The organism is Candidatus Accumulibacter aalborgensis (genome assembly GCF_900089955.1).
In the GTDB taxonomy this organism is placed as follows: Bacteria; Pseudomonadota; Gammaproteobacteria; order Burkholderiales; family Rhodocyclaceae; genus Accumulibacter; species Accumulibacter aalborgensis.
This window is the reverse complement of the sequence record NZ_FLQX01000134.1, coordinates 1-57,671: the sequence shown is the minus strand read 5'-3', so window position 1 is coordinate 57,671 and position 57,671 is coordinate 1. Positions and strand designations below refer to the sequence as shown.

The 57,671-nt window shown below is 63.2% G+C and carries 46 protein-coding genes and 1 pseudogene (1 of these 47 running past the window's edge); 24 read left to right on the top strand and 23 right to left on the bottom strand.

The window, feature by feature from the left end:
• On the bottom strand, nucleotides 1–1,239 hold the 5' portion of the coding sequence (locus ACCAA_RS15825) for a FecR family protein (protein ID WP_186408216.1). 27 nt of this gene lie to the left of the window's left edge; 1,239 of the gene's 1,266 nt are visible here — the first part of the coding sequence; its start codon is at nucleotides 1,237–1,239; its stop codon lies beyond the left edge, outside the window.
• 140 nt (nucleotides 1,240–1,379) lie between these two features.
• Nucleotides 1,380–2,693: a hypothetical protein gene (locus tag ACCAA_RS22535; protein WP_186408215.1), complete on the bottom strand. Its 1,314-nt coding sequence runs from the start codon at nucleotides 2,691–2,693 to the stop codon at nucleotides 1,380–1,382.
• A 400-nt stretch (nucleotides 2,694–3,093) separates the two neighbouring features.
• Between ACCAA_RS22535 and ACCAA_RS15815 the strand changes: the two genes are divergently transcribed.
• The 6 genes from ACCAA_RS15815 to ACCAA_RS15790 all read left to right on the top strand — a co-directional run bounded on the left by ACCAA_RS15815 (nucleotide 3,094) and on the right by ACCAA_RS15790 (nucleotide 10,978).
• Nucleotides 3,094–3,717: a hypothetical protein gene (locus tag ACCAA_RS15815; RefSeq protein ID WP_186408214.1), complete on the top strand. Its 624-nt coding sequence runs from the start codon at nucleotides 3,094–3,096 to the stop codon at nucleotides 3,715–3,717.
• A 69-nt stretch (nucleotides 3,718–3,786) separates the two neighbouring features.
• Nucleotides 3,787–5,523 carry a type I secretion system permease/ATPase gene (locus tag ACCAA_RS15810; protein ID WP_186408213.1) on the top strand — a complete coding sequence of 579 codons (1,737 nt, stop codon included), beginning with the start codon at nucleotides 3,787–3,789 and terminating at the stop codon, nucleotides 5,521–5,523.
• A 15-nt stretch (nucleotides 5,524–5,538) separates the two neighbouring features.
• Complete coding sequence (locus ACCAA_RS15805) at nucleotides 5,539–7,266, top strand: type I secretion system permease/ATPase (protein WP_186408212.1); 1,728 nt, start codon at nucleotides 5,539–5,541, stop codon at nucleotides 7,264–7,266.
• A gap of 22 nt (nucleotides 7,267–7,288) precedes the next feature.
• Nucleotides 7,289–8,647 (top strand): HlyD family type I secretion periplasmic adaptor subunit, encoded by a 1,359-nt coding sequence (locus tag ACCAA_RS15800; protein WP_186408211.1) that lies wholly within the window; start codon nucleotides 7,289–7,291, stop codon nucleotides 8,645–8,647.
• 2 nt (nucleotides 8,648–8,649) lie between these two features.
• Complete coding sequence (locus ACCAA_RS15795) at nucleotides 8,650–9,981, top strand: TolC family outer membrane protein (RefSeq protein ID WP_186408210.1); 1,332 nt, start codon at nucleotides 8,650–8,652, stop codon at nucleotides 9,979–9,981.
• On the top strand, nucleotides 9,941–10,978 hold the full coding sequence (locus tag ACCAA_RS15790; protein ID WP_342674064.1) for a glycosyltransferase family 2 protein: 1,038 nt from the start codon (nucleotides 9,941–9,943) through the stop codon (nucleotides 10,976–10,978). The genes ACCAA_RS15795 and ACCAA_RS15790 overlap by 41 nt, the downstream gene beginning before the upstream one ends.
• Before the next feature lie 28 nt (nucleotides 10,979–11,006).
• Here ACCAA_RS15790 and ACCAA_RS15785 read toward each other — a convergent pair whose 3' ends face one another.
• Nucleotides 11,007–13,760 (bottom strand): glycosyltransferase, encoded by a 2,754-nt coding sequence (locus ACCAA_RS15785; protein ID WP_186408208.1) that lies wholly within the window; start codon nucleotides 13,758–13,760, stop codon nucleotides 11,007–11,009.
• 184 nt (nucleotides 13,761–13,944) lie between these two features.
• Here ACCAA_RS15785 and ACCAA_RS15780 point away from each other — a divergent pair, with 184 nt between their 5' ends.
• Complete coding sequence (locus ACCAA_RS15780; protein ID WP_186408207.1) at nucleotides 13,945–14,469, top strand: OmpA family protein; 525 nt, start codon at nucleotides 13,945–13,947, stop codon at nucleotides 14,467–14,469.
• A gap of 32 nt (nucleotides 14,470–14,501) precedes the next feature.
• On the opposite strand, the gene ACCAA_RS15775 is transcribed toward ACCAA_RS15780, so the two are convergent.
• The 3 genes from ACCAA_RS15775 to icmF all read right to left on the bottom strand — a co-directional run bounded on the left by ACCAA_RS15775 (nucleotide 14,502) and on the right by icmF (nucleotide 19,372).
• Nucleotides 14,502–15,803: an MFS transporter gene (locus tag ACCAA_RS15775; RefSeq protein WP_186408206.1), complete on the bottom strand. Its 1,302-nt coding sequence runs from the start codon at nucleotides 15,801–15,803 to the stop codon at nucleotides 14,502–14,504.
• The gene (locus tag ACCAA_RS15770) at nucleotides 15,800–15,976 is read right to left on the bottom strand and encodes a hypothetical protein (RefSeq protein WP_186408205.1); all 177 of its coding nucleotides are present in this window, start codon (nucleotides 15,974–15,976) and stop codon (nucleotides 15,800–15,802) included. Before ACCAA_RS15770 ends, ACCAA_RS15775 begins: the two co-directional genes overlap by 4 nt.
• Before the next feature lie 129 nt (nucleotides 15,977–16,105).
• Nucleotides 16,106–19,372 carry a fused isobutyryl-CoA mutase/GTPase IcmF gene (icmF, locus tag ACCAA_RS15765; RefSeq protein WP_186408204.1) on the bottom strand — a complete coding sequence of 1,089 codons (3,267 nt, stop codon included), beginning with the start codon at nucleotides 19,370–19,372 and terminating at the stop codon, nucleotides 16,106–16,108.
• Nucleotides 19,373–19,623: 251 nt separating this feature from the next.
• Between icmF and ACCAA_RS15760 the strand changes: the two genes are divergently transcribed.
• A complete protein-coding gene (locus ACCAA_RS15760; protein ID WP_425394490.1) occupies nucleotides 19,624–20,661 on the top strand; it encodes an AraC family transcriptional regulator in 1,038 nt (345 codons plus the stop codon).
• A 61-nt stretch (nucleotides 20,662–20,722) separates the two neighbouring features.
• On the opposite strand, the gene ACCAA_RS15755 is transcribed toward ACCAA_RS15760, so the two are convergent.
• On the bottom strand, nucleotides 20,723–22,018 hold the full coding sequence (locus ACCAA_RS15755) for a GNAT family N-acetyltransferase (protein WP_245754607.1): 1,296 nt from the start codon (nucleotides 22,016–22,018) through the stop codon (nucleotides 20,723–20,725).
• Between the two features lie 367 nt (nucleotides 22,019–22,385).
• On the opposite strand from ACCAA_RS15755, the gene ACCAA_RS15750 reads away from it, so the two are divergent.
• Complete coding sequence (locus ACCAA_RS15750; RefSeq protein ID WP_186408202.1) at nucleotides 22,386–24,026, top strand: methyl-accepting chemotaxis protein; 1,641 nt, start codon at nucleotides 22,386–22,388, stop codon at nucleotides 24,024–24,026.
• A 260-nt stretch (nucleotides 24,027–24,286) separates the two neighbouring features.
• Entirely contained in the window at nucleotides 24,287–24,631 is a 345-nt protein-coding gene (locus ACCAA_RS15745; protein WP_186408201.1) for a hypothetical protein, read from the top strand.
• A 102-nt stretch (nucleotides 24,632–24,733) separates the two neighbouring features.
• Here the strand turns inward: ACCAA_RS15745 and ACCAA_RS15740 are convergent, their stop codons facing one another.
• The 5 genes from ACCAA_RS15740 to aceE form a co-directional block, all read right to left on the bottom strand.
• Nucleotides 24,734–24,901, bottom strand: a complete 168-nt coding sequence (locus ACCAA_RS15740; protein ID WP_186408227.1) for a hypothetical protein — start codon at nucleotides 24,899–24,901, stop codon at nucleotides 24,734–24,736.
• Nucleotides 24,883–25,326, bottom strand: coding sequence for a DUF29 domain-containing protein (locus ACCAA_RS15735; protein ID WP_186408225.1), 444 nt, complete (start codon nucleotides 25,324–25,326; stop codon nucleotides 24,883–24,885). Before ACCAA_RS15735 ends, ACCAA_RS15740 begins: the two co-directional genes overlap by 19 nt.
• Nucleotides 25,327–25,526: 200 nt before the next feature.
• The gene (gene lpdA, locus ACCAA_RS15730) at nucleotides 25,527–27,260 is read right to left on the bottom strand and encodes a dihydrolipoyl dehydrogenase (RefSeq protein WP_186408200.1); all 1,734 of its coding nucleotides are present in this window, start codon (nucleotides 27,258–27,260) and stop codon (nucleotides 25,527–25,529) included.
• Between the two features lie 13 nt (nucleotides 27,261–27,273).
• Nucleotides 27,274–28,929 (bottom strand): dihydrolipoyllysine-residue acetyltransferase, encoded by a 1,656-nt coding sequence (gene aceF / locus ACCAA_RS15725; RefSeq protein ID WP_186408199.1) that lies wholly within the window; start codon nucleotides 28,927–28,929, stop codon nucleotides 27,274–27,276.
• A 12-nt stretch (nucleotides 28,930–28,941) separates the two neighbouring features.
• Nucleotides 28,942–31,635, bottom strand: a complete 2,694-nt coding sequence (gene aceE, locus ACCAA_RS15720; protein WP_186408198.1) for a pyruvate dehydrogenase (acetyl-transferring), homodimeric type — start codon at nucleotides 31,633–31,635, stop codon at nucleotides 28,942–28,944.
• Between the two features lie 382 nt (nucleotides 31,636–32,017).
• On the opposite strand from aceE, the gene ACCAA_RS22530 reads away from it, so the two are divergent.
• The 7 genes from ACCAA_RS22530 (at nucleotide 32,018) to ACCAA_RS15690 (ending at nucleotide 39,345) form a co-directional block, all read left to right on the top strand.
• Nucleotides 32,018–32,140 carry a hypothetical protein gene (locus ACCAA_RS22530; protein WP_281193204.1) on the top strand — a complete coding sequence of 41 codons (123 nt, stop codon included), beginning with the start codon at nucleotides 32,018–32,020 and terminating at the stop codon, nucleotides 32,138–32,140.
• 101 nt (nucleotides 32,141–32,241) lie between these two features.
• A complete protein-coding gene (gene folD, locus ACCAA_RS15715) occupies nucleotides 32,242–33,093 on the top strand; it encodes a bifunctional methylenetetrahydrofolate dehydrogenase/methenyltetrahydrofolate cyclohydrolase FolD (RefSeq protein ID WP_186408197.1) in 852 nt (283 codons plus the stop codon).
• Entirely contained in the window at nucleotides 33,093–33,590 is a 498-nt protein-coding gene (gene purE / locus ACCAA_RS15710; RefSeq protein WP_186408196.1) for a 5-(carboxyamino)imidazole ribonucleotide mutase, read from the top strand. Before folD ends, purE begins: the two co-directional genes overlap by 1 nt.
• Before the next feature lie 45 nt (nucleotides 33,591–33,635).
• Nucleotides 33,636–34,793, top strand: a complete 1,158-nt coding sequence (locus tag ACCAA_RS15705) for a 5-(carboxyamino)imidazole ribonucleotide synthase (RefSeq protein ID WP_186408195.1) — start codon at nucleotides 33,636–33,638, stop codon at nucleotides 34,791–34,793.
• On the top strand, nucleotides 34,783–35,829 hold the full coding sequence (locus tag ACCAA_RS15700) for an L-threonylcarbamoyladenylate synthase (protein WP_186408194.1): 1,047 nt from the start codon (nucleotides 34,783–34,785) through the stop codon (nucleotides 35,827–35,829). The genes ACCAA_RS15705 and ACCAA_RS15700 overlap by 11 nt, the downstream gene beginning before the upstream one ends.
• A gap of 232 nt (nucleotides 35,830–36,061) precedes the next feature.
• Entirely contained in the window at nucleotides 36,062–37,681 is a 1,620-nt protein-coding gene (locus ACCAA_RS15695) for a DUF1254 domain-containing protein (RefSeq protein WP_186408193.1), read from the top strand.
• A 56-nt stretch (nucleotides 37,682–37,737) separates the two neighbouring features.
• Complete coding sequence (locus tag ACCAA_RS15690; RefSeq protein WP_186408224.1) at nucleotides 37,738–39,345, top strand: DUF1254 domain-containing protein; 1,608 nt, start codon at nucleotides 37,738–37,740, stop codon at nucleotides 39,343–39,345.
• Here ACCAA_RS15690 and ACCAA_RS15685 read toward each other — a convergent pair.
• The 4 genes from ACCAA_RS15685 to ACCAA_RS15670 all read right to left on the bottom strand — a co-directional run bounded on the left by ACCAA_RS15685 (nucleotide 39,302) and on the right by ACCAA_RS15670 (nucleotide 41,396).
• Nucleotides 39,302–39,640 carry a transposase gene (locus ACCAA_RS15685; RefSeq protein WP_186408192.1) on the bottom strand — a complete coding sequence of 113 codons (339 nt, stop codon included), beginning with the start codon at nucleotides 39,638–39,640 and terminating at the stop codon, nucleotides 39,302–39,304. The two genes, ACCAA_RS15690 and ACCAA_RS15685, sit on opposite strands and share 44 nt — an antisense overlap.
• A 5-nt stretch (nucleotides 39,641–39,645) precedes the next feature.
• Complete coding sequence (locus tag ACCAA_RS22750) at nucleotides 39,646–39,975, bottom strand: hypothetical protein (protein ID WP_186408191.1); 330 nt, start codon at nucleotides 39,973–39,975, stop codon at nucleotides 39,646–39,648.
• Between the two features lie 26 nt (nucleotides 39,976–40,001).
• On the bottom strand, nucleotides 40,002–40,946 hold the full coding sequence (locus tag ACCAA_RS15675; RefSeq protein WP_186408223.1) for an aldo/keto reductase: 945 nt from the start codon (nucleotides 40,944–40,946) through the stop codon (nucleotides 40,002–40,004).
• Nucleotides 40,947–41,027: 81 nt separating this feature from the next.
• Nucleotides 41,028–41,396 (bottom strand): class I SAM-dependent methyltransferase, encoded by a 369-nt coding sequence (locus ACCAA_RS15670; protein WP_186408190.1) that lies wholly within the window; start codon nucleotides 41,394–41,396, stop codon nucleotides 41,028–41,030.
• Nucleotides 41,397–41,751: 355 nt separating this feature from the next.
• On the opposite strand from ACCAA_RS15670, the gene ACCAA_RS15665 reads away from it, so the two are divergent.
• Nucleotides 41,752–42,957 (top strand): ABC transporter permease, encoded by a 1,206-nt coding sequence (locus ACCAA_RS15665; RefSeq protein WP_186408189.1) that lies wholly within the window; start codon nucleotides 41,752–41,754, stop codon nucleotides 42,955–42,957.
• Between the two features lie 193 nt (nucleotides 42,958–43,150).
• Here ACCAA_RS15665 and ACCAA_RS15660 read toward each other — a convergent pair whose 3' ends face one another.
• From ACCAA_RS15660 to ACCAA_RS15645, 4 genes are read right to left on the bottom strand one after another with little or no spacing between them, the layout of a single operon-like run.
• On the bottom strand, nucleotides 43,151–43,540 hold the full coding sequence (locus tag ACCAA_RS15660) for a type II toxin-antitoxin system VapC family toxin (RefSeq protein WP_186408188.1): 390 nt from the start codon (nucleotides 43,538–43,540) through the stop codon (nucleotides 43,151–43,153).
• Nucleotides 43,537–43,779 (bottom strand): type II toxin-antitoxin system Phd/YefM family antitoxin, encoded by a 243-nt coding sequence (locus ACCAA_RS15655; RefSeq protein ID WP_186408187.1) that lies wholly within the window; start codon nucleotides 43,777–43,779, stop codon nucleotides 43,537–43,539. Before ACCAA_RS15655 ends, ACCAA_RS15660 begins: the two co-directional genes overlap by 4 nt.
• A gap of 26 nt (nucleotides 43,780–43,805) precedes the next feature.
• Nucleotides 43,806–44,147 (bottom strand): hypothetical protein, encoded by a 342-nt coding sequence (locus tag ACCAA_RS15650; RefSeq protein WP_186408186.1) that lies wholly within the window; start codon nucleotides 44,145–44,147, stop codon nucleotides 43,806–43,808.
• Between the two features lie 7 nt (nucleotides 44,148–44,154).
• Nucleotides 44,155–44,499 (bottom strand): hypothetical protein, encoded by a 345-nt coding sequence (locus ACCAA_RS15645; RefSeq protein WP_186408185.1) that lies wholly within the window; start codon nucleotides 44,497–44,499, stop codon nucleotides 44,155–44,157.
• Between the two features lie 241 nt (nucleotides 44,500–44,740).
• Between ACCAA_RS15645 and ACCAA_RS15640 the strand changes: the two are divergent.
• Both ACCAA_RS15640 and ACCAA_RS22170 read left to right on the top strand, forming a co-directional pair.
• Nucleotides 44,741–44,959 (top strand): annotated as a pseudogene (locus ACCAA_RS15640) (type II toxin-antitoxin system ParD family antitoxin); the annotation flags it as partial.
• A gap of 23 nt (nucleotides 44,960–44,982) precedes the next feature.
• Complete coding sequence (locus ACCAA_RS22170; protein ID WP_342674065.1) at nucleotides 44,983–45,135, top strand: type II toxin-antitoxin system RelE/ParE family toxin; 153 nt, start codon at nucleotides 44,983–44,985, stop codon at nucleotides 45,133–45,135.
• A gap of 63 nt (nucleotides 45,136–45,198) precedes the next feature.
• Here the strand turns inward: ACCAA_RS22170 and ACCAA_RS15635 are convergent, their stop codons facing one another.
• The 3 genes from ACCAA_RS15635 to ACCAA_RS15625 all read right to left on the bottom strand — a co-directional run bounded on the left by ACCAA_RS15635 (nucleotide 45,199) and on the right by ACCAA_RS15625 (nucleotide 51,487).
• Nucleotides 45,199–49,329, bottom strand: a complete 4,131-nt coding sequence (locus ACCAA_RS15635) for a translocation/assembly module TamB domain-containing protein (RefSeq protein WP_186408184.1) — start codon at nucleotides 49,327–49,329, stop codon at nucleotides 45,199–45,201.
• A 59-nt stretch (nucleotides 49,330–49,388) separates the two neighbouring features.
• Nucleotides 49,389–51,101: an autotransporter assembly complex protein TamA gene (locus ACCAA_RS15630; RefSeq protein WP_186408183.1), complete on the bottom strand. Its 1,713-nt coding sequence runs from the start codon at nucleotides 51,099–51,101 to the stop codon at nucleotides 49,389–49,391.
• Nucleotides 51,102–51,253: 152 nt separating this feature from the next.
• Nucleotides 51,254–51,487, bottom strand: coding sequence for a reverse transcriptase domain-containing protein (locus ACCAA_RS15625; RefSeq protein WP_186408182.1), 234 nt, complete (start codon nucleotides 51,485–51,487; stop codon nucleotides 51,254–51,256).
• Between the two features lie 152 nt (nucleotides 51,488–51,639).
• Between ACCAA_RS15625 and ACCAA_RS15620 the strand changes: the two genes are divergently transcribed.
• The 4 genes from ACCAA_RS15620 to ACCAA_RS15605 all read left to right on the top strand — a co-directional run.
• Nucleotides 51,640–52,848, top strand: coding sequence for a ChaN family lipoprotein (locus ACCAA_RS15620; protein WP_186408181.1), 1,209 nt, complete (start codon nucleotides 51,640–51,642; stop codon nucleotides 52,846–52,848).
• Nucleotides 52,845–54,986 (top strand): M1 family metallopeptidase, encoded by a 2,142-nt coding sequence (locus ACCAA_RS15615; RefSeq protein ID WP_186408180.1) that lies wholly within the window; start codon nucleotides 52,845–52,847, stop codon nucleotides 54,984–54,986. The genes ACCAA_RS15620 and ACCAA_RS15615 overlap by 4 nt, the downstream gene beginning before the upstream one ends.
• Nucleotides 54,987–55,175: 189 nt before the next feature.
• Nucleotides 55,176–57,371 (top strand): catalase/peroxidase HPI, encoded by a 2,196-nt coding sequence (katG, locus tag ACCAA_RS15610; protein ID WP_186408179.1) that lies wholly within the window; start codon nucleotides 55,176–55,178, stop codon nucleotides 57,369–57,371.
• 93 nt (nucleotides 57,372–57,464) lie between these two features.
• On the top strand, nucleotides 57,465–57,671 hold a 207-nt coding region (locus ACCAA_RS15605), incomplete at its 3' end, for a thioredoxin family protein (protein ID WP_425394489.1).

The following is a 57,671-nucleotide window of genomic DNA, read 5'->3' as shown; positions in this document are numbered from 1 at the left end:
CAAGACGCCATTCCCCACGGGTTTGCTGAAGAAATAACCGGCCTGGCTGGTATCCAGGGACACGGCGCCGGCTACCCGCGCACCAGTGGTCGTGCTGAGGAAGATTCCGGTACTGGGGTCGATCGTTCCCGAAGCCGCCACCCCCTGCGTACCAATACTCGGCGCCGTGACAGCGAGCTGGGTGGTGAAGGTGCGGCGGCCGAAATCGATGCTCAGCGAGCCGCCATTTATGCTCGCCGCCACCAGCGTGTTGGACGGGTCGCGGTAAGAGGCTGCGCCGCTCTGCAGACGGAAATTCGTCACGCCGCTTGCGGTACTGAGGAAATTGGGAGCATTCTCGTTGCGGAACAGGAAGTAGTAGCCATCGCCGACGGTGACCTTGTTGCCGCTCAGCGCCTCCATGAAGGAGGTGGTCAAATCGTCACCCGGCACGGCGTTGGTAGCCCAGCGGCCCCAGACCAGAGTGCTGCGGGGCGCCAACACATCCATCACCGCTCCCGGGTTGCGACTGTCCGCCACGGCGGTCGCCGTAGTGGCGCTACCGACACGCTCCTGCTGCAGGATCGGGGTGACCTTGTCCGTCCCTTTCAGCGAATTGACTGGCTGGAACACCGGCTCCGACGCTGCCTGGCGATAGACCAGGGCCATGCCGTTCATGCCGTTCATGCTGCTCGCGAGTTCCCGCGAACGGGAGGTGCCGCAGGGACCAAAACCTTCGGCACGGCAGGCGCTGTCGAGCGGCGCGAGAACGATGGCGCCCTGGTTTACCAGGACGATGGCGCTATTCGCGGTGGCCTGGGTGACGAAGTCGGTTCCCTTGACGCCAATGGCCACCAGCGGCGTGTTCAGGCGGAACTTGTCGCGGGCCACTTGTGCCGCCAGCCCGGAGATGCCACGAACCGTTCCCGCTTCGAGGTGGAACTTGATCAGGGATTCGGCGGGATCGGCCGGGTCGTAGCGGTATTCGACGACGTGCAGCACCGAATCCGGCCGCACGCTGACCCGCGCGCCATCGACGAAGCGAATGTGCACATGGCCGTTAGCGGTGGTGCGGATAACATCGCCGGCGGCAATGTCGCATCCCTTTACGACCGGCTGGCCCTTGCCTTCGCGCTCAATCTGGCTGGTGCCGATGCTGAGGGTCACTTCGCCGACCGAGGCGGCCGCGCACACTGCCGATATCAGCAGTGCCCACATCACCACCACCCAGCGCAAGCTTCGGCAAAGCAGCCTGTTCACCGTGGCGATCCTTTGAGATTCAATAGCCGCAAGGATACGTCATTGGCCAGTGGGTGCGATGTGCGCACAATCACAAGGCCTTGACTGGCGCTGCGTGCGCTGGGAACCAGGGGCACGGCGGTAGCCCGACGACGAGGTGCTCAGCTTTGTGGCAGGTACTCCAGACCGGCTTGCGTCAAGCCTACCAGGTCGATGTTGCTGGCGTTGATGCCGAGTTCGGCGGCGGCGATGGCCAGGGAAGCCTGGGAGAACTGGCCGGCATCGATGGCTTTGGACCAGAACGTCGCTTCGGCCGAGGTCGGGCCATGTCCGAAAAGGTTCTCATACAGTAGGTCCACCTCCGCCGCGTTGGAAAAATGACCGCCCAGCTTCGCTGTCAGCGCTGCCATCATCAAATCCGGGTAGCTCATGCCCCCGTCGAGCAGGGCAAGGCCAATGCCGACGAAAGTCTTGTTGGCCAGGGAAGGCGGCCCGAAGACCACACCCAATATCTTGGCCGTCGTGCCAGCATCGCCGTCGGCGACATCGAGAGCAATGCTCTCGTCGGCAAACTTGAGCCGCTCGACGTTGAACAGGGTATCGCGGCCGTCGGTGCCGGCATTATCCAGGACGGTCTGCGAGCCGCCGGTAGTGGTCCGCGTGTACCGGGCAAACCTGCCGCTGAACACCGCGCTGTCGATGCCGCTGCCGCCATCGAGCGTGTCGTTACCGGCACCGCCGGCCAGTGTGTCGTTACCACCGCCCCCCCGCAGGACATCGTCGCCTGCATAGCCACTGAACTGATCATTGCGCTCACCTCCAGTCATGGTGTCATTGCCATCGAGGAAGCTCTCCGAGAGAAAGAATCCCATCCCCTTGCCCGTGCTCGCAATGCCGTTGAGGATGGGGGCCGTGAGTTTGGCCGAATCGCTTATCGAAAAAGAATCGCCCTGCGGCGATGTCCCAGTGAGGTAGCTCAGGGTCCCATTGGCCTGCGATCCGCTATAGGTCACGTTGCCTCCAACCTGCAATGTCCAGCCGGATTGCTTGTACGTCACTTGACTAAAACTGCCAGAACCATGTCCATTAGGATCAAGGCTAAAGCTTCCTGCTGCCGCCATTTCCAGGCCAGTAAACCTGAAGTGGAAGTCGGACATAGCGCCAGAGGCGCTCCCATCGTTAATATCGACCGTCAAGTTGCCGGCCAGAAACACTGAATTCCCGGAGGGATCCGAGTAAGTGATGCCAACGATGACCTGTCGATCGGTGTCCAACCCGGAGCCGCTGATGTCGACGACTCCTCCGTTGTCGAATTCGGCATGGTAGCTGGTGAGCGTCAGAGTCTCGGAAACGACGTCCAATTCATCGATCAAGTGGACTGTCCTCACCACAGATTCGGAAAGCTGACCAGCAAGTTGATTGGGGGTCGCAAACCAGGGCGCCCAGTTGGTGGTTGTAAAGCTCAAGGTTGCCATTTGACTGCTCCTTACAATGCGTGCTTACGCTTTTGGCATGTACTCTAGCCCGGCCTGCGTCAAGTCCGGTTCGACGTTGACCTCGGTCCACCCGCTGACGAACGAACTGTTGGGATGATCCGTGTAGGACATCACAATGGACTGTCTGGAATCCTCTGGCCCGGTCAAAATTTCAGAGCGATTGCCGGGAAATTCCCACTACCGCCCGGCCACGAGATGCAAGCGGAGCCACCCCTCTGTCCACGCTCGTTTACCGGCAAGAGGCGACTTCAGCGTGAGGCCCTCATGCTTGTCTTGTTTTAGTAGATGAACTGGAGCAAGTAAAGGGGGTTTCGTGGCCATCGCTTCTTTTCACTGATGCCTGCCTTTTCATATAGGAGAGAGTGTTATAATTTCCTATATGAACTCGCCGCTGCATCTTCTTCTGAACACCTCGCCCGAGCAGACTGCGCGCCTAGAGGCACTGCAGTTGGCTTTCGCGGAAGTATGCAATGCCCTGGCACCCTTGGTGCAGCAGACCCGATGCTGGAACCGGGTAACGCTGCACCACATCGCCTACCATGACCTGCGTCAGCGCTTTCCTCAGATCGGATCGCAGATGGTCTGCAATGCCATTTATTCGGTTTCTCGCACCTGTCGGGTCGTCCTACAACACCCCGATAGCCCGTTCAACGTCGCGCGCTATCCGGAACGTCCCTTGCCTCTCCTGCAGTTTCTGCCCAGCGCCCCGGTCTATTTTGACCGGCATACGCTCAGCCTCAAGGATGGCCTGCTCTCGATGTACACCCTCGACGGACGTATGCGTTTCCAGTTGTCACTGAAGGCTGAGGATGAATTGCGTTTCCATCAGGAGAGGTTGCGGGAGATCGTCCTCGCACGCACGCCGCAGGGCTATCAGCTTTCCTTCTGCCTGGTGATGGCGGAGGAAGATGAGGAAAGGCCGGCAGATCTTGCCGCCGAGATGCCGGAATATGTACTGGTGCACTCAGCCGATCCGGAAGTAGCCCCAGCCGGCCTGTCGTGAGCCTTTTCTTCGATCCACCTGCTGAAGGACAGGCCATCTGGCCTTTTTTGACATTCTGCGAGAGTCGTGATGAATCCTGCTGAAACCCGCTCGGAACTCCGGGAAGCCATCCGCGAGCTGAAACCCTTCTTCATGAAGGCCGCTTTGTTCAGCGTCTTTTGCACCCTGCTGATTCTGGCGCCGACCGGCTACATGCTCGAGGTGTACGACCGAGTCATCAACAGTCGCAGTTCGTACACCTTGCTCATGCTGACCCTGCTCGTGCTGTGGTTCTATATAATCATGGAGTTGCTGGAGTGGGCACGCGCTGGAGTGATGCATCAAGCCGGCCTGGCTCTGGATCGGAAACTCCGCGAGCGGGTCTTCAACGCGATTTTCGAAGCCAACCTGCGGCGCATTCCCGGCGGCACCAGCCAGGGGCTAAACGACTTGCGCACCATCCGGGACTTTCTGGCAACGCCAGCCCTGATGGCCCTGATGGACGCGCCGGTTTCGCTGCTGTTTCTCATTCTGATCTATCTGATAAATCCGCTGCTGGGCTGGATTTCGGTGCTCGCCGCCGTGATTCAGATCTTTCTCACCTATCTCACCGAAAAGAACACCCAGCCGCCTCTGGTGGCCGCGCAAAGAGAAGCCATCGCCGCCCAGAACTATGCCAACGGCAGTCTGCGCAATGCACAGGTGATCGAGGCCATGGGAATGCTGCGCAGCATTCATCAGCGCTGGATGAAAAAGCAGCACAACTTCCTGCGCCTGCAGGCAGAAGCGTCGGATCATGCGGGCGGCAATGCCTCGCTCTCCAAGATGCTGCAGACCACCCTCTCGGCAGCCCTCCTCGGCACGGGCGCCTGGCTGTCATTGAAGGGAGAACTGGCTGGCGGCAGTGGCATGATGATCGTCGCCTGGGTGCTCGGACCGCGGGTACTGGCGCCATTGGTCCAGGTGGTCAGCCTCTGGAAGAACGTCGTCAATGCGCGCGACGCCTATCACCGGCTCGACAAGCTCTTGCAGGGGCTGCCCGAACGTCAGGAAGGCATGCCCCTGCCACCGCCGAAGGGCAATCTCTCTGTTGAAGCGTTGATCGCCTCAGCCCCGGGTAGCCCGGTTGCGATCCTGCGCGGGGTTTCCTTCGCTGTGCCTGCTGGATGCATTATGGCCATCGTCGGCCCTTCGGCTTCGGGAAAGTCGACGCTGGCGCGCCTGCTGGTGGGTATCTGGCCTTCCGCTAGTGGCAAGGTGCGACTCGATGGCGTGGACATCTACCCCTGGAACAAGGCGGAACTGGGGCCTCATATCGGTTATCTGCCGCAGGACATCGAACTCTTCGATGGCTCGCTCGCCGAGAACATCGCCCGTTTCGGCGAGGTGGACAGCGCGAAGGTGGAAGCGGCTGCGCGTGCGGTCGGCGTGCACGACGCGATCATCGCGCTGCCTGAAGGGTACGAATCGCTCATCGGCGATGACGGTTGCTTTCTCTCCGGCGGCCAGCGTCAACGGGTGGGGCTGGCGCGCGCGCTCTATGGCAGACCAGAATTCATCGTTCTAGATGAACCGAATTCGAGCCTCGACGAGGCCGGAGAAGTGGCGCTGGTGAACACATTGCTGGCGCTCAGGGCACAAGGCAGCACGCTGATCGTCATCACCCATCGCATCAGCGTCCTCGCTGCTGCGGACCTGATGCTGGTATTACGCGAAGGACAGGTACAGATAGCCGGGCCTCGCGACGAGGTGCTGGCGGCTCTCAACAAGGCGGCGGCCCAAGCCGCCACCGCCCAGAGCGGCCTCGCTGCCGCTCCCGTCGTTTGATTCCTACGGCCGAACATGAAAACACCTTCCTTTTTTCAGCGCAGCGAACTGACGGCCACCCTCTGGTCTTTCCGGCGGGAGTTTCTGGTTGTGGGAATATTCAGCCTGGTGATCAATCTCCTCATGCTGACACCCACCATCTACATGCTGCAGGTCTATGACCGTTTCATGACCAGCCACAGCGAATTGACCCTAATCGCCGTTTCTCTGATCACACTGTTTCTGTTGGCCGTGATGGCCTTCGCTGAATGGTCGCGCTCTCGCCTCCTGGTGCGCCTCGGCGTGCGCCTGGACGAGCGTCTCAGCAGCCGGGTTTTCAACGCCTGCTTTGAGTCTCATCTCAATCAAAGCAGGGACAACCCGGTCCAGGCTTTTTCGAACCTCACCAACATTCGCCAGTTTCTGACGGGTAATGGCATCTTCGCTTTCTTCGACGCACCCTGGACGCCGATTTACCTGCTGGTGCTGTTCATGCTGCACCCGTCGCTGGGAATGCTTTCCCTGCTCTTTGCGGCCATCCTGACGGGGCTGGCCATCTTCAGCCACCGGCAGACCCAGGCCCCGACGCAGAAAACCACTGAAGCCGGTGTCGCCGTGGGAACGTATCTGCACAGCAAGTTGCGTAACGCCCAAGTCATCGAAGCACTCGGCATGCTCGGGGGTCTGCGCCGACGTTGGCTGGCGCGCCATCAGCAGCATATGGCGCTCAATTCCGCATCGCAGGACATACAGCGCCGCATTCAGGCATTTAGCAAATTCGTGCGCTACAGCCAGCAGTCCTTGATGCTGGGAGCCGGCGCACTGCTGGTGATCAAGGGGGAGCTGACGGTCGGAGGAATGATTGCCGCCAATGTGCTGATGAGCCGAGCCCTGCAACCGATCGATGCCATTGTCGGCAGTTGGTCGGGCTGGCAATCGGCCCGCAAGGCCTTCGAGTCTCTGGAGGCTCTTCTGCGTGACCATCCCAAGCGGCCGGCCGGAATGGTGCACGAGGACCTGCGGGGCGAAGTGCGCATTGAGAACCTTGTGGCGACGGCGACGAATCGGTCGCAACCGATCCTCGCGGGGCTGTCTGCCGAGTTTCCGGCAGGCGAAGTCATTGCCATCGTCGGCCCGTCCGGGTCCGGGAAATCCACCCTGGCTCGTTGTCTGGTGGGAATCTGGCCGGAAGTCCAGGGCAGCGTTCTCCTCGATGGCAAGCCTATTGAAAGCCTGGATCGGGGAGAATTGGGACCCTTTATAGGCTATCTGCCGCAGGACATCGAGCTCTTCGAAGGCAGCGTGGCTGAAAACATCGCCCGCTTCGGCGAGATTGACCCGACAAAGGTCATCGAAGCGGCACAACGGACCGGCATTCATGACATGACCCTGCGCTTTCCCCGGGGCTACGATACGCCCATGGGTGAGGCCGGCAGCTTCCTTTCCGGTGGCCAGCGGCAGCGTATCGGTTTGGCGCGGGCGATGTATGGCAATCCCAGCCTGATCGTGCTTGACGAGCCAAATGCCAATCTCGACGATGTAGGCGAAACGGCCCTGATCGTGGCCATAAAGGATCTGAAGGCGCAGGGCGTGACCGTTTTTCTGATTACCCACCGCATGAACATTCTCGGCGTGGCAGACCGGATACTGGTCTTGAACAACGGCGAGATCCAGATTTATGGCACACGTCAGCAGGTGCTAGCGGCTGCGCAGCCACCAGTACCTGCTGCAAATAGTGTCGTTACCAACACTCAACCCGCTTGATTTCTGATTCAGGACCCTCGTCATGGCTATTCGTAATATGTTCAATCGTCTCCAGGGCCCAGCGCCCACGACGCTCGATGGAGAAGCCGCGCCGCCGATGAACACAGGCCATCCCATGCGCGTTGGCCTGTGGGTGCTGGGGATAGGCTTCGGCGGCTTCCTGTTGTGGGCCTCGCTGGCACCGCTGAACCAGGGTGTGCCGACCAGCGGGCAGGTGGTGGTGACCGGCAATCGCAAAGCGGTACAGAACCTCGGCGTCGGCGTGGTCGAAGCGATCCTGGTCAAGGATGGCGACGAGGTCAAGAGTGGCGACGTTCTGGTCAGGCTGGATCCGACGCCGGCGCGCTCACAGTACGAGATAGCGCGCAGTCAGTGGTTGGTGGCGAAAGCCGCCGAGGCGCGCCTGCTGGCCGATGCCGAGGGCCAGTCGACGATTGTCTTTCCCGCAGAACTGTTGCAGGAAAAGAACGATCCGCGAGCGGTCAGTGCGATGGCCGTGCAGACACAGTTGTTGCATTCTCGGCGCTCCGGTTTGCAGGCCGAACTCGGGGCGATGAACAATACGCTGACCGGCCTGCAGTCGTCGGTGACCGGTCTGGAGGCCACCCGGCATGCGAAGGAAACGCAGTCGAAGCTGCTGCTCGAGGAACTGAAGGGCCTGCGCGAACTGGCCGCCGAGGGCTATCTGCCACGCAACCGACTCTCCGAGCAGGAACGACTGCTGGCGCAACTCAGTGGCGCCATTTCCGAGGATATCGGCAACATCGGCCGGACGCAGCAGAGCATCGGCGAAATCAGGATGCGCATGCTGGCGCGACAGCAGGAGTATCGCAAGGAGGTTGAAAAGGAACTGGCCGAAGTACAGAAGGAGACCAGCGCTCTCGACAACCGCCTCAGGGGACTCGCCTTCGAACTGGCCAATACCGAAGTACGCGCGCCGTCCGAAGGGATCATCGTCGGCTTGAACGTGCATACCGTCGGCGGCGTGTTGGCCTCGGGAACGCCGCTGATGGAAGTGGTCCCCAAGAACGAGCCCTTGCGCATCGATGTCCAGATTCCCACGCACATGATCGACAAGGTCAAGCTGGGCTTGCCGGTGGAAATCACCTTTCCGGCCTTCAACCAGAAGACCACGCCACAGATTCCCGGCGAGTTCGTTCAGGTCGCGGCCGACGCGACGGCCGATCCGCAGGGCAAGGTAGCGCCGTTCTATCGCGGCCAGGTGGTGGTGACGGCGGCCGGCATGACCAAGCTGACGACGCACGAGATCAAGGCGGGAATGCCCGCCGAGGTATTCATCAAGACCGGCGAGCGGACGATGCTGAACTATATCTTCAAACCGCTGCTTGATCGGATGAAGTCCGCTTTGACCGAGGAGTGAACATGAGGAAATGGACTGCCTCGCTGGCGGCTTGCACGCTGGCGCTATTATCGTCGGAGGTGATCGCTGCCGGCCTGCTCGATGCCTATCAGGCGGCGCGGCAAAATGATCCGACTTTCAAGGCGGCACGCTACGAGCGTGATGCCGGCCAGTACGCCTTCGATATCGGTCTTGCGGGTTTGTTACCGAGCGTCTCCATCAACGGATCCTATTTGAAAACCACCGGCGAACAAACGTCAACGGTATTCACCAACGTGAAGCAGTCGCTCGACTACAATTCAAAGTACACCGTCCTCGGGCTGCGGCAGCCGCTCTTCAATTACGACAGCTTCGTGCGCTACCAGCAGGGCGGTGTGCAGGTCGCTTACAGTGATGCCGTTTTCGACAAGAAGGAGGCGGAACTGGCGGTCAAGGTCTCGGGGGCCTATCTGGACGCTCTTTATGCAGCCGATCAACTGGCCCTTGCCGATGCGGAAATTTCCGCCTATCGATCGCAGCGCGAACTCGCCGAACGGAGGCGCAAGGGTGGCGAGGGGACCATCACCGACGTCGCCGAGGCCGAGTCCCGGCTGCAGCTCGCGCGAGCAGGTCGTGCCGATGCCGTCGACCGTCTCTCGGTGGCGGTGCGCAAGCTGGAAGGGATGACCGGCAAGGCGATGGCGCCACTGTGGGTACTGCGGCCGGATTTCATGCCGACTAGCGTGCTGCCCCCGTCTCTCGACGAATGGTCTGCGCTGGCCAACGGCAACAACCCGGAAATTCGCTCGCGGCGCAAGGCCTACGAGTTGGCCAGTCTGGAAGTGGATCGCACTCGCGCTGGCCATATGCCGCAAGTGGATCTCGTGGCTCGTGGGACGCAAGCGGAAAGTGACACGCTGTCCACGGCACGCCAGAAATACTATACCAATGCTATAGGCGTAGAATTCAATTTTCCTCTGTTTGCGGGCGGCAGAGTCAACGCCCTGACCGGGCAAGCGATTGCCAACCGCGAGCGCGCCCAGGCCGAACTCGACGGGGCCTTGACCGACACTCTGGTTGAACTGGAGCGACAGTTTCTCGCTGTCCAGACGGGCGCCAGCAGAGTTGCCGCGTATCGCAATGCGGTCGATGCCAGCATGGTGACGGCCGAAGGGATGCGGCGCGGGATGGCGGCTGGACTTCGGACCAATACCGATGTCCTCGACGCCGAACGTCAGATGTTCGTTGCTCAGCGCGATCTCGCGCAGGCGCGCTACGCCTATCTGGTCAACACACTACAGCTCAAGACGGCAGCCGGGGTGCTATCGGAAAAGGATGTCGCCGAGGTGGCGAGCCTGCTCGTGCCACGAGAATGATCCCCCGATGAGCGTTTCGAGCGAAGACAGCCCGATGAGCAGTCACACGCATGCCGTAACGCCAATGCCTGGAGAGAGCGAGTACTGCCCGGATGTGGTCGCTGTCGTGGTCACCTATGATCCGACCCCGGATATCTTGCTACCCGTGCTCGAAGCCGCGGCTCGCCAGGTATCGGCCATCATCGTGGTCGATAATGCGTCGAAACAATCGCCCCATGACCGGATCGCCATGGTGAGCCGGAACCTCGGTGCTGAAGTCGAGGTGCTGATCCAGACAAACAATCGTGGACTGGGCTTTGGCTATAATCTCGGCATCGAACGAGCACAACTACGAGCAGCGGCTTTCGTGCTCCTGCTCGACCAGGACAGCGAACTGGAGTTCGGGGCCGTCGCCAGGCTTCGTGCCGCCCATATCGAGCTTGCCCAACAGGGCCTGATGGCAGCGGCAGTCGGGCCACGCTATCGCGATGCCGGCGACGGTTCCCTGTCAGAATTCGTCCGGGTCGGCGGCTGCCGCTTCAAGCGTATCCCCTGCGAGGCAGGCCGCCGCACCGTCAATACCGACTTCCTGATTTCATCCGGCTCGCTGATGCCAATGGCGGCCCTCGAAGCCGTCGGGATGATGGACGAGGGGCTCTTTATCGATCACATTGATACCGAGTGGTGTTTTCGAGCCCGTTCGCTGGGCTTCGGGGTGTTCGGTGTGTGCGATGCCGTCATGCGCCATTCCCTCGGCGAGCGAAGAATGGCGATCTGGTTTCTGCGCTGGCGCAAGGTTCCGGTGCATCCATCGTTCCGCTACTACTATATCTTTCGTAATAGCATCCTGCTTCGTCATAGACCCTACATGCCAATAAAATGGCGGCACGCGGATTTGTCGCGCTTGTTCCAGATGGTCTTTTTCTTCGGCCTGCTGGTCCCCAACCGGCTGGCGAATATGCGCATGATGTGGCGTGGACTGCGCGACGGACTGAAGGGCGTGACGGGCAAGCTCTGAGTTGATGGGCCTCTAGCCAATAGCGCTGTCAGGTAATAGGGGCAATGCGCGGCGGCCACGCAAGGCTGAAATCATGAGCGCCGAGGGTGAGATTGGGAGAGTAGGCCGGGTCGGCAAGCAGTTCGTCCGACCACTTGTCCTGCATGAACGCCACTTCCGCGGCAAAACGTGCCTGTTTTTCAGGTGTCGTTTCTCGGCCACGGCTGGCTGACTCGTAATGGAACATCTCCGCATAAGGCGTCCAGACGTTGCGATAGCCCGCCTGCCGGAGTCTCAGGCAAAAGTCTACGTCATTGAACGACACGGACAGCCGCTCGTCGAGTCCGCCAATCTCTAGAAAAACAGATTTCCGCACAACCATGCAGGCCGCAGTAACGGCGCTCAGGGACTGATGCAGGGCCGCCCGGCCGAAGTAGCCGACAGCACCCCGCGCAGAATTCAGAAAGGAATGTCCTGCCACGCCGCCCACGCCCAGGATGATTCCGCCGTGTTGCAGCCTGTCATTTGGGTACCACAAACGCGCGCCCACAGCACCTATGGCATCCTGTTGCGCAACGGAAACCATCTCCTCCAGCCAGCTCGGTGTGATGATTTCAATGTCGTTGTTCATGAGGCATAGCACGCTGCCCCGCGCTTGCGCCACCGCTCTGTTGTTGAGCCGAGAAAAGTTAAATGGACCGTCGTCCCGCAGTACCCGGACGCCGCTCTGGCGCAGTTGATCAAGCAACTGCAAAGTGTCGGCATCCTCGCTGCCGTTGTCGATGACGATGATCTCGTAAGGAGAATAGGTGGTGCGTGCGCGTATTGATCCGATGCACAGGCGCAGCAGATTTGCCCTGTCCCGCGTGGGAATCAGGATGCTCACCTGTGGCGCCGGCGTCGGCAGAGAGAAGCGGACCCGGGTGTGCAAAGGAATTTCCGGCGCGGCTGTCACTTCTGCGGCGACGCCCCGTCGATGCAAGTGTTCACTCAATGCCTTATGGGCGGCTGTTAGGGCGTAGGGCTTTTCACCAATGGAACTCGCCGTACTCCCAGCGACGATCCGCCAGTGATAGAGCACCCGAGGTATATGTACAATCTGGTCCGGTCGCAGACACTCGATGGCGCGCAGGGCAAGGTCGTAGTCCTGCGAGCCCTCGAAGCCTTCCCGGAAGCCACCGACCGTGCTCAACAGCGAGCGCCGGTAGACTCCCAGGTGCGAGATCATGTTCTGTGCGAGCAGCAACTCATAATTGAAGTCGCACTTGAAATACGGATCGCAGCGCTGACCAGCGGCGGAAAGCTTGTCTTCATCTGTGTAGATCAAGCTCGCCTCGGGATGCTCTATACAGGTCTTGGCAACGAACCACAAGGCCAGTGGATGGAGCAAATCGTCGTGGTCGAGGAGGGCGACAAAGTCGCCGCTTGCCAGAGCCAGAGCCGAGTTGCTAGCGGCGGAGATGTGGCCGTTAACCGGGCGGAAGACGACCCGAATGCGTGCGTCTTGCGCGGCATGGCGCTCGAGCAGCGCCTTGACCGCGGGGGCGTCGGACGCATCGTCGGCGATACAGAGTTGCCAATATGGATAAACCTGGCCCAGAACGCTGCGTATGGCGGCTTCCAGCAGTTCCACATCGGAACGGTAGGTGGGCATCACCACGGCAATGGTTGGCGGCCGGTGCCAGGACTCGGCCATTTGCCGAAGCCGCGGATAGGATTTCAGCGGGGGTTCAAAACGAGCGATCCATGTGCTGTAGTCACCCTTGGGCAGATGCAATGCCGCGCGCTTCAGGAAGCGCCAGACCTTCGCCGGGTCAAGCAAGGCCTTTTTCAACCGCGGTCCGTAGCTAATCGCCTTGCGCGCCCCGCGCAGCGGCTTGGTGATGCGCCAACTGCTGCTCCGCCAGATCGCCTCAATATGTCTGTGCCTTTCATCGAGCAGTTGTTCCCGAGCCTGGATCTCCCATTCCAGTTCAAGCGTGCGCTGTTCCAACCCGACGATGACGCGTTGCTGCTCGACGATGCGCCCGTGCTGTTCGGTGACTCGCGCTTTCTGGTCCGGGTAGTCCCACACCCGGGCCATCATGCCTGCAATTTGCCCTTCGCGCCACAGATGCCGCCACTTGCCATAGAGGCGGGCATACTCCGGGCTGACGAAGGGAACAATCTCATGCACCCCTGAGCTGGCGTGAATTCGGTAATAGGCGGAAACCCCGGGAACATGAGCGAAGGTGGAATGACGGGCAATCTGCTGCCAAAAATCCCAGTCCTCGAACAGGTCGATGCTTTCGTCAAAACGGCAACCCAAATCAATAACGTCATGCCTGAACAGCACCGCATGCGGCGGCATCAAATTGCCTGCCAGCAGGCGCAGTTCGTCGAAAGGCAGATCGATGGGGCCGCCCTGCGATTCACCATCGGCATCGGTCGGCTGCACCCCGGTATAGGCAGCCAGCAACTCCGGATCATCCGTCAACGCGCTGGCCAGTTTCTCCACATGGTCGGGAAGGAGCCAGTCGTCATCGTCAAGAATGAGCAGGTAGGCGCCGCTTGCCGCGTCGAGCGCCGCATTGGCTGCGCGACAGCGATGCAATGGGTGGTCGGTCGGAATCAGGCGCAGCGGGTAGGGACCGCAGTTTGCCCCTAGCTCAGCGTGATTGGGCACCGCTGCGACCACCAGAATTTCGATCCGGGAATACGTTTGCCGAGCAACCGACGCCAGAGCTTCGTGCAGCAAGGACAGGCGATTGATGCTGCGGATCAGAATCGAAACCAGTGGCGAGAGAGGTACGTCTTCGTGCAAGGGTGTCATGTGCGGCAGGCTAGGCGGGCAGGCGCGATGGCCATCGAAGCGGCATTCTACCGAGCAATCCTCGTTTTGACCAACTCTTCAATTGAACCAACAACAAGCTGCGCGACGGCAATCATTGTTACACTACTGCCCTGCTGCCTTTCAACTCGCGTTTCGTCCTGCCGGTGCATCGCCAATGCTGTTTCCCCGCCATCGCCTCCTTTGTTGCCTTGCCTGCCTGGTGCTCTCGGCCTGCGCAACGGTCGAAAAACCACCTCCCGGAGATGCTGCGAAGACCGCGGTGCCGCATGAGCAGACGGCAAGAGTGCCGCCGCCAGCCGTCCGTCACAACTCGGCAAAAACCACGCCGTTCGCCGATGAGGAGGCCAAAAGGACGGTCTATTTCGCCTTTGGCGAGGCAACAATCGACAGCGAGGGCGCCGAAGTGCTGCGCCAGAACGCCCAGAAGCTGAAAGAAGATCCGCAACTGGTCGTGACCCTGGTCGGTCATACCGACAACCTCGGCAGCGCCGCCTACAACCTCGCTGTGGCCGACAAACGCGCCGAGGCGGTCAGCGAAAAGCTGCGCTCGCATGGCGTGCCGAAAGCGCAGATCAAGCGCCTGCCGGTCGGTAGCGAGCAAAGCGGCAAGCTGAAGTGCGAAACAGAGGCCTGCCGAGCGAGCATGCGGCGAGTCGAACTGGTCTATGGCCGGCGCTGAGCTGCGACGACGCCATCCACGGGAACTGCCGTTCAGCCTGCTGGTCGCCAGACGTTGCGACAGCCGGTTTCCCGGATGCGCCACGAGGCCAGTGCGCCAAAGCTTGCCGTTGCCGCGAGCAGCAACAGGCCCGCGTGGAAATCGTCCGGCGTGTACAGGCGTGCGCCGCTGGCGGTCAGACCACCCTGCCAGGCCTGATCCATGACCCAGCCAACCAGCGGTTGCAGAATGGCCGCGGCCAGGAAGCCGCCCATGTTGGTCACGCTGGTCGACATCCCGGAGAGCAATGGCGGATTGACCTCCTTGGCGCAGGCCCAGGTAAGGGTAAAGCTGGCGGTCACCAGCCCCATCAGGGCAAACAACGCGTAGCTCAGGGTCAGCGGCAGAGTGGTCGCGGACAGCCAGACCAGCCAGATCAGCGCGTACAGGTGACTACTCGCCACGAGCACCGGCTTGCGCCGGCGGAGGCGGTCCGAAAGCGTACTGATAAGAACACAGCCGACGGCGAAAGCGGCGAAATAGAGACTGACGTGATTGGCCGCCACAGCACGGGTCATGCCATGTACCGCGGTCAGGAAAGGCGTCGCCCACAAGCCGGCAAAGGCAAAAAAACTGCCGCAGATGCCAAAATTGACGCCGGCTACCGGCCAGGTATCCCGGTTCTTCAGCACCGTCAGCAGTCCGGAGAGCACCACGGTCCGGTCAAAACGCGGTTTGCCGTCCCGGCTCGTAGCCGACGAACTCTCCGCGTGCTCCCGACGGTCGCCGAGCAGCCACCAGCAGCCGAGGCCCAGGGCCAAGGACACCGCGGACAGGCCGACAAAAATCACTCGCCAGCCGGTGATCTGCGCCAGCCATGCCAGTGGCGCGCCAGCCAGCACCGAACCGAGATTGCCGACCAGCATGCTGACGCCAACCAGGCTGGCGAAGCGCCGCTCGTCAAACGACACGGCGATGATCTTGAGCATGGCAATGAAAGTCACGGAAACGCCCAGCCCGATCAGCGTCCGTCCGAGCAGCGCCAGGTCGAGATTAACTGCCATGCCGAACAAGAGGCTTCCGACCCCGCCGACAACGCCGCCAAGGAGCAGAATGAGCCGCGGCCCGAGCGTGTCGACCAGGATGCCGGTCGGCACCTGCATGAGCGTATAGACGTAGAAGTAGGTCGCCGCCAGGACACCGAGCGACGATGCCGTGGTGTTGAATGCGGCGATCAGGTCCGGCGCTATGCCGGCCGGCGCGAAGCGCTGGAAAAAAGAGAGCACATAGGCCGCGACGACGATCGCTAGCGCCAGCGTGCGACGGCGGCGCTCTTGCGCAGCGAGGTCGCTCATGGGCTACCGCTTGCCGCCGCTCGACCGCCGCCTGCCGGCGGCAATGACCTTCCGCTGCTGTCGCCGAGGTCGCCAATGCTGAAGCGCTGGACCAGGGACATGGTCAGCAAGGCCAGGGCTGCGGTGAGGGAAAGCCGGCTCATCAGACTGAGGCGACGCGGCGCTGCAATCATGTCACTCCTTCATTGTTTACGGTCAGCGCGGAATGCTGTAGCAATCAGGCATGCAGCACCACACCGCGCCGAGAGGGCAATCGACCCGAGGGTACGAGGCTGCGCGCACGTATCGAGCAGCGTGAACGCTTACATGCTGCGGCGGTACTGACCGCCCACTTCATAGAGCGCTCCGGTGATCTGTCCGAGCGAGCAGACGCGGACCGCGTCCACCAGGACCGCGAAGACATTGCCGTTGTCGATCACCGTTTGCTTGAGTCGTTCAATCATCGCCCCGGATTCTGCCGCGTTGCGGCCTTGGAAGTCGCGCAGGCGATTGAGCTGCGATTGTTTTTCGTCTTCGGTCGAACGTGCGAGCTCAATCTCGATCTGGGCGTCGCCCTTCGGGTTGCGAAAGGTATTCACGCCGACGATCGGGAACGAACCGTCGTGTTTCTTGTGCTCGTAGTAGAGCGACTCTTCCTGGATCTTGCCACGCTGATAGCCGGTCTCCATTGCTCCGAGGACGCCACCGCGCGAGGCAATGGCTTCAAACTCCTTGAGCACGGCCTCTTCTACCAGATCGGTCAACTCCTCGATGATGAACGAACCCTGATTCGGGTTCTCGTTCATCGCCAGACCCCACTCGCGGTTGATGATCAACTGGATGGCCATGGCGCGGCGAACGGACTCCTCGGTCGGCGTGGTGATTGCCTCGTCGTAGGCATTGGTATGCAGCGAATTGCAGTTGTCGTAGATGGCAATCAGCGCCTGCAGGGTGGTCCGAATGTCGTTGAACGCCATTTCCTGCGCGTGCAGCGAGCGACCCGAAGTCTGCACGTGATACTTGAGCTTCTGGCTGCGCTCGCTGGCGCCATACTTGTTCTTCATCGCCACCGCCCAGATGCGGCGGGCGACACGGCCGATCACCGAATACTCGGGGTCCATGCCGTTGCTGAAGAAGAACGACAGGTTGGGGGCGAAATCGTCGATATGCATACCGCGCGCCAGGTAGGCCTCGACGTAGGTGAAGCCGTTGGCGAGGGTGAAGGCCAGTTGCGAAATCGGATTGGCGCCGGCCTCGGCAATGTGATAGCCGGAAATCGACACCGAATAGAAGTTGCCGATGTGGTTGTGGACGAAGAATTCCTGGATGTCGCCCATCATCTTGAGCGCAAATTCAGTCGAGAAGATGCAGGTATTCTGTCCCTGGTCTTCCTTGAGAATGTCGGCCTGGACGGTGCCGCGAACATTGGCCAGGACCCAGGTGCGGATCTTCTGGATCTCGTCTTCGGTCGGCTCACGACCGTTGTCGGAACGGAATTTCTCGACCTGCTGGTCGATCGCGGCATTGAAGAACATCGACAGGATGATCGGCGCCGGACCGTTGATGGTCAGCGAAACCGAGGTCGTCGGTGCGCACAGTTCAAAACCGTCGAACAGCGCTTTCATGTCGTCAAGCGTGGCGATCGATACGCCCGAGTTGCCGACCTTGCCGTAGATATCCGGCCTGGCGTCCGGATCACAACCATAGAGGGTCACCGAATCGAAGGCTGTCGACAGCCGCTTGGCGGGCATGCCCTCGGAGACTTTCTTGAAGCGACGGTTGGTACGGAAAGCATCGCCTTCGCCGGCGAACATGCGCGTTGGGTCCTCGTTCTCGCGCTTGAAAGCAAAGACGCCGGCGGTATAGGGGAATGACCCCGGTACGTTCTCCTTCATCAGGAAACGCAGCACTTCGCCGTCGTCCTGGTAACTGGGCAGAGAAACCTTTCGGATGCGTGTTCCGGAGAGCGAGGTGCTGGTCAGACGCGTCCGTATCTCCTTGTCGCGGATCTTGACCACATACTCGTCCTGGGCATACAGCTCGACCGTCTTGGGCCACATGTCGAGCAGTTTCTTCGCTCTGGCGTCGAGTTGCCCGTCCTTCCAGTGGATCAGTTCATCGAAGTCGCCGGCCGCCTTGCCGCGGGAGACAAACAGTGCTTTCGCCGTCTTCAGGGATTGCCGCTGGCGAGCCACGTCAGCCTGCTCGGCACTGTGCGCGTGGTAACTGCGGACCCCTTCGGCAATCTCGGCCAGGTAACGTACACGCTGCGCCGGAACGATCGCCCGCTGATTCGACGACTGGCGAACGGTAACCAGGGGCAGCTTGCCCTTCTTCAGCTTCAGGCCATGTGCGTGCAGCTTGGCGGCGATCGCCTGGTACAAGGCCGTCAGTCCGTCGTCGTTGAAGCGTGCAGCCATCGTGCCATAGACGGGCATTTCGTCAGGGCTTTGGCCGAAAGCCTCGTGGTTGCGCTGATACTGCTTGCGCACGTCGCGCAGGGCATCCTCGGCGCCCTTGCGGTCGAACTTGTTGATGGCCACGAAGTCGGCAAAGTCAAGCATGTCGATTTTTTCGAGTTGCGACGCCGCGCCAAACTCGGGGGTCATCACGTAGAGCGAGGCATCGACCAGCGGCACGATCGCCGCGTTGCCCTGACCGATACCCGAGGTCTCGACGATGACCAGATCAAAGCCGGCCAGTTTGCAGGCGGCAATCACTTCGGGCAGCGCGGCAGACAGCTCAGAGCCCGTTTCGCGCGTCGCCAGGGAGCGCATGTAGATGTTCGGGTGCTCGATCGCGTTCATGCGGATGCGGTCGCCGAGCAGAGCGCCACCGGTCCGCTTGCGCGAGGGGTCGATGGAGACGATCGCCAGTTTGATGGTGTCGCCCTGGTCCAGCCGGAAGCGCCGCACCAGTTCGTCGGTCAGCGACGACTTGCCGGCCCCGCCAGTGCCGGTAATGCCCAGCGTCGGCACCTTGAGCCCGGCGGCAGCAAGAACGATTTTCTTGCGCAGCGCTTCCGGATAAGCCCCATTTTCCAGTGCGGTGATGATTTGCGCCAACTTGCGGTGATCACCGGCTTTCAGCGCGGCGAGCACAGCGTCCGGGTCCTGGGGTGCCAGCGTCGACAGGTCGAAGTCGCACTTCGCCGCCACCTCGTTGATCATCCCCTGCAGCCCCAGCGACTGTCCGTCCTGGGGAGAATAGACCCGCGTCACGCCATAGGCGTGCAGTTCATCGATCTCGCTCGGGACGATCACCCCACCGCCACCGCCGAAGACCTTGATATCCGCTCCACCACCCGCCTTCAGCAGGTCGATCATGTACTTGAAGAACTCGACGTGGCCACCCTGGTACGAGGTGATGGCGATTCCCTGCACATCCTCGTGCAGCGCCGCGTTCACGATCTCCTGCACGGAACGATTGTGCCCGAGGTGGATGACCTCGGCGCCCGTCGCCTGCAGGATGCGGCGCATGATGTTGATTGACGCATCATGGCCGTCAAACAGCGAAGCCGCAGTGACAAAGCGCAGTTTGTGCTTGGGCTTGTAGGGCAGAAGCTTCTTGGCAATCGAAAGGTCGGTCATGGCGTTCGCGCTCCACAAAAATCAGAAAGGTTCGGGGTACCAGGAATTGCACAGGAACACACATGGTAGAAAGGTGGCTGCAATAAAGCCATTACCCAATACGCCGCAAACAATGTAAATATTGCCAACTTGAAATATCTGTCAATACACTACCTTGCGAGAAGACGATGCCCTACCCTGAGAAGACCGCCAGGCCTATGTCCGGTTCCGTCCCGCCAGTTGGGGGCGGCCCGACCACGACAAGAGCGTCGGTGGCGGTGGCCTTCGTGGACGGAATGCTGGCCGGTCTGCGACATGCAGGACAGGCGACCGAGCCGCTGCTCGAACGCGCTCACATCCCTGCGGAGGTCCTGAGCGACGCCTCCGCTCGGGTTCCCATAGACCGCTATGCCGAACTTTACAACCTGATCAACCACGAACTCGACGACGAGGGCTTCGGCCTGTTTTCCGTTCCGCTACGCGCCGGCACCTTCGAGTTCCTCTGTCGCAGCATCATCACGGCTCCGACGCTGGCCGGGGCAATCGAACGCAGCATCCGCTTTCTGCGCCTGGTGCTCCCCGATTTCGCCGTCCGTCTCGACAGCCGGCAGGAACTGGCCTACCTGGTGATCACCGAAGCCCGCCCACTGCACATCGGCCGGGTCTTCGCCTTTGAATGGTTGCTGCGCCTGCTGCACGGGCTTTTTTCGTGGCTCGTCGGACGCGGCATCGTTCTCGACTCGGTGGCCTTTCCCTACCCACGGCCGGAGCATGCGGATGATTATGCGCTGATCTACACGGCGCACTCGATATTTGACGCCGAAAAGCTGACCGCCACCTTTGCCGCCAACCTGCTCGAGTTGCCGATCCGTCGCGACGAAACCGCCCTGCAAACCTTCCTCGATGGCGCACCCGGCAAGCTGACGACCCTGTACCGCCGCGACCGCGAAATGGTCTTACGCGTGCGCAGGGCCCTGCGCGATGCGCTGCCGGTGCCCAAGGCGCTGGCGGAAGTCGCCTGTGCCTTGCACATTTCGCCACGCACGCTGCACCGTCGACTCGAAGAGGAGGGATCAAGCTTCCAGGCCGTCAAGGACGCGCTGCGCCGCGACGTGGCGATCAACAGCCTGGCCAAGAGCGGACGCCCGGTGGCGCAGATTGCCGCTGACCTGGGTTTCGCCGACACGGCGGCCTTCTACCGGGCCTTCCTGAGGTGGACCGGTATGGCGCCGGCACACTACCGGCGGCGACTGCAAGCGGCTGGCGGCGGGGTGAGCGGTCGCGGTCACGACGCTTCCGGGCCGCCTTGAGGACTCACTGACCTCGGCGGCGGCAAGACGGGCGGAGCGCCTCTCGTCGTGCCGCGCCGGATCATCTGTCGGTCATGAAGCGCGTCGCGTTCTCAAGATCGGCGTGGGTGCTTCCGCTATAGAGCGCGTTGACGAATTTCCGCCAGATCAGGTCGGGCTCACCCAGACGGAAGCCGTAGACGCCATTTCCCGTGTCCCTGGATGCCTCGACCTGTATTCTCGACACTTCGGCGGGGCCCAACTGGATAGTCACTTCACCCCAGACATTGATCGGCACAGCGGAGCGCGAGTGCGCCTGGAAACCGTAGCGTGAGAGTTGGGTAATCTCGATCTTGTATTTGGTCTCGCATCCGTCGGGTGCCACCACCGAAAATCTGCCTGGGCATCTGACCGAAAAGCGTCGGTGACGCCGGCGAACCTGGTCGTCCTGACCGCCTGCGCCAATCGCCGGCAGAACGCCCTGATACGCCGGCAGATCGTAGATGGTGTGCAGCAAACACTTCTTCCGATCGCTCAACTGAGCAAACACGTGCGTCCGCACATTGAAGAAATGATCGAGCAGGTCCGGCGTCAGCACCGGATCGTTGGTGGTGTAGAAGCGTCGTTGCGGCAGTTTGATGTTGGACAGCCTGACCGCGGTGAAAAAAGCAAACAGATTTCGTTTCGGTGGTTTGGACCCGTAATGCTTCTTGAAGATCTCTGGCGCCGAGCCGAGGTCGAGTGTCGCTCCCACCGCCGGCGCGCCATTCACAAAATCGTAATTCTCGACCACATTCTGTGTCAGACGTTCGAAAAACAACAGGGATTCGTACATCTCGATGTGGCGGGGATTGACGGCAATGACCAGATGCCGGGTATCAAAGAAAGTGGTGCAATATTCGTACATGAACTTCATAAGCGGGAACAGGATACTGCCGCCCGTCCGGCGAAATCGCTTGTGCACCGCCAACGCCGAAACCTCGGCGATGTTTCCCTTCTTCTCACGTATTGCCGTCAGATCGAAGATCCTCTGCAATGGAAACCCCAGCACGCTTTCCCGGATCAAGGACAGCGTGCCGACCACCTGTCCGTCGTACTTCGCGCACAAGGTCGTCGTCGTCGGTAGTGCGTGGTAAATGGTGACGCGCATTCCCGAGGGATCAGGCTTCATGAAGCCGCTATCGACATAAGCGTCGTGCAGCAGAGTAAAGCAGGCCTCCAGCTCCTCCTTCGTGTCGGCGATCTTCAGCACCAGGCGCTCGCTTGGTGCCGGGTCGCAATCGACAAACGTTCGATAGATAGCGAAGCGCCGGTTTTGTGGGAGAACATTGAACAACTTGCGCAGCACCCCGTGCAGCGCCTTTCGTACCCTTGACACTAGTCTTCTGGTCATCCCCTTCCCTTTGGCAACGATGGTCGTCCGCAAAGCAGCCCATCCCGATGCGGGCCGGAACATTCCTGCCGTTCACGTCGACGAGGCCACGGCACCACTGTGTACTGTACCCAAATCCAGGGGCAAGGTGCACACTCCGCGCTCACGACATTTTCGGGCTCCATCTTAACAAAAGCCGTCAACGCTGCTCCGGTTGTTTGCCTCGCGTGTCCATATTTCTGCCGGCCCCCTGGTCTGCCGGCTTCGGAAGGTGAGTATACTGTCCAACCGACTCCCTGCCGGACCAATCCCTTGCGCCCTCCTGCGCGCAATCGTTGCAGCCATCATTGAGGCACAACCTGGAGACATGACCATGCTCGCTGTGGCGCGAAAGTTGACTTTGAGGACCCGCCTTTATGCCTTGCTCATTGGCATGCTGCTGGGCCTGCTCGCCTTGGGAAGCTATTCGGTCTTCGAACTGCGCCAGCACATGCTGGAGGAAAAGCGCCTGGCCATCCGCGCCGTCGTCAATTCGGCCATTGGCGTGCTGCAACATCAGTACGCGCTGCAGCAGGCGGGCAAGTTGAGCCAGGAAGAGGCTCAGCAGTCGGCCAAGGACGCTCTGCGCGGGAGCCGGTTCAACGAAGACGACTACCTGTTCATCTACGACTTCAGCGGCACGACCATGATGCACGGCACCAGACCCGAGCGGGAAGGCAAGAACACGCTCGATGCCACGGACCCGACCGGGAAAACCTACGTCAAGGAGTGGATCGAACTGCTGCAGCGCAATGGCGAGGCGACAATGGATTACCTGTTCGCCAAGCCTGGCGCCGACAAGCCGATCGCCAAGATCGCCTACGCCAAGGTCTTCGCGCCCTGGGGCTGGTGGCTGGCCACGGGTATATACATCGAGGATGTGGACGCCGCCTTCTGGCGCAGTGCCCGCAGCAGCATTGCCTTCGTGGGGTTGATCAGCGTATTGCTCGGAGCCCTCTGCTGGACCATCAACCGCAGCGTGCAACAGCAGATCGGTGGCGAACCCGCGCTGGCAGTTGCCCAGGTCGAAAGCTTGTCCCAGGGAGACCTGACCCGGAGCATCACCTCAAGCAGCAGTCAGGACGGCAATCTGCTGAGCGCGCTGGCGACCATGCAGGCCAGGCTGCATGGCGTCGTTCTCGATATTAACCAGGGTACCGAAATGCTCGCCAGGGAATCCGGCGAGTTGTCCATCGCGGCCAGCGAAATCAGCCTGGCTGCACGAAACCAGGCTGAAGCCAGTGCCGCCAGCGCTGCGTCCATCGAAGAGCTCACGGTCAGCATCAGCGAAGTATCCGGGCTTGCCCACATGACCGAGGACAATTCCCGCAAGACGACTGAGCTGGCAAACCAGGGCGCCGATGTCGTCCGCCGAGCGGCGGGTGAAATCGAGGGGATTGCCGTTTCGGTGCGGGATTCAGCGACGCGTATCGATTCCCTCGTAGGCCGCTCCCGGGACATCGGCACGATTACCAATGTGATCAAGGAGATCGCCGATCAGACCAATCTGCTGGCCCTGAATGCCGCCATCGAAGCGGCGCGTGCCGGCGACCAGGGGCGGGGATTCGCCGTGGTGGCTGACGAGGTGCGCAAGCTGGCAGAACGGACGACGCAGGCCACGGCTCAGATCGGCCAGATGGTCAGCACGATCCAGGGGGATACCAGCGCAGCCGTATCGGCCATGCAGAGCGCCGAGCCCAAGGTGCGCCAGGGGCAGGAACTCGCCTTGCAGGCCACGGCGGTGCTCGACGAGATCCTGCGCCATGCCGAGGATTCTCTGGCCAGGGCCCGTGATGTGGCCAACGCCACCGCGGAGCAGGCGATCGCCGCCACAAGCATCGCCGGTCACGTGGAGAGCATTGCCTCGATGACGGAAGAGACCGATGCCGCGGCCCGATGCAACGCCGACGCTGCCGAGCAGTTGAAAAAACTCGCGGGAGAACTCCAGGCCGCAGTTTCGTATTTCAAAGTGTGAGTACGAAGATCAACGCTGGCTGGCATCTTGCCGATAATCCACCGCAGCATCGGAAAGGGTGAACAGCAGGCTGGGACTGCTTACCCCGATCTCATTGACACATCATGTAACATCGAACTACTATCCTGGCAAGCATATGGTTGAGTCGAGTCATGGAATACAATGTTCGAGTGCGCAGACCATTAGGGAGAGGCGAGCCTTGGGCGGCTGAAAAAAGTAGTGTTTTGTAGCAATCCAACCAGTTCATTTTGAGGCGCCATATGAAAACCAGACTGCTTTCGCTGCACGCTTCGTCCACCACCGCCAAATCCGGTTTCGCCATGCTGCGGACCGCACTCACCGCGACCGTTGCTTTGACACTGCTCCCCTTGAGCACAGCTAGCGCCACCCCATACTTCGCAACACAGACCGGTCAGCGCTGTACCTACTGTCATGTACAGGCCCCTACCAATCAGAACCAGCAACTAAATGACACGGGCATTGCCTTTAAAGCCAACGGATACAATCTTCCGCAAAGGCAGCCTGTGTGCACCATGCAGCAGATGCAACTATTTGATAACAATCGAGTATACCGCGGCGTATTCCCTGTGCAAGTCTGCAATTAGGAGCTTGGCTGCGCGAACTCCTGAAAAGGGAATACTCCGACAAAAAAACGCCGCCGTACTTCGCGTGCGGCGGCGTCATCGTACGGCGCGTACTTGCTTCGCCTACCTCTTCTTCACCGCCGGCAAATCGGTACACACCCCCTCATAGACCTCCGCGGCCATGCCTACCGACTCACCCAGCGTCGGGTGCGGGTGGATGGCGTCGCCGATGTCGGTGGCATCACAGCCCATTTCGATGGCCAGACGTAGCCCTATCCATTCGGTAGCCAATTTTCATCGAGAACTTCGGTTGCAGTCGCCCAAGGACAATTGCGTGGGAGCTTGTCTATCCCGATTCCCGTCTCGTCACTGGCCAGATCGCATGCATCGCCCCAGGCATCGGCCCACCAGTCCGGGTCGTTGAGGCAGCCGCGCAGACTCGGTGTTTTGTCCAGGCGACGGGCAATTCTGTGGCGCTGATTGCTGATTGTCACCTCCCAGCTCGCACCCCGGCGCTCGGGTTGATGCTGCCACTTGAGGAGATGGGCCAGGAGGATGGCCATTCGGGTGGCCAACTCGCGCTGCTCGCTCTTTCCCACGTCTTCAATCTCCTCCGCGATATGCTCCCGGTCAAGTAGATCAAAGCGCCCGGCTCGAATCAGTCGGGCTTGCTCGCTGGCCCATGCCACCACGTCCGTTTCGTAGTCTGTTCCCATGGCGACATCCCCATAACAAGATTTGTTGCGCTGCTTGACAAAGGCTGAAACGCCCTTTTCCGCCCCGTCATCATTTCCGAAACCGGCATCCGCAGTCAAGCGACTACGCACACAAACGTATCGCTTTCGGTTCAGAGAAAGGATGACGCCGCCGTACTTCGCGTGCGGCGGCGTCATTGTACGGCGGGTACTTGCTTCGCCTACCTCTTCTTCACCGCCGGCAAATCGGTACACACCCCCTCATAGACCTCCGCGGCCATGCCCACCGACTCACCCAGCGTCGGGTGCGGGTGGATGGTGTGGCCGATGTCGGTGGCATCACAGCCCATTTCGATGGCCAGACAGACTTCGCCGATCAGGTCGCCGGCGTCGGTGCCGACAATGCTGCCGCCGATGATGCGGTGCGTTGCTTCGTCGAAGATCAGCTTGGTGAAGCCCTCGGCGCGACCGTTGGCCAGAGCCCTCCCCGAAGCCGCCCAGGGGAATATGCTCTTGCCGTAAGTGATCCCCTCGGCCCGGCATTGATCTTCGGTCTTGCCGGCCCAGGCGATTTCCGGATCGGTGTAGGCGACCGACGGGATCTGCAGGGCGTCGAAACAGCGCTTGCCGCCGTGTGCGGCTTCGGCTGCGACATGCGCTTCGTGCACCCCTTTGTGCGCGAGCATCGGCTGCCCGACGATATCGCCGATGGCAAAGATGTGCGGGACGTTGGTGCGCAACTGCGTATCGACGGGAATGAAGCCACGCTCGGTAACGGCGACGCCGGCTTTCTCGGCATCGAGCTTCTTGCCGTTCGGCGAGCGGCCGACAGCAACCAGAACGAGGTCGAAAACTTCCTTCTCGTCGCTGCTGTAGCTGACCTCGATGCCTTCAGGGCGGGCCGCTGCGGCGACGACGCCGGTGTTGAGCAGGATGCGGTCGAAGCGGTGGGCGTTGTGCTTTTCCCAGACCTTGACCAGATCGCGGTCAGCGCCCGGCATCAGCACCGACCCGAGCTCGACGACGGTGATTCGCGAGCCGAGCGCTGAGTAGACGCTGGCCATTTCGAGGCCGATGATGCCACCACCGATGACCAGCATGCGCTCGGGGATCTGCCGCAGTTCGAGGGCGCCGGTCGAGTCGACGACGCGCGGGTCGTCGGGCATGAAGGGCAGCGGAATGGGTTGCGAGCCGGCGGCGATGATCGCTTTCTGGAAACGGATCAGCTTGCTGCCGCCACCGGCAAGCGCGACTTCGAGATGATGTGGGGCGACGAACTGGCCGACACCCTGCACGACTTCGACCTTGCGCCCCTTGGCCATGCCGGCGAGACCGCCGGTCAGTTTGCCGACGACCTTGTCCTTGTGGGCACGCAGTTTGTCGAGGTCGATGCTTGGTGCTGCGAAGCTGACACCGCAATCGCCCATGTGCTGCGCTTCGTCCATCACGCCGGCGATGTGCAGCAGGGCTTTCGACGGGATGCAACCGACGTTCAGGCAGACACCGCCGAGCGTCGGGTAGCGCTCGACGAGGACGGTCTGCATGCCGAGGTCGGCGCTGCGGAAAGCCCCTGAGTAGCCACCCGGGCCGGCGCCGAGGACAAGCATTTCGCATTCGAGGTCGGCGTTGCCGGTAATCGGCGCCGCGGCCTGCGGGGCCGGTGCGGCGCTGGCCGGTGCCGCCGCAGGAGCGGATGCTGCCGCCTGGGCAGCGCCGGCAGTCTCGATCACGACGACGATCGAACCTTCGGAGACCTTGTCGCCCAGGGCGACCTTCACTTCCTTGACGACGCCGGCAACGCTGCTCGGGATGTCCATCGTCGCCTTGTCGGATTCGAGGGTGACCAGGGGGTCGTCGACCTTGACCGTGTCGCCGGCCTTGACGCAGATGTCGATCACCGGCACATCGTGATAGTCGCCGATATCCGGCACTTTGGCTTCAATGATCTGGCTCATGATTTTCTCCCGATCAGAGCAGCACGCGCCGCATGTCGGCGAGCAGTTGCGCGACATGGACGTTGAAACGGGTCGCCAGCGCGCCGTCGATGACGCGGTGGTCGGCGGAGAGCGACATCGGCAGGATCAGGCGCGGCGCGAACTCCTTGCCGTTCCAGACCGGTTTCATCACCGACTTGCTGACTCCCAGGATGGCCACCTCAGGCGCGTTGACGATCGGCGAAAACTGCGTGCCGCCGATACCGCCAACACTCGAAATGGTGAAGCAGGCGCCCGACATGTCAGCCGGGCCAAGCTTGCCGTCGCGCGCCTTCCTCGCCAGTTCGCCACTTTCGACGGCGATCTGGCTGACCGATTTCTGGTCGGCGTTCTTGATCACCGGGACGACCAGGCCATTCGGCGTATCGGCGGCGAAGGCGACGTGGTAATACTGCTTCAGCACCAGGTTGTCGCCGTCGAGGGAACTGTTGAACTCGGGGAACTTCTTCAGCGCCACCGTGCACGCCTTGATCAGGAAAGCGAGCATGGTGATCTTCGCGCCTGACTTCTCGTTCTCCTTGTTGATCGCCACGCGGAAGGCTTCGAGGTCGGTGATGTCTGCGTCTTCGTGATAGGTAACCGCCGGGACCATCACCCAGTTGCGCGCCAGGTTCTGGGCGGAGATCTTCTTGATGCGCGCCAGCGGTTTGACTTCGACCGCACCGAACTTGGCAAAGTCGACTTTCGGCCAGGGCAGCAGATCGAGACCGCCGCCTAGCGATGGCGCGGCTGCCGCCGAGGCCGCCGGAGGAGCGGTCAGCACGCCCTTGACGTAGGCCGTGATGTCTTCCTTGAGGATGCGGCCCTTGGGTCCGCTGGCCGTCACTTTGTTGAGATCGACGCCAAGTTCGCGGGCCAGCAGGCGCACCGACGGGCTGGCGTGCGTCCTGGCGCCGGGCGCGAGTCCTGGAACCGGCACGACGGTTGCTGGCGCAAGCTGCGCTACGGCAGGGGCCGGCGCGCCGGTGGCGTCGGGCGCCGCCGGTGCGGGCGCCGGAATGGGGGCGCCGGCAGCCGCCGGCGAAGCAGCGCCACTTTCAATGACGACGACCACCGTTCCCTCGGAAACCTTGTCGCCGAGCTTGACCCTCACTTCGCGGATGACGCCGGCCGCCGAAGACGGAACGTCCATCGTCGCCTTGTCGGATTCCAGCGTCACCAGCGCGTCGTCGATCTTGACCGTGTCGCCAACCTTGACGCAGACGTCGATCACCGGGACGTCGTGGTAGTCACCGATGTCGGGAACCTTGACTTCGAGCGGCGCGCCGCTCGTCGGCACCGCCGCAGTCACGGCTGCGGCTACGCCAGTGGGAATGGACACCGAAGCGGGCGGAGGCGGAGGCGCCGCTTCCGGAGTGGCGACTGCGCTCGTCGCAGTCGCCACTCCGGCAGACGCCTCAAGGACGACGACGACGGCGCCTTCGGAAATTTTGTCGCCGAGTGCGACACGGATCTCCTTGACCACTCCGGCCACCGGTGACGGCACATCCATCGTCGCCTTGTCGGATTCCAGGGTCACCAGTGCCCCATCGACCTTGACGACGTCGCCGACGGTGACGCAGATGTCGATCACCGGTACATCATGATAGTCACCGATGTCGGGGACTTTTACTTCGATCAATTGACTCATCAGAGGGCTCCCTTAAACCGTCGTCGGGTTGGGTTTGTTCGCGTCGATGCCGTACCTGGCAATCGCGTGCGCGACCTTGGTCCGATCGATCGTGCCGTCATCGGCCAGGGCCTTGAGCGCGGCGACGGCGATCCAGCGGCGATCGACCTCGAAGAAGTGGCGCAACTGCTCGCGCGTGTCCGAGCGACCGAAGCCGTCGGTGCCCAGCGTGACGTAGCGACGGTTGATGAAGGGACGGATCTGCTCGGCGAACATGCGCACGTAATCGGTCGCGGCGATGATCGGGCCGCGGGTGTCGCCAAGGCACATTTCGACGTGCGAGCGCTTCCCCTTTTCGGTGGGATTGAGCATGTTCCAGCGCTGCACGTCGTTACCGTTGCGCGCCAGCTCGGTGAACGCCGGGCAGCCCCAGAGGTCGGCATCGACACCCCAGTCGTTCTTGAGCAGTTCGGCAGCGGCGATCACTTCGCGGAAAATCGTTCCCGAGCCGAGCAACTGCACGCGCGGCGCAGCCGGGTTGCTGTCCGACGACTGGCCGCGGCGCAGCAGGTACATGCCCTTGAGAATATCGGCTTCGGCGCCGGCCGGCATTTCCGGATGCTCGTAGTTCTCGTTCATTACCGTGATGTAGTAGAAGACGTCGTCCTGTTCCTGGTACATCCGGCGCATGCCTTCGTGCATGATCACGGCCACCTCGAACGAGAAGGTCGGGTCGTAACTGATGCAGTTCGGAATCAGGCTGGAAAGGATCAGCGAATGACCGTCTTCGTGCTGCAGACCTTCGCCGTTCAGAGTCGTCCGGCCGGCGGTACCGCCGATCAGGAAACCGCGGGCGCGCTGGTCGCCAGCCGCCCAGCAGAGATCCATCGTGCGCTGGAAGCCGAACATCGAATAGCAGATGTAGAAGGGGATCATCTGCACGCCATGCACCGAGTATGCGGTCGCCGCAGCGATCCAGTCGCTCATCGCGCCGGCTTCGTTGATTCCTTCCTGGAGCACCTGACCGTCTTTCGACTCCTTGTAGAACATCAGTTGATCGTGATCTTCGGGGACGTAGTTCTGGCCGTCCTGGTTCCAGATGCCGATCTGCCGAAAAAGACCTTCCATGCCGAAAGTGCGCGACTCGTCAGGAACGATCGGAACGACGTGCCGACCGATCTTCTTGTCCTTGAGCAGGATGTTGAGGAAGCGGACGATGGACATCGTCGTGGACACCTCGCGGCCCTCGCCCGAGGCCTTGAGCAGCGCGTCAAAAGCCGACAGTGCCGGTATTTCGAGCGCCTCCGCCTTGCGTCGACGTTGCGGCAGGTAGCCACCGAGGTCCATTCGCCGCTGCCGCATGTAGTTCAGTTCGGGCGAGCCTTCGGCGAACTTCAGGTAGGGCAGTTCCGCGACCTGGTCGTCGCGCACCGGCAGGGCGAAACGGTCACGGAAGCGTTTGATCGCCTCGTAATCGAGTTTTTTCTGCTGGTGCGAGATATTCATCGCCTCACCGGCCTGGCCCATGCCAAAGCCCTTGATGGTCTTGGCCAGGATCAGCGTCGGCTGGCCCTGGTGTTCGACGGCGCTCTTGTAGGCGCTGAAGATCTTGAAGATGTCGTGGCCGCCACGGTTCAGCGCCCAGACCTGTTCGTCGGTCCAGTCGGCGACGAGTTCCCTGAGCTCCGGGGTGTTGAAGAAGTGCTCGCGAACGTAGGCGCCATCCTTGGCCTTGAAGGTCTGGTACTCGCCGTCGATAGCCTCCATCATGCGCTGCTTGAGGATGCCTTTCGTGTCGCGCAGCAGGAGCGTGTCCCATTGCGTTCCCCAGACCAGCTTGATGACGTTCCAGCCGGCGCCGCGGAAAGTGCCTTCGAGTTCCTGAATGATCTTGCCGTTGCCGCGTACCGGACCGTCGAGACGCTGTAGGTTACAGTTGATGACGAAAATCAGGTTGTCGAGTCGCTCGCGCGCGGCCATGCCGATGGCGCCGAGCGATTCGACCTCATCGGTTTCGCCATCGCCCAGAAAGGCCCAGACCTTGCGATCGCCGGCGGCGATGAAACCTCGGCTGTCGAGGTACTTCATGAAGCGGGCGTGGTAGATCGCCTGCAGCGGGCCGAGGCCCATCGAGACGGTCGGGAACTGCCAGAAGTCGGGCATCAGCCAGGGATGCGGATACGACGAGATGCCGTGACCATCGACTTCCTGCCGGAAATTGTCCATCTGCTCGTCGGTCAGGCGCCCAAGCAGATGCGCGCGGGCGTAGACGCCGGGTATCGAGTGCCCCTGAAAGAAAATCAGGTCGCCGCCGTGCTGCTCGGTGGGTGCGTGCCAGAACCACGAGAAGCCGACGTCGTAGAGCGCCGCCGCCGAGGCGAACGAGGCGATGTGACCACCGACGTTGCTGTCCCGGTTGGCACGCACGACCATCGCCATGGCGTTCCAGCGAATGTAATTGTGAATCCTGATTTCCAGGTCGGCGTTACCCGGATACTTGGGCTGCTGATCGACCGGGATGGTATTGATGTACTCGGTGGTGGCGCTGTACGGGATGTCGATTCCCTCCTGACGCGCCTGCGAAATCAGGCCATCGATCAGGAAGTGGGCGCGCTCGACGCCTTCCCTGTCGATCACGCCGCTCAGTGCGTCTTGCCATTCCTGTGTTTCCTGCGGGTCCGCATCGGTGATGCCGGCCGACAGCGCGTTTTCGGGCAGATCTGCCATGACTGTGTCTCCTGGGCTGCAGAACGGTGAAATGAAGAGTGAAGAGTGTTTTCTACGCGCCGAAGTCTACGGCAGCACAGAAGGTTAGTCTCTTATCCGGGTGCGCGGTACCGCAGCGCAACAAATGGCAGCGTCCCGCATTGTAAAAGACTATCCTGCATCGTGCAATTTACAACCCACAACCACCCTGGCGGGCAGCGCTTGCACCGTGACATTGACAGCAGGCGTTCAGGAAAGTTGATCTGCGCCAACGTGAAAATGCCCTGAGCCGCTAAGGTCCAGGCTTTGTTTGGCCCTTTTTTTCGTGCGCCAGACGATGACCTTGACCAGCGGGTGCCGCTGACGTTCGCTCGCCAACGCCGGTTGCACGCCGCAAGCCGAGATGTTCACCGTCAACGATACCGGCCGTCTCGTGCCGCCGGTCGTCGAACTCAACCGGCAGGCTTTCGCGGCGGGTCGGGCGGCGGCCGAACAGGCGGCACGAGCGGCGGCCGATGCAGCCTGATTTGCGCTAGAATCCTGCCCTCGGCGTCGATCCATTGATGGGTCTTGCCCTTTGCACAGCACACCTTTCCTCTTTCCCCGGCCACTGCAGAAGAATTCAAGATGACGGCAAAAATCCTCGACGGCAACGCGCTCGCTCAAAAGCTGCGCACCGATTTCAAGACGCGTGCCGAAGCGCTGGCCGCCCGCGGTACCCGCCCCGGACTGGCGGTGATTCTGGTCGGCGAAGATGCCGCTTCGCAGGTCTATGTGCGCAACAAGGTGAACGCCTGCGCGCAAGCTGGTTTCCATTCGGAGAAGATCACTTACACGCCCGATGTCGACCCGCGCGTCGTCCTGGAGAAGATTGCCGAGCTCAATGCCGACCCGAAGATCCACGGCATCCTGGTCCAGTTGCCGCTGCCCAAGCACTTCGACTCCGACGCGGTGCTCAGGGCGATTGCGCCGGAGAAGGACGTCGACGGTTTCCACGCCGAGAATGTCGGCGCTCTGATGCAGGGCCAGCCGCGTTTCATCCCGTGCACGCCCTACGGGATCATGAAGTTCTTTGCCGAAGCCGGCATCGATCTGAAAGGCAAGGAAGCCGTCGTCCTTGGCCGCTCGAACATCGTCGGCAAACCGATGGCCATGCTGCTGATGCAGGCCAGTGCGACGGTGACCGTCTGTCATTCGCAGACCCGCGACCTGGCATTCCACACGCGGCGCGCCGACGTGCTGGTCGCCGCGCTCGGCAAAGCGCGTTTCGTCACCGCCGAGATGGTCAAGCCCGGCGCCGTGGTCATCGACGTCGGCATCAATCGTCTACCCGACGGAAAACTGTGTGGCGATGTGGATTTTGCCGCAGTCAGCGAAGTGGCCGCCTGGATCACGCCGGTCCCCGGCGGCGTCGGACCGATGACCATCACCATGCTGCTCGCCAACACGCTCGAAGCGGCCGAAAGAGGGACCCGCTGATGGCTGCCAGCGAACCGCTGGTTGGCGTCGTCATGGGTTCCGACTCCGACTGGCCAACGATGCAGGCGGCGGCGGTCATGCTGAAGGAGTTCGGCGTCCCTTTCGAGGCGCGCGTCGTCTCGGCGCATCGCACCCCGGATCTGCTGGTCGAGTACGCCGAAGCGGCCGCCCAACGCGGCCTCAAGGCGATCATTGCCGGCGCCGGCGGCGCCGCGCACCTGCCGGGAATGCTGGCGGCCATGAGTATCGTTCCGGTGCTCGGCGTGCCGGTGCAATCGAAGGCACTTTCCGGGCAGGATTCGCTGCTCTCGATCGTGCAGATGCCAAAAGGTATCCCGGTCGCCACTTTCGCCATCGGCGAGGCGGGCGCAGCCAATGCGGCCCTGTTTGCCGTCGCCATGCTGGCCACCGTCGATCCTGAACTGGCGCGGCGCCTCACCCAGTTTCGGCGAACGCAAGCCGAAAAGGTGATGGCGATGAAGCTGCCGGAAGTGTGAGCTGCATTCCTTCAGCATGCCGATAGACGAGCCCGCGCCGGCACGATGATTCTTCCCCCGTTAACGCTCGGCATGCTCGGCGGAGGCCAGTTGGGACGCTTCTTTGTCGCTGCGGCACACGAGATGGGCTACCCCGTCTGGATTCTCGACCCCGACCCGAACAGCCCGGCCGGCCTGATCGCCGACCGGCATCTGGTCGCCGCCTACGACGACTATGCGGCGCTCGACGAGCTGGCGCAGAGCTGCGCGGCGATCAGCACCGAGTTCGAGAACGTCCCGGCCGGCACGCTCGACTATCTCGACAAATTCACCGCCGTCCGCCCATCGGCAAAAGCGGTCAGCGTCTGCCAGAACCGTATCGCCGAAAAGAACTTCCTGCGTGAGAACGACCTGCCGCATGCCGACTTTGCCGCCGTGCACTGCGAACAGGACCTGCGCGAAGGCAGCACCGGCCTCTTCCCCGGAATTCTGAAGGTCGCCCGCTTCGGCTACGACGGCAAGGGTCAGGCCGTGGTCGCCGGGAGCGACGAGGCGCTTGCCGCTTTCCAGCACTTCAAGGGAGAGACCTGCGTTCTCGAAGAGAAGCTCATGCTCGACGCGGAGTTGTCGGTCGTCCTCGCGCGTGACGAAGGCGGCAGGATAGCCAGCTTCCCGACCGTCGAGAACAGCCACCGCAAGGGTATCCTCGACGTTTCACTCGTTCCGGCGCGAACTTCCGACGCCCTTCGCCGCCGCGCCGCCGACCTCGCCGGGAAGATCGCCGAGCGTCTGGGCTATATCGGCACGCTGGCGGTCGAGTTCTTCGTCGTTGGCGGCGAACTGGTGATCAACGAGATGGCGCCGCGCCCGCACAACAGCGGACACTACACACTCGACGGGTGCATCAGCAGCCAGTTCGAGCAGCAGGTTCGCGCCCTGTGCGGCTTGCCGCTCGGCGATGCGCGCGCGCACTCGGCGGCGGCGATGGTCAATCTGCTCGGCGATCTGTGGTACGAAAGCGCCCCTGCCGGCAGCCGCTACCGCGAGCCGGACTGGTCGAAGCTGTTCGCCTTTCCCGGCCTCAAGCTGCACCTGTATGGCAAGCATCACGCCAGGCCTGGCCGCAAGATGGGGCACTTCACCGTTCTCGATACCGATCCCGACCGGGCGCGGGAAAAGGCGATGGCGGCGCGTGCGGCGATCGGCATCAGCGATGTTCCCTGACCAGGCCGACCTCGATCGCGCCGTAGCGCTGCTGCAAGCCGGCGAACTGGTCGCCTTTCCGACCGAAACCGTCTATGGCCTCGGTGCCGACGCGGCCAACCCGGCCGCCGTAGGCAAGATCTTCGCGGCCAAGGGTCGGCCTGCCGACCACCCGCTGATTGTGCATCTGCCCGGCGGCGGCGGCCTCGACCGCTGGGCGCGGGAAATTCCCACCATCGCCTGGGAGTTGGCCGAGGCGTTCTGGCCGGGCCCGCTGACGCTGATCCTCAAGCGCGCACCGGCAGTGCCGGCCGCCGTCACCGGCGGCCAGGACAGCGTCGGTCTACGCGTACCGGCGCATCCCGTGGCACTGTCCCTGCTGCGGGCCTATGCCGAGGCCGGTGGCGGGGTCGCTGGCCTATGCGGCGTCGCTGCCCCGTCGGCCAACCGCTTCGGGCGGATCAGTCCGACCGAAGCGGCGCACGTCCGCGACGAACTCGGCGACGCCGTGCCGTTGATACTCGACGGTGGACGCTGTCAGGTCGGCATCGAGTCCACGATTCTCGATCTGACGCCGGGCGACGGCCAACCGCCACGCCTGCTACGCCCCGGACGAGTCACGCCTGAACAGATCGGCACGGTCATCGGCATCCTGCCGGAAATCGGCATCCGGCGACCGGACGACGGGACGCCACGGGTCTCAGGGTCGCTCGCTGCGCACTATGCGCCGACGACTCCTCTTCGTCTCGTGACGACCGCGCGCCTTCCCGAAGTCATCGACACCCTGCGCCAGGCGGGTCGCCGCTGTGCCGTGCTCTGCCATGGTGAGCTGCCTTCCGCCGCTGGCGCGGCGCATGCCTGGCGCCGATTGCCGGCCGACCCTCGCGGCTACGGCCGCTCGCTCTACGCAGCCCTGCGCGAGCTGGACCAGACGGCCGCCGACCTGATCGTCGCCGAGGAAACTCCGGCGACGCCGGCGTGGGCAGCCGTCGCCGATCGCCTGCGCCGGGCCGCCTGCGGTGCTGGTCAAGGAACGGATTTCGTGCCTCGCACGTGACTGCCCGGCGTCGGCGTTCGCGTGCTGGTCGAAATGTCTCCGGGATTGACGCCCCTTGTTCAAGGCTCATATACTCTCAATAGTGCCGTGGGATTTCCTACCCTTCTACGCGGCTCCTACGCTACGCTGTAGCGATACCGAATTTCAATTCGGACTTGGCAGAATGTGGCGACGCGGCCGAGCGCACGCGCAAGTTCGGAACGGCCGCAACCAACCTCAAGGTAAACCGACCATGAAACGAATTCCCCTCGTCGCAATGAGTTTTGCGCTCGCTACCGCCGTCGCGGGTTTGGCGACCAGCCCGGCAACTGCCCAGTCTGCGGTAATCCCTCCGTCACTCGTCACCCCCGACAAGGTCGAGACAGGCATCGGCACGCTCGAGTTCAAGAACGGTGCGCCGAGTCAGGCAACCCTGGACAAGGTCTACGACAACCTGCTGTTCACGCACGCATTCAACGCCTTCGTCAACACCTACCAGGGCGTGAACCAGGCGGCGATGCACAGGGGCCTGCTGGAAGCCGGCGTCAAGGACAACGAGATGATGATCTGGTCCGGGTTGATGGACGCCAAATCGCTGTTCCTGACCGCCAACGCGGACACCGTCTATTTCTTTGGCTTCCTCGACCTGAGCAAGGGTCCGATGGTCTTCGAGGCACCGCCCGGGGCGCTCGGGGTCATCGACGACATGTGGTGGCGCTGGGTGACCGACTTTGGCGCACCCGGCCCCGACCGTGGGCAAGGCGGCAAGTACCTGATCGTGCCGCCCGGCTACAAGGGCCAGTTGCCCGAGGGCGGGTTCTTCGTGGTGCACGCCAAGACGACGCGCGTCGCTCTTTTCGGCCGCGCCTTCCTCGAGAACAACGACCCGAAACCGGCCGTGGAGAAGATTCGCAAATTCACCAGGATGTACCCGTATGAAGTCGGTGGTGTCGGCACCAGCATCGCCCAGTTCCTGAGCGGCGACGCCAGGCTCGCCCGCCCCACCGCACCGCCAGCGATGGTCTTCCACGAAGGCACCGGCAAGGTGATGAACACCATTCCGCCGAGCGACTACAGCTTTTACGAGTTGCTCAACGAGACCGTACAGAACGAGCCAGCGACAACGCTCGACCCGGAACTGATGGGTTCGATCGCCGCCATCGGCATCGTCAAGGGCAAGCCCTTCGCGCCCGACGCGCGCACGAAGAAGATTCTGACCGAGGCGGTTGCGCTGGCCAACGCCACCTCGCGCAGCCTGTTCATGAACCCCCGCGACAAGTCCTGGGCCTACTACCCCGACTCGAACTGGCAGAACATGCTGTTTGTCACCGGCTCGGAGTTCGAGACACCGATTCCGCTGATCACCAAGGACGGTGTCAAGCCTTTCCCAGCCACCGGCTACCGCACACTCGATGCACGCTCGGCCTTCTTCTACGGCGTCACCGGCATTACGCCTGCCATGAGCATGCGCCTGCCGGGAATCGGCTCGCAGTACCTGTGGACGATGGTGGACAAGGACAAGAACTATTTCGACGGCGCCAAGACCTACAAAGTGACCCTGCCGAAGGACATCCCGGCCGAGAAGTTCTGGTCGTTTACCTTGTACGACTTCATGACACGCTCGATGCTCGATACGCCGCAGAATTACCCGCGCGCCGGTAGCCAGAGCTACCCGTCGCCGGCGGCAGAGCCAAACGCCGACGGCAGCACGACGGTGTATTTCGCGCCGAAGCAGCCGGAGGGCGTGAAGCGCGGCAACTGGATTCAGACCATGCCCGGCAAGGGCTTCACGCCGGCGCTGCGGCTGTATAGCCCGCTCGAACCATTCTTCGCCAAGACCTGGCGGCCGAGCGAGATCGAACTGGTGAAATGATCGCCCTGTTTGCCCCTTCACTCAACACGCGAGAGCCCATGAAAAACCTCAAGCAAATGCATCTGCGCCGGCGGCTGGTGGCCGCGCTGGCTGGCGCCGGCTTCGCCGTCGGTACGGCGCTGGCCCAGTCGCCCGCGATCCCGCCGTCGCTGCTCACCCCCGACAAGGTCGACAGCCGCATCGGCACGCTCGACTTCAAGGACGGCGCGCCAAGCCAGGCAACGCTGGACAAGGTTTACGACAACCTGCTTTTCACGCACGCTTACAACGCTTTCGTCAACACCTTCCAGGGTGTGAGCATGTCGTCCTTCCGCGACGGCATCGTAAAAGCCGGTGTGAAGGACGGCGAGTTCATCATCTGGCCGAAGCTGCTCGATTCGAAGGCGCTGTTCGCGACAGCGAACGCCGACACCGTCTATTTCTTCGGTTTCGCCGACCTGTCCAAAGGCCCGGTAGTGTTCGAGGCGCCGCCAGGCGCGCTCGGCGCCATCGACGATATGTGGTGGCGCTGGGTGAGCGATTTCGGCCTCCCCGGTCCCGACCGCGGACTGGGCGGCAAATACCTGATCGTGCCACCCGGCTACAAGGGCCAGTTGCCCGAAGGCGGATTCTTCATCGTCCAGGCAAAGACGCTGCGGGTCGGCCTGCTGGGCCGCGCCTTCATGGACCACAACGACCCGAAACCCGCGGTCGAGACGATCCGCAAGTTCACCAAGGTCTATCCCTATGAAGCCGGCGGTGTCGGCACTCCGATCGCCGAGTTCCTGAGCGGCAAGGCCAGCCTCGCCCGCCCCACCGAGCCGCCGCCGCTCAAGTTCCACGACGGCACCGGCCTGGCGATCAACACCATGCCGCCGAACGACTGGAGTTTCTACGAGGTGCTGAACGATCTCGTGCAACAGGAGCCCGCCACCGTGCTCGACCCCGAGCTGATGGGCTCGATCGCGGCGATCGGGATCGTCAAAGGCAAGCCCTTCGCTCCCGATGCACGCACGAAGAAGATCCTGACCGAGGCGCTGGCACTCGCCAATGCCACCTCGCGCAGCCTGTTCATGAACCCGCGCGACAAGTCCTGGTTTCTCTATCCTGACTCGGCCTGGCAGAACATGCTGTTTGCCACCGGTTCCGAGTTCGAGACGCCGATTCCGCAGATCACGCGCGAAGGCGTCAAGCCCTTCCCGCCGACCGGCTACCGGACGCTGGATGCGCGCACCGCCTTCTTCTATTACATCACCGGCATCTCGCCGGCGATGGCCATGCGGCTGACTGGCGTCGGCTCGCAATACTGCTGGGCCACGGTGGACGCGGACAAGAATTACCTCGACGGCGGCAAGACCTACAAGGTGACGCTGCCCAAGGGCATCCCGGCCGAGAGGTTCTGGTCGTTTACGCTCTACGACACCATGACCCGCTCGATGCTCGACACGCCGCAGCGCTACCCGCGCGCCGGCAGTCAGAGTTATCCATCGCCGGCCGCCGAGGCCAGTGCCGACGGCACGACGACGGTGTACTTCGGCCCGACGCAACCCAAGGGCGTGAAGCGGGGCAACTGGATCCAGACCATGCCGGGCAAGGGATTCTTCCCGATGCTGCGCCTGTACAGCCCGCTCGAACCGTTCTTCACGCAGCAGTGGCGGCCGAGCGAGGTCGAGTTGGTGAAGTGATGGCGCTGGTTCGATCGTGAAACGCGCGGGTCGCTTCGCATGGAGCGGCCCGCAACTCGTCAAACATAATGTAAAACGCCAAGGCCAGTTCGATCTTGTCGATATGCCCCAGTTGCAGGGCTTCCGCCCGACAGCCATTCTTGAGGATATTGAAAAGTATTTCAATTTCCCAGCGCGCGCGATACCAGTCAATCAGTTCTGCGACCGCTTCGAGGCTGTCGGCCTCTCGATTGGTCAGCAAGCGCCACTCAATGCGCTTGATCCCTTTGCGTGCCCCGATCTCCTGGGCAATCACGCAGGTCACCCTGAACAGACCCCGCCCTGGCCATCCGACAACTCGACGCAGCGGGCAGGAGAACTTCGATCACGCCCAGCGCTTCGCCCGAGCGGACTTTCGCCGACAGTTTGCCGCCCTCGGGGAGGCAGCGATTGTGTTTGGAACGGACTACGGTGGACCATGGGTGTAGGCGAGACGAACACATGGCTGGCGCGCAGCAGCTTGCCCGGCGGCAGCGCGCGGATGTCGCCGAGATCGAAGAGCAGCGCCCGCTTCTCGAACAGCAAGTCGACGTAGAGCCCGGGGTCGCCGAACGGCGGATTCACGAGCTGCGGGTGGAAGGTCGGACGCATGCGGAACGGGACGAAATGGACGACGCTCAGATCCGCGCCAAGGTGGCAGCCATTCTCGCGCGTTGTCGCACATCGGGCAAGCGGCCATGGCCTGCTGCGATGTTGTCTTCCAGATGGTGCTCTTTGCCGGTTGCCGGAATGACACAGGTCACCGCCGGCTCGGCCAGGATGAACTTGAGGAAGAACTGGGCCCAGCTTGCGCAGTCGAATTCCGCCGCCCATGCGGGCAGCGCTTTGCCGCGCACCTGCGAAAACAGCGATGCCTTGGCAAAAGGCCGATTGATGATCACCGCTATCCCCAGATCCTGCGCCAGTGGCAGCAGGCGCATTTCGGCGTCGCGTTCGGCCATGCTGTAGTTGATCTGCACAAAATCAGGTTTCTCGCCCTTCAGCACCACTTCGAGTTCGCGGTAGGCACTCTCGTGGTAGTGCGTGACGCCGAGATAGCGAATGCGTCCCATCTGCTTCCATTCGCGCAGCGTCGGCAGATGCACCTGCCAGTCGACCAGGTTATGCACCTGCATCAGTTCCAGGCGCTTCGTCCGCAGCCGGCTGAACGACATCTCCATTTGCCGGATGCCTTCGGCGTGTCCTCGGGTCCATACCTTGGTGGCCAGGAACAAGCGGTCGCGCAGGCCGAGCTTCGCCGCCAGATCACCGACTACCTCCTCGGAGTTCCCGTACATCGGCGAGCTATCCACCATCTGCCCGCCCAGCGCCACGAAACGCGCCAGCACCTGTTCGAGGGCGGGACTGGCCGAATCCGCGACGTCGAAGCTGTGGTAAGTGCCCAGCCCTACCGCGGCAATCAGTTCGCCGGACGACGGGATGCGTCGCCTGAGCAGACCGCTGTCCGCGATCGTCGGTACTGCGCCGAGAACACCTCCCGCCAAGGCGAGCCCGCCTGCGGCAATCGTCTTCAGCGCCACGCGCCGCCCATCAACGACCGAATCGCCATTGCCTGCCCTCATCATTCGCCCCTTTTCATCGTTGCCCCGGTTTCTGGCCGCAATTGCCCAAAACCGCGCCGGGAGTGCCCGTCGCGCAATGGCTCATTTCGCCCGGAAGACACCCCTCACAAGCCGGATCTGGCCTTCCTGAAGACTACGCCGTGCGTCCCCGGCTTTTTGCGCGAGATGGTCGACGAACACCGCCAAGGTCAGCGGACTCGGTGCCGCGTATACGGGAGTCATGGTCCAATGCGCGTCGCTGGTATCTTCAAACACTTCAGCAATGAAGCCACTCTCGCCGAGAACCGAGCGCAGCTCGTCGGCAGAAACAAGGAAGCTGTCGGCAGTGTCTGTGGCCCAGGGAAGGGGAAAATAGGAGGCAGCCGCTTCCCCAGCGACCATATCCTGGAAGGCGAACCGACCGTCCAACTTGAGGACCCGATAGATCTCCGCGTAGAACCTCGGCCCCAATCTGCGCCAGTTCCAGCAATTCGAGCGAAGCACGGAATCCGCCCGTGTGGAAATGGTCCGGTGACCCCAGCGCCTCGGACCACAGGCGTTGCTCGGGACTCAAACCAGCCGCACGGACGGCCGCCAGTATTCGCGCCTCGATGTCGCGGGCTGAGTAATGTGCTTTCAGACCAGCCATGAACAACTCCTCCTAAAGATTGGTCGTGTTCGGCACATACCGACTACCTGCCACATCGCGTGCAGCCATTGGCTCAGCCCAAACTGGAGGTTACACCTAACGGCGCCACGAGCAAGTGGCGAAGCGCCAAAACGTGACATCATGTGCCCCCATGCAAGCACCTTTGACAAAGCCGGTATGATCCGCCCGCGCGACTCTCTGCGGTTGGCGCTGCGTGCGATCACCGCGCACCGGCTGCGCAGCTTCCTGACGCTGCTTGGCATCGCCGTAGGCATCGCGGCGGTGATCCTGCTGACCTCGATTGGCGAAGGCATCCACCGCTTCGTGCTCGCCGAGTTCACGCAGTTCGGCACCAATGTGATCAGCGTCGCGCCGGGCAAGACCAAGACATCGGGCCACTCGCCGACTGGCATCCCGACCTCGGTTCGGCCGCTGACGCTCGACGACGCGCGCGCGCTCGAGCATCTGCCGCATATCACCGGCATGACCGCCACGGTCTGGGGCAACACCGAGATCACCGCCAATGGCCGCCTGCGGCGCACCACCGTCAACGGGGTCAGTGCCGAGATGCTCAAGGTGTTCAGCATCAAGGTGCGCAGCGGCCAGTTCCTGCCCGCCGAGGACGCCGACAACGCGCGCGCATTCATCGTTCTCGGCGCCAAACTCAAGGAAGAACTGTTCGGCGCCGAGAATCCGCTGGGCGCGCGGGTGCGCGTCGGCAGCCTGCAGTTTCGCGTCATCGGCGTTCTCGAAGCGAAGGGGCAGTTTCTCGGCATCGACCTCGACGACGCCGCCTACATCCCGACGGCGCGCGCGCTCGAACTCTACAACCGCGACGGGATCATGAAGATCGACCTCTCGTACGAGGAAGGGGTACCGGCCGCCGCAGTCGGCGCGCGCGTCGTGGCGACGCTCAAAGCGCGCCATGGCCGCGAGGATTTCACGATCACGACACAGGAAGACATGCTGCGCACTCTGTCGAACATTCTCGACGTGCTGACCATGGCGGTGGGCGCGCTGGGCAGCATTTCGCTGCTCGTCGGCGGCGTCGGCATCGTCACCATAATGACCATCGCGGTCACCGAGCGCACCGGTGAAATCGGCCTTTTGGTCGCACTCGGCGCACCGCGGCGAACGATCCTCGGACTGTTCCTCGGCGAGGCCATCGCCCTCTCGGCGCTCGGCGGAGTGTTGGGCCTGTTGCTCGGAATGGGCCTGGCGCAGGGGATTCACCTGCTGGTGCCGGCGCTGCCGGTGCACACGCCAATCAGTTTCGTTCTCCTGGCCGAGGGCATCGCCGTGCTCATCGGCCTGCTCGCCGGTGTGCTGCCAGCCAGGCGTGCGGCACGACTGGACGCGGTCGACGCGCTGCGCGCGGAATGAATGAAACCGAATTGATCAGGAGCGCCCTCGGGGCGCCTTTTGGCAGAACAAGGAGAACAGCGTGTTTTCGGTAGACGCTCAGTTTAGAACGCGGCGCCCATGCCTCAGAACGCCTTCAGTACCGCTATGAGGATGCCGACCGAGATCGTGAGGAAGGCGCCGAGCTTACTTGACCCCTTGACTGGAAGACCCCTCAGGTCACCATCCTGACCGTCGCGCCGTATCTCGCGAGCTTGGCGTCCGCGGTCAGCAGGATGAGCGGCTCGGTGAGGCTTTGCGCAACCAGTAGCCGGTCGAAAGGGTCTTTGTGGTCGTCGTGGATCGGGAGTGTGGCGACCGCGAGCAGATGCGGGTTGGTGATATCCAGCCACTGGAAGCCCTGAGCCTCGATGTTACCGACGAACTTGTCCAGGTCCAGGCGCAAGCGGCCTAGCGACAGCTTGATGGCCATTTCCCACAAGGAGGCGCGGCTGACGAACACCCCTTTGTCGTTGCTTTCAATCATTTCGCGCGCCTGTCCCGGCAGGGCGGGATGGCCTGCCTCCCACCACAGGATGAGATGGGTGTCGAGCAGGAGTTTCATGGACCGGATTGCTGAAGGCAGTCAAATTGCTCATCCAGAGGATGATCGAAATCCTCGCCAATCCAGATTTCCCCGGCCATGGCTCCCGGCGGAGCAATCTTCCGGACGCCAGGCTGATAGGCAATCAACCTGGCGATCGGCATACCGGCCCTGGCAATCACGATTTCCTCACCTTTCTGGACCTGCTCCAGCAGTTTGGACAAATGCGTCTTAGCCTCATGGACGTTGACGGATTGCATTCTGCGCCCCTCTTGTGGACTAGATATTAGTCTACCCGGATTGTCGGCCAAACGGAAGGGTCGGCATCCGCGTGTTTGGCGAGGTTGAGGGCACACTGGCGACCGGCACGACTGCGGCCAAGCGCGGAGAGCTCCTCACCCGCGCCGTGCACGGCAACGAGCGTACGCCGGAACTCGCCAACCGGCGCTACCAGATCAGCTCGGGCGCTCTGCGCACCGTGCGGGAACAGGAGATTACGCTCCACCAAGCGCGGCGAGTGGCGCTGCGAATGCAGTCGGAGCAGTGGCGCAGGGTCAAACCAGCGCTTGGCGCTGGGCGGCAGCTTCGAACCTGTACTGGCGCCGGTAGCGAGGGCCGGCGAGGTCACTTTCTCCTCAGCGGATCAGATCGACGGTCAGCTTGACGACGCTGCTGGTCGCGCTGAGCGAGTGGTCGTAACTGAGCACGACATTCGACGCCAGCCGCTTGCCCACGCTCACGATCTGGCCGGTGGTCGTTTCACTGGCACCAAAGCCGGCAGTGCTGGCGATACGGCTGGTCTGCCAGCGGCCTGCTCCGTCGAGCGTGCCCGTACTGATGCCGAATTCGTCGATGCCGAGACTGCGCTGGATGGCCTTCAGCGGGCCGCCGTCCTGGCCGCCCCCTGACGGTTGATCACCACATCGCCGGACAGTTGCGGCGTACCGGCGCGCACGATCTGGACGATGCTCGCTACGCACGCCGGCAACGTTCCGGGCGAATCCGCGCACAACCGGATAGCAAGGCGCTCGCGTCCTTTGCAATTCATGAAATACCACTATTTTTTCATTCGTGATATGACGAGTAATAATCAGGGGCAACGATGTGACCCCGCAGTGCACAGGGGTAAAGCCACCCTCCATCGGCGACGTATTGTCAGGCTTTGCCGGTTTATGACCATTGTGCTATGGTCCGACATCATCACGACCGACAAGAGGCGCCATGACGATGAACGTCAATCTTACCCCTCAGCTTGAGGAAATGGTCCAGAGAAAGATGGCGTCCGGCCTCTACACCTCTGCAAGTGAGGTTGTGCGCGAGGCGTTGCTCCTCATGGACGAACAAGACCGGGTTCGGGCGGCCAAGCTCGAACAAACGCGCCAGGATATTCGCGACGGCCTCGACAGCGGCGAGCCAACACCGTGGGATCCCGATGAAATCAAGGGCGAAGGCCGCAAGAGAAGATCCGCGCGCGTAACGAAATTGAAACCGGTTTACGAAGCTTCCCTGCAGGCCGGTACATCATCTTTTACCAGCAAATCTCCGAGGGCATCGAGATCGTCCGCGTACTTCACAGTGCGCGCGACTTGAACGCCATCTTTGACCCGGACGACTAGAAGCCGTCTTCGGGGTTGAAGGTCGCGCCACGACCGCGCGTGAGGCCCCTCGCGTGCTCGCCGTCATTTGCTCGACTCGCGCCCGAAACGGTAATTCCACAGCAGGTCGAGCCCGGTGTCGGTTCCGGCGCGACCGACCAGGGAAAAATTGCGGCTCAGATCGACGGTCAGCTTGACGACGCTGCTGGTCGCGCTGAGCGAGTGGTCGTAACTGAGCACGACATTCGACGCCAACCGCTTGCCGACGCTCACGATCTGGCCGGTGGTCGTGTCGCTGGCGCCAAAGCCGGCCGTGCTGGCGATACGGCTGGTCTGCCAGCGGCCCGAGCCGTCGAGCGTGCCCGTACTGATGCCGAATTCGTCGATGCCGAGACTGCGCTGGATGGCCTTCAGCGGGCCGCCGTCCTGGCCGCCCAGGATCGTCTGCGCGGCGGCCAGCAGCACCGAGGCATCCTTGCCCCCCTGCTTGTCGGGCCCGTGTCCGAGCACCAGCCAGGAGAGCTTCTCGGCATCAGGCACCTCCGGGTCGGAGATCAGCCGGACGAGCGGCCGTTTGGCGGTCCCGGTCACCTCGACTCCGGCCTCGACCGGCAGGTTGGGGCGAATGGCGCGGATGTTGAGGCCGGGGTTGTCGATCAGTCCCTGAAAGTTGAGGATGCCGCGCTCGATCTCGAGCTTCTGGCCGTAGGCGTCGAAACGACCATCCCTGGTGCGGATGGTGCCGGTGGCGCGCGGCAATCCGGCGCCCTCCGAACGCAGTTTGACGGCGCCGACGAGGCGGCTTTCGACGCCCGCACCGCGAAAGTGGAAGTTGCGGCCCAGGTCGGCGTCGAGGTTCACCGACAGCAGGCGCGCCGGTGCCGAAGGCTTCACCTGGCCGGCCCCCTGCCGCTTGATGACCACATCGTCGGATAGTTGCGGCGTCCCGGCGCGCGCAATCTCCCAGTAAGCAGCGTCGAGCTTGAAGCTGCCGACGACATCGAGCACGCGCTCGCCGAGTTTGATTTTCCCATCGCCGGAAACAAGCAGCCATTGATCTGGTCGCTGCATGACGCCCAGGCGATCGGCCGTCACGGTCAGAAAACCATCGACCTGTCCTGCGTGAAGCTCGCCGCTGGCCTCGACGCGTCCCGGTTTGCCGGTCAGGCTGGCGGCGTCGATTCCCGGATCGAGCAGCAACGCGCGTGGCATCGGCTGCAACACGCTCTCGAAAGACAACTGTTTGAGGATCACGCGCAGATCAGCGGCAGTTTCGCCAGCCAATTGCACGAGCAGCGTGCCGCGCTCGAGCCGCATCCCCTGGTCGAGCATGCGCACGGCGAGTTGCTCGCCTCGCCATTCGCCGCTGAGGCGCGGCTGCGCCGGGGTGCCGCTGACCCCCAGGTCGCCGGAAAGACGGCCACCCAGTTGCCAGCCATCGCCGATCAGCGGGCCGGCCCAGGCGAGATCCGGGACAGTCAGCCTGAGCTTGCCGCGCCACGGCGCCAGCCGGTCGATCAGCGCAGCGGCGGAACTGGCAGCGCTCAGTTCTCCGTCGACTTCGCCGAGCCGCTTGCCGCGCAGCCTGAGCTGCGCTTCGACCCGGCCAGCGCCGACCTGCAGGCTCAGGACGCCCTCCTCCATGCCGAGCGGCAAGGCGCCGACGACGAGATCACCGCTCTCGCGCCACAGCCGCAAGCGCCCCGTCGGCAAGGCGGAGCGTACCGCCTGTGCCGCCTGCGGCGCAGGCGCTGCAGGGCCGGCGCTACCAGCGCCAAGCTCCCACTCGGCATTGAGACGCAGCGGTTCGCCGTTGCTCTTCACCGCCGCGGCAAAGCCGCTGAACCACTCCGGGAACTCGGCCAGCGTCGCCGCCAGCGGCAAGCCGCGCACGCTGCCGGCGGTCTGCCAGCGTTCTTGTTCGTAGTGCACCCGCTCAAGCTTGGCCGTCCAGCCGGCACCGGCGAACTGCGCCGGGCCGGCGCTGATACTGCCGGCAGTGGCCTGCAGCGGCATCGCCGCGAGCAGCCGCAGGAAGGGTCTGCTCTGGTCGGTCGCGGACGACAGCGTCAGCTCGCTCAGCGTGCCGGCCCAGCTCATCGCGGCCGGTGGCGAGGAAAAGCCGCCGTCGAGCAACAGATGCAGATCACGTTTGCCCGGCAGGCTCAACTGGCCGCGCAGACGATGCGCGCTGCGTACGCCGTCGGCATCGAAGACGAGATCACGCAGCGCGCTCTCGCCGCTGGGCAGATCCACCCCGGCAACGCGCAGCTTGCCGCTCAGCGTACCCTGGCGACCGTCGCCAAGACGAGCTTCGAGATCGAGCCCACGGATCTGGCCGCGGCCCGCGACTGCCAGACGCAGCGAATGCAGGTCCGCGGACACCTCGGGTGTTCTCAGGCTGCCACCGAGGACTAGCCTGCCATTCAGGTCGCCGGCCACACCCAGCGGATCGAGCTTGGGTGCGGCGATCGACACCGTCAGGAGATCACCCGGGGCGCCGAAAGCGCCTTTCGCCGACAGGCGGTTGCCGGCCACCGCCAGTTCGACGTCGGCCTGGCGTAACCGCTGACCGGCGAGGTCGATCTCGCCGCGACCGGCCAACGACTCCTTGCCGAAGTGGCTGTCGCGCAGTTGGAAGCGAAGTCCGAGAGCGAGTTGCGGATGGCTGCTTCCCTGCGCGTCGAAGTCCGCGTTGAGGCGCGCCGCCGGCAGCTTTGCGAAACGGCTGGGATCGAAATTCTTCAGGCTTCCGCGCAGGGCAAATTTCCCCGCGTCGAGCAGGGCGATCTTGCCGCTGGCGGCGAGTTGCGCGTCGCCGGCATCCAGCCGCAGCGTGTCGACGACGACTTCGGCCGGGTCGATGACCAGTTTGCCCTGGATCGCAAAATGCGGGTCGCGCAGTTCGGCGGCAAGTGACTGGCTATGCAGACCGAGCGTGGCGCGCAGCGGACCCGCCAGTTGTGTGCGGCGCAGGCCGCTGTACAGCGCGCTCGCGTCGAGCGCGCCGACCGTGACGCGCAGCGCCAGTTCGTCGTCGCGCAGCGTGCCGCTGCCTTGCAGGCGTCCGCCGCCGGACAGCCGGGCATCGAGATCGTCCAGGCGCAGCTCGCCCGCGCTCAGCCTCAGGCCGGCGACCAGCGAGTCGAGCGGCACGCGCTGCCGGTCGATGGCGCCCGGCAGCCGGTTGACCACCCGCAAGCGTCCTCCGAGGTCGGTGCCTGCATCGCCCAGCGGCTGCAAGTCGACACGCACATCGAGCGCAGCCTGGGGAGCGCCGCTGATCCAGGCTGCCGGGTCGATCGCCGACAGGCTGGCGACCGCTTCGCGGACCGGCTGTGACGCAAAGGGGCTGATCCGCGCCGAGAGTTCGCCGCTGAAGTCCTCGCCGGCGAAGTCCTTGCCTGCATCCTTGCCTGCATCCTTGCCTGCATCCTTGCCAGCATCCTTGCCGCTGCCCTGGTCACCCTGCTTGCTGCTGCCCTGGCCACCCTCCTGGCCCGATCGCGCCACCAGCGGCCGTGCGCTGCCCAGCACGACGAACTCTTCGAGACGACCGTCGGCGGAGAGATCGAAAGCGAGCTGCCGCCCGCCAGCTTCACCCTCGATGCCGGCTTTCGCTTGCAGGGCAAACGGTCTGTCGGCGGCCAGCGAGGCTTCGCCGACGACGGCGAGCCCGGCGACGCGGACCTGCAGTTCGGGCAGGCGATGCAGCGTGCCATCACTCGACAGGCGAGCGGCAAGCGCTTCGGCGATCAGCACCGCCTTGCCTTCCGGGTAAGCGTGGTCGCCGACCTCGATGCGCCCGACAGCCAGTTGTTCGACCTCGATCGCCAGCGGTAAGCGCAGGCTGTCGGGCAGGAGCAGCGGCTCGCTGCTGGCCACGTTCGCCAGACGCAGGCTGGCTGCCGCGATGCGGCTAACGGCGAAGCGACCGTGCAGCAGCTCGGCCGGACGCCAATCGAACTGCAAGTCCTGCACCTGGACATCGAGCGTCTCGCTGCGCCAGTGCACGGAGGCCACGGAAAATGATCGACCAAGCGCGCCGGCCGGGGCCACGATGCTGAGCTGCCCGGCAGCCAGCCGTTCGATCATCTGGCACGCCAGGCGCAGACCGGCGGCGCTACCCAACAGCCAGCCGACGCCGGCCAGCGCCAGCAGCAAGGTGCCGCTGCCGGCAAGCCACGGCCAACGTCGGCGTTGCCGTCGCGGCACAGCCGCCTCCTGGTCCGCCGCTGCGGGCTCTTCACCGGCTCCTCGATTGGCATCGTGGTTCAAAACGGTATGGCCAGCGAGAAGTCGAAGCGCAGCGAGCCGTCGCGCTGGCCATAGGCGAGGTCGATTCCCAGTGGTCCGGCCGGACTCTTCCAGCGCGCGCCGACGCCGTAGCCGACAGCCAGATTCATCGCCTGCGGCTCATCGACTGCGTTACCGGCATCGACAAAAGCCGCCGCACCCCACGTTGAACTGATCCAGTGCGTGTATTCGGCGCTCATCGTCATCAGGTAGCGCCCACCGACGACCGCCGAGCCCTCCTTGACACCCAGGCTGAGATACGGGTAGCCGCGCACCGAATTGGTGCCGCCGGCGCGAAAGAGAAAATCCTGCGGAATGCCATTCGACGACGGGGCAAAGGTGGCTCCCAGCTCGCCGCGGAAGAGCAGCGCGTCGCTGGCGGTCAGCGGAAACCCCTGACTGTAACGGAAATAAGTGCGCACGAAGTTCTGGTCGGAAAGCAACTGTTTGCTGGCGCCGCCCAACTGCACCTGCAGCGCGATGCCCTCGGCCAAGTCGAGTGGGTCATCGGCATGCCGCCAGGTCCAGCCGACGAGGGCGGTCAGCGCACGGTTGGTGGTCGACGGTGCGCCCTGCGGCGACTGCCTTTCCTCCTGCCAGTTGAGGTTCAGACGCTGTTCGACGCTGCCGAAGCGCTGAAGACGCGTCGCCCCGACGGCGAAACGCTTGATGCCCAGATTCTCGATATCGGAGTCCTCGACGGCCGTACCGACACCGTCACGCCGCTGCCTGTCGTCGGGCGGAAAAAAAACGTCCGCATACGCTGTCTGGCGCACCTGCTCGATGCGCACGCCGGTCTGCAGTTCCCAGGCGCGGCCGAACAGATCGCTGCTGCGATAGGCCGCCTCGACGCGCGCGCCGGTATTGGTGCTGTAACCCGCGCCAAGAGTCACCTGGTGCGGTGCGCGCTCACGCAGTTGCACGCGCACCGGGGCGGTCAGCCATCCATCCTCCGACAAGGTCGACGCGCTGCCCTCGTCACCCCGGGCCAGCAAGACACTCACCGAGACGAAGTACGGCGTGCTCTGCAAGGCCGCCTGCAAGGCCAGCAGCCGGTCTTCCCGGTATTCGTCGCCGGGCGTGACGCTGTGGTTGAAGCGCCTGACCAGTTCCTGCGAGTAGCGCTGCAGACCGCTGATCTCCAGTTCGCCGAAACGGTAACGCGGGCCCGTTTCCGCAGCGACGTGCAGATCCACGCGGCGAGCCTCGGGATCGACGTCGGCGCGGGTATCCAGCAGGCGGGCGCCTGCGTAGTCGACCGCCAGCAGGTCGGCGAGCAGCGATTGCTTGGCAGCATCCCATTCGGCCTGCCGGAAGGGCTGGCCGGTTTTCAGCTTCCAGTTGCTCAACAGCGCCTTGCGCCGGGTGGTGTCGAGATCACCGGCTATCTCGATGTCCACGACGCCGATCAGCGAGCGCGGGCCGGGGTCGACTTCCAGCCGCAGCAACTCATCACCTTGGCGCAGGACGACGGTCGGTGAAAAATAACCCTCGGTTGCCAACAGCTTCGGCACCTCGCGCTGCATCCGGCGCTCGAAGGCTGCCTGCGCCGTGGCGTCAGCGACATCGCCGAACTCCAGGAAGCTGCTCAACAGTTCGCGCACGTCGTCCGGCGCCACCAGTTGCGGCACGGCGGCGACGGCAGGCAGGGCGAGCAGCAGCGCTGCGAGGGCAACAAAGGGTCTGTGCATTCAGTGGTCAGAGCCGGCATGGCAAACGGCCAATGGTGGCCGGGAATGTTCCGTCAGCACGCCGGAAAGCGTCGGCAGCCCGGCCTGACCGGCTTGCCGACGGTGACAGCAGGCGCCATAGGATACACCTTTTGCGACAGCATTCTGCAGGATCAACATTCGGCTGGGTGCCGGGCAGGCGCCCGCCGAGTGAGTTGCTGGTAGCCCAGAAACTCAAACCCCTGCCCTTCTATCCGGCAATCCCCGAGGTGGGTTTTGTCCGCGCCCAGGGTCAGGCCGTTGGCCTTGATCGACCTGGCAACTTCTGCCATTGCGGTCTGCGCTTGTTCTACCGCTTGTTCCACGCTTTGGCAGAGGATGACGAAGTCGTCCGCGTAGCGCACCATGCGCTAACCCAGCCGTCCCATGTGTTCGTCGAGGCGTCGATCGCCGGTCTGCGATAGCGTTCATGCGCAGCCATTCGGAACGACAATATGCGCCATACTTTGTTGTGCAGGACAAAGGGAAGCACCCATGAAGACTTGTTGAGGTGCACGACATGAATATTCACCGCACTCCACGGCCGCTCCTGTGGTCGCTCGTTGCCGTCGTCGCTGCGCTTGTCGCCTCGGCGGCTGCGCTCGGCTCGTCGGCAGCGCCTGCCGCCTGTGCCACCCCTCGCGGCTGGTGGCAAGCGTTCGGCAAAACCACTGTAAGCGTTGCCGGCAACGAAGTGCTGGCACGGGCGGCCGCCGCCGAAATTGTGCTGCTCGGCGAGCGCCACGACGACGAGGATCAGCATCGCTGGCAGGCGCAGGTTCTGGCCGGGTTGCACGCGCTGCGCCCGGACCTGGTGATCGGCTTCGAGATGTTCCCACGCCGCGTGCAGCCAGCGCTCGATCGCTGGGTGGCGGGCGAGTTGACCGTATCGGCACTGCTCGCGCAAACGGCGTGGGAGGAGACCTGGAACATTCCAATAGGACTCTATCTGCCGCTGTTCGAATTCGCGCGCATCAACCGCATCCCGATGGTCGCCCTCAATGTCGATGCCAAACTGACCCGGGCCATTGGCGACAAGGGCTGGGATGCCATCCCCGAGAGCGAGCGCGAGGGCGTCGGCCGGGCGGCGCCGGCAAGCGAGGCTTATCGCGATTTGCTGTTCAGCGTTCATCGGCAGCATGCGCACGGCCAGGATGCGCGCCGCGGCAGCGCTTTCAAGCACTTCGTCGAGGCCCAACAGAATTGGGACCGCGCCATGGCCGAGGCGCTGCTGGCCCGGCGGGGGGAAGGACTACAGGGGCGCTCGCCGCTGGTCGTCGGCATCATGGGCAGCGGGCATCTGCGCTACGGCCTCGGCGTGCCGCATCAGTTGCGCGATCTGGGTGTCGGTGGCGTCGTCACGCTCCTGCCGCTCTCAGCCGATGAGGATTGCCACGAGATTCGCCCGGGCTTTGCCGACGCGGTCTTCTCCTTGCCGACAAAACCCGCGACACCGGTGCCGCCGCCGCGCCTCGGCGTTCAGCTCGACGACGCCGAAACCGGGCAGGTCGGCGTGCGCGTGCTGGCCGTCACCGCCGGCAGTCTCGCCGACCAGAGTGGACTCGCCGCCGGTGACCGCCTGCTCGAAGTCGCCGGTCGGCCGGCCACCAAAGCCGGCATGGTGATCGAGGTGGTGCGCGCATCGCCGCCGGGCACCTGGCTGCCGCTGCGCGTCAAGCGCGGCGAAGCCACGCTCGACGTCGTCATCCGCTTTCCGTCCGCATCGTGAAGCGCGTCTGGATTGCTGGCGCTCTCCTGCTCCTGGCAGCAGGGGTCGAGGGCGCGCCGGGGCTGGACCTCGCGGTGACGCTCGATCCCGGCACGCGGCGACTCGAAGTGGTCGCCGAGCTGCCGGTTTCCGGGCGAAGCTTCGAGTTCGAGCTGCATGAATCCTTGACCGTGAGCGAGGCAACGGCGGCCGGCCATACGCTTTTGCCGGCCGACGCGACCAGCAGGCGTCGCGGCGATCCCCACGCCAACACCCGTCTGTGGCGGATCGCCCTGCCGGCAGGCGCAACGGGGCTTCGCCTGACCTACGCCGGCACGCTGCCGGCGACCGAATTGAGCCGCGACCATCGTCAGGTGCTGCTCGGGCTGCCGCCGATGGCGGCGCCTGAAGGCTCGTTTCTTCCTGCCGGCAGTGCCTGGTATCCGCAGCCTTCGGGTGCACTGTTCGGCTATCGCGTGCGCCTCTCGGTGCCCGGTGAGCAGCGCGCGCTGGTTGCCGGCCGCCTGCTCGATGAGCGACTGCCGACCAGCGCCGGCGATCGCTACCGGGCCGAGTTCGAGTTCCCGCAGCCGACCGACGGCATCGACCTGATGGCTGGGCCATGGCGCGTACGCGAGCGTCTGGTGGCTCGCGAGGGCGCGCCGGCGCTGCGCCTGCGCAGCTATTTCCCGGCCGACATCGACGACGAACCGGGGCTCGCCGAGGGCTACCTCGCCGACAGCGAGCGCTACATTGCGCGCTACAGCCGACTCATCGGCGCCTATCCCTATGACGCCTTCTCGATCGTCGCCAGCCCGCTGCCGACCGGCTTCGGCATGCCGACGCTGACCTATCTCGGCGTCGAAGTCCTGCGCCTGCCGTTCATCCGCGCCACCTCCCTCGGTCATGAAATCCTTCACAACTGGTGGGGCAACGGGGTTCATGCCGACGCGCGCGGCGGCAACTGGAGCGAGGGTCTGACCACCTTCCTCGCGGATTACGCCTACAGCGAGGATCGTTCGGCGGCGGCCGGGCGCGACATGCGTCTTGGCTGGCTACGCGACGCCGCTGCGCTGCCGGCAGCGGACCAGCCGGCGCTGCACGACTTCCGTTCGCGTCGCCATGGAGCCGATGAAGCAATCGGCTACGGCAAGGCGGCGATGCTTTTCCTTATGCTGCGCGACCGCATCGGCGAAGCAGCGTTCCGGCAGGGTCTCCGCGATTTCTGGCAGGCGCAGCGCTTCCGCCGGGCCAACTGGGACGACCTGCGGCGTGCCTTCGAGCGTGCCTCGGGCGCCGATCTGCGCGCCTTCTTCGCGCAGTGGCTGAACTCGCGGCAGTTGCCCGAGGTAGCGCTCGTCGACGCCGTAGTCAGCCGCTACGCAACCGGCTATCGCCTGCGCCTGACACTGCGTCAGGAGAGCCCGCCGCTCGCCCTCCGCTTGCCGGTCGAAATCGCCGCTGGCGAGCGACGCGTCGTGCGCTGGGTGGAGTTGGACGGCGCGCGCACGCTGGCCGAGATCGATCTCGACTTTCGCCCGGAGCGGCTCCGCCTCGACCCCGAAGCACGCGTCTGGCGCCGGCTCGATGTGGCTGAGCGGCCGCCCATCCTGCGCCGCTGGGTCGGTGCGCCCAAGCCGCGCTGGGTCGTTGTCGGCGGCGATGCAGCGTTTCGCGAGGCGGCCCAGATCGTCGCCGGTCGGTTTTTCGAGCGGCCGGCGACGCCGCTCGGCTTGCCGGATGTCAAAGCGGCGCTGGCTGCCGACGAGTCGGTGCTGCTCATCGGCACACCGAGCGAGATCGACGTCGCGCTGGCCGTCATTGGCTTGCCGAAGCAAGCGGAAGCCCTGGGGGAAAACGGCGGGCGCGGCTCGGCGCGGGTGTGGACGATCGCCAGCGGACCGCTGCTCGCGGTGGCCGCTGCCGATGCCGCCGCGCTGGTTGCGCTGGCGCGGCCGCTGCCGCACTACGGCGGGCAAAGCTGGCTGGTATTCGATGGCGGGCGAGTCATCGAGCGCGGACTGTGGCCGGCACAGGCGCCGGTGATCAGCGTGCGGAGCGAGAAACACGATCAAGACCGTTCCAACAGCCCCGCGTCGTGGTCACCCAAGGCTTGCGTATCGACTTCCCACCCGTCGCGCGCCTCATCCGAGCAATAGCCATTCACAATCGAGTCTATACCCACAATTGATTGGACCAATGGGCCAGGCGATCCTAGACTTGGATCGTCTGGCGTGCATACGGGAGATTCTTCAAGTGATCTCACGCGAAGAGATTCGTTGATCGATCGGTGCCCAAACTCCAGACTGAATCGGGTAGTCGATTTCAAATAGCCAAAGGAGAGAACCATGCCAAGCGATACAAAATGCCCGTTCTCGGGCGGTGCTGGCAGCCACACTGTGTCCAGTGCCCCGACGAACGCAGGCTGGTGGCCCAAGCAACTGAACCTGAAGATGCTGCACCAGCAGTCCTCAAAGTCCACTCCCATGGGCGAGTCGTTCAATTACGCCGAGGAGTTCAAGACTCTCGACCTGGATGCCGTGGTCAAGGACCTTCATGCTTTGATGACCGACTCGCAGGACTGGTGGCCGGCGGATTACGGCCACTACGGGCCGTTCTTCGTCCGCATGACCTGGCATGCTGCGGGTACCTACCGCATCGCCGATGGTCGCGGCGGCGCCGGCACCGGCGCGCAACGCTTCGCCCCGCTCAACAGTTGGCCGGACAACGGCAACCTCGACAAGGCGCGCCGCCTGCTCTGGCCGATCAAGCAGAAGTATGGTCGCAAGCTGTCCTGGGCCGACCTGATCGTCCTCACCGGCAACGTCGCGATGGATTCGATGGGCTTCAAGACCTTCGGTTTCGGCGGCGGCCGCCCGGACATCTGGGACCCTGAGGACGAAATCTACTGGGGCCCGGAAACCACCTGGCTGGGCGACGAGCGCTACAAGGGCGACCGTGAGCTTGACAACCCGCTTGGCGCCGTGCAAATGGGCCTCATCTACGTGAATCCGGAGGGCCCGAACGGCAAGCCGGATCCACTCGGCTCGGCGCGCGACATCCGGGAGACCTTTGCCCGAATGGCGATGGACGACTACGAGACCGTCGCGCTCACCGCTGGCGGTCACACCTTCGGCAAGGCTCACGGCGCCGGCGACACCGCCCACGTCGGTCGCGAACCGGAAGGCGCGGGCATCGAGGAGCAGGGCTTGGGCTGGATAAGCAGCTTCGGCTCCGGCAAGGGTGTGGACGCGATCACCAGCGGTATCGAAGGCGCCTGGACCCCCAATCCCATCAAGTGGGACAACGGCTACTTCGAGACCCTGTTCGGCTACGAGTGGGAGCTTAGCAAGAGCCCGGCCGGCGCCCACCAGTGGAAGCCCAAGGACCCCACTGCGGCGACCACCGTGCCGGATGCCCATGATCCCGCCAAACGCCACGCCCCGATGATGACCACGGCCGACATGGCCATGCGCATGGACCCGGCCTACGAGAAGATATCGCGCCGCTTCATGCAGAACCCGCAGGAGTTCGCCGATGCCTTCGCCCGCGCCTGGTTCAAGCTGACCCACCGCGACATGGGTCCGCGCTCCCGCTACCTCGGCAAGCTGGTACCGAAGGAAGCGCTGATCTGGCAGGACCCGATACCCACCGTCGACCATGCGCTGGTGGATGAGCAGGACATCACGGCCCTGAAGGCCAGGATCCTCGCCGGTGGTCTGTCCATTTCCCAACTGGTCACCACCGCCTGGGCGTCGGCGGCGAGCTTCCGTGCCAGCGACAAGCGTGGCGGCGCCAACGGCGCACGCATCCGCCTCGCGCCGCAGAAAGACTGGGAGGTCAACCAGCCGGCCGATCTGGCCAGGGTGCTGCCGTCGCTGGAAGCCATCCAGAAGGAATTCAACGGCGCGCAGTCGGGTGGCAAGAAGGTCTCGCTGGCCGACCTGATCGTGCTTGGCGGCTGCGCCGCCGTCGAGGCCGCAGCGAAGAAGGCCGGCCACCATGTAAATGTTCCCTTCTCGCCGGGACGCATGGACGCGTCGCAGGAAGAGACCGATGCACACTCGTTCGCTGCACTGGAACCGACCGCAGACGGGTTTCGCAACTACCTGCGCAAGGGACACGAGGGTTCGGCGGCTGAGCTGCTGGTGGATCGGGCCAAGCTGATGACGCTGACTGCTCCCGAAATGACGGTTCTGGTCGGTGGCCTGCGCGCCCTGGGGGCAAACTTCGGGCAGTCCAAATACGGTGTTTTCACCAAGCGACCCGAAACATTGACCAATGACTTCTTCGTGAATCTCCTCGACATGAACACAAAGTGGCAGCAGTCCGCCACAAGTGAAGGCGTCTTGGAGGGGCATGATCGGGCGACGGGCGAACTCAAATGGACGGGCACCCTCGTTGATCTCGTCTTCGGTTCGAACTCCCAGCTCAGAGCCCTCGCAGAAGTCTATGCGTGCAGCGACTCGCAGCAGGCGTTCATGCACGACTTTGTGGCCGCCTGGAACAAGGTGATGAACCTTGATCGCTTCGACCTGGCGTGATCTCGGGGGATAAGTCTTAGAAATCCTGTTCTGGCCGATGTCCGATGGCAGCCTGGGCAACTTGCTCGCCAAACTGAGGTATCCTTGGTCGAGATGCCCTTCCTGATTCGACAGGGAGGGCTTACCGCTTACCGCCCTGGAGACACCATGCGCCTGAATACCCTCGATCCCGAAGCCGAACCGTTGCGCGCCGAGATCGACACGCTCGAAGAACCGACGGTGATCGAGTTCGGTGCCTCCTGGTGTGGCTACTGCCGGGCCGCCCAGCCACTGATCGGCCCGGCTTTCGCCAGTCATCCG

Bases quoted from the DNA above. Each gene is read 5' to 3' on its own strand.
- ACCAA_RS22535 (WP_186408215.1), bottom strand. From the start codon at position 2,693: ATGGCAACCTTGAGCTTTACAACCACCAACTGGGCGCCCTGGTTTGCG.
- ACCAA_RS15815 (WP_186408214.1), top strand. From the start codon at position 3,094: ATGAACTCGCCGCTGCATCTTCTTCTGAACACCTCGCCCGAGCAGACT.
- ACCAA_RS15810 (WP_186408213.1), top strand. From the start codon at position 3,787: ATGAATCCTGCTGAAACCCGCTCGGAACTCCGGGAAGCCATCCGCGAG.
- ACCAA_RS15805 (WP_186408212.1), top strand. From the start codon at position 5,539: ATGAAAACACCTTCCTTTTTTCAGCGCAGCGAACTGACGGCCACCCTC.
- ACCAA_RS15800 (WP_186408211.1), top strand. From the start codon at position 7,289: ATGGCTATTCGTAATATGTTCAATCGTCTCCAGGGCCCAGCGCCCACG.
- ACCAA_RS15795 (WP_186408210.1), top strand. From the start codon at position 8,650: ATGAGGAAATGGACTGCCTCGCTGGCGGCTTGCACGCTGGCGCTATTA.
- ACCAA_RS15790 (WP_342674064.1), top strand. From the start codon at position 9,941: ATGTCGCCGAGGTGGCGAGCCTGCTCGTGCCACGAGAATGATCCCCCG.
- ACCAA_RS15780 (WP_186408207.1), top strand. From the start codon at position 13,945: ATGCTGTTTCCCCGCCATCGCCTCCTTTGTTGCCTTGCCTGCCTGGTG.
- ACCAA_RS15775 (WP_186408206.1), bottom strand. From the start codon at position 15,803: ATGAGCGACCTCGCTGCGCAAGAGCGCCGCCGTCGCACGCTGGCGCTA.
- ACCAA_RS15770 (WP_186408205.1), bottom strand. From the start codon at position 15,976: ATGATTGCAGCGCCGCGTCGCCTCAGTCTGATGAGCCGGCTTTCCCTC.
- icmF (WP_186408204.1), bottom strand. From the start codon at position 19,372: ATGACCGACCTTTCGATTGCCAAGAAGCTTCTGCCCTACAAGCCCAAG.
- ACCAA_RS15750 (WP_186408202.1), top strand. From the start codon at position 22,386: ATGCTCGCTGTGGCGCGAAAGTTGACTTTGAGGACCCGCCTTTATGCC.
- ACCAA_RS15745 (WP_186408201.1), top strand. From the start codon at position 24,287: ATGAAAACCAGACTGCTTTCGCTGCACGCTTCGTCCACCACCGCCAAA.
- ACCAA_RS15735 (WP_186408225.1), bottom strand. From the start codon at position 25,326: ATGGGAACAGACTACGAAACGGACGTGGTGGCATGGGCCAGCGAGCAA.
- lpdA (WP_186408200.1), bottom strand. From the start codon at position 27,260: ATGAGCCAGATCATTGAAGCCAAAGTGCCGGATATCGGCGACTATCAC.
- aceF (WP_186408199.1), bottom strand. From the start codon at position 28,929: ATGAGTCAATTGATCGAAGTAAAAGTCCCCGACATCGGTGACTATCAT.
- aceE (WP_186408198.1), bottom strand. From the start codon at position 31,635: ATGGCAGATCTGCCCGAAAACGCGCTGTCGGCCGGCATCACCGATGCG.
- ACCAA_RS22530 (WP_281193204.1), top strand. From the start codon at position 32,018: ATGTTCACCGTCAACGATACCGGCCGTCTCGTGCCGCCGGTCGTCGAA.
- folD (WP_186408197.1), top strand. From the start codon at position 32,242: ATGACGGCAAAAATCCTCGACGGCAACGCGCTCGCTCAAAAGCTGCGC.
- purE (WP_186408196.1), top strand. From the start codon at position 33,093: ATGGCTGCCAGCGAACCGCTGGTTGGCGTCGTCATGGGTTCCGACTCC.
- ACCAA_RS15705 (WP_186408195.1), top strand. From the start codon at position 33,636: ATGATTCTTCCCCCGTTAACGCTCGGCATGCTCGGCGGAGGCCAGTTG.
- ACCAA_RS15700 (WP_186408194.1), top strand. From the start codon at position 34,783: ATGTTCCCTGACCAGGCCGACCTCGATCGCGCCGTAGCGCTGCTGCAA.
- ACCAA_RS15695 (WP_186408193.1), top strand. From the start codon at position 36,062: ATGAAACGAATTCCCCTCGTCGCAATGAGTTTTGCGCTCGCTACCGCC.
- ACCAA_RS15690 (WP_186408224.1), top strand. From the start codon at position 37,738: ATGCATCTGCGCCGGCGGCTGGTGGCCGCGCTGGCTGGCGCCGGCTTC.
- ACCAA_RS22750 (WP_186408191.1), bottom strand. From the start codon at position 39,975: ATGCGTCCGACCTTCCACCCGCAGCTCGTGAATCCGCCGTTCGGCGAC.
- ACCAA_RS15675 (WP_186408223.1), bottom strand. From the start codon at position 40,946: ATGAGGGCAGGCAATGGCGATTCGGTCGTTGATGGGCGGCGCGTGGCG.
- ACCAA_RS15665 (WP_186408189.1), top strand. From the start codon at position 41,752: ATGATCCGCCCGCGCGACTCTCTGCGGTTGGCGCTGCGTGCGATCACC.
- ACCAA_RS15660 (WP_186408188.1), bottom strand. From the start codon at position 43,540: ATGAAACTCCTGCTCGACACCCATCTCATCCTGTGGTGGGAGGCAGGC.
- ACCAA_RS15655 (WP_186408187.1), bottom strand. From the start codon at position 43,779: ATGCAATCCGTCAACGTCCATGAGGCTAAGACGCATTTGTCCAAACTG.
- ACCAA_RS15630 (WP_186408183.1), bottom strand. From the start codon at position 51,101: ATGCACAGACCCTTTGTTGCCCTCGCAGCGCTGCTGCTCGCCCTGCCT.
- ACCAA_RS15625 (WP_186408182.1), bottom strand. From the start codon at position 51,487: ATGGTGCGCTACGCGGACGACTTCGTCATCCTCTGCCAAAGCGTGGAA.
- ACCAA_RS15620 (WP_186408181.1), top strand. From the start codon at position 51,640: ATGAATATTCACCGCACTCCACGGCCGCTCCTGTGGTCGCTCGTTGCC.
- katG (WP_186408179.1), top strand. From the start codon at position 55,176: ATGCCAAGCGATACAAAATGCCCGTTCTCGGGCGGTGCTGGCAGCCAC.